Annotated in this window: 55 protein-coding genes (1 of these 55 cut by a window edge); 33 read left to right on the top strand and 22 right to left on the bottom strand. The window is 37.2% G+C overall.

Going from position 1 to position 57,671, the window contains the following annotated elements:
* From hisG to ACTJJF_RS05785, 10 genes are all read left to right on the top strand, one after another.
* Window positions 1–146, top strand: the final stretch of a protein-coding gene (gene hisG / locus ACTJJF_RS05830) for an ATP phosphoribosyltransferase (RefSeq protein WP_312303748.1). Its footprint begins 712 nt before the window's first position; the window shows 146 of its 858 coding nt (coding positions 713–858); the start codon falls outside the window, past its left edge; its stop codon occupies window positions 144–146.
* A 340-nt stretch (window positions 147–486) separates the two neighbouring features.
* A complete protein-coding gene (gene hisD / locus ACTJJF_RS05825) occupies window positions 487–1,767 on the top strand; it encodes a histidinol dehydrogenase (protein ID WP_440699007.1) in 1,281 nt (426 codons plus the stop codon).
* 252 nt (window positions 1,768–2,019) lie between these two features.
* The gene (hisC, locus tag ACTJJF_RS05820) at window positions 2,020–3,063 is read left to right on the top strand and encodes a histidinol-phosphate transaminase (protein ID WP_440699006.1); all 1,044 of its coding nucleotides are present in this window, start codon (window positions 2,020–2,022) and stop codon (window positions 3,061–3,063) included.
* Window positions 3,064–3,065: 2 nt separating this feature from the next.
* A complete protein-coding gene (gene hisB / locus ACTJJF_RS05815) occupies window positions 3,066–4,160 on the top strand; it encodes a bifunctional histidinol-phosphatase/imidazoleglycerol-phosphate dehydratase HisB (protein WP_440699005.1) in 1,095 nt (364 codons plus the stop codon).
* 21 nt (window positions 4,161–4,181) lie between these two features.
* Window positions 4,182–4,760: an imidazole glycerol phosphate synthase subunit HisH gene (gene hisH, locus ACTJJF_RS05810; RefSeq protein ID WP_440699004.1), complete on the top strand. Its 579-nt coding sequence runs from the start codon at window positions 4,182–4,184 to the stop codon at window positions 4,758–4,760.
* Window positions 4,761–4,859: 99 nt separating this feature from the next.
* Window positions 4,860–5,582 carry a 1-(5-phosphoribosyl)-5-[(5-phosphoribosylamino)methylideneamino]imidazole-4-carboxamide isomerase gene (gene hisA, locus ACTJJF_RS05805; protein ID WP_312303739.1) on the top strand — a complete coding sequence of 241 codons (723 nt, stop codon included), beginning with the start codon at window positions 4,860–4,862 and terminating at the stop codon, window positions 5,580–5,582.
* Entirely contained in the window at window positions 5,575–6,327 is a 753-nt protein-coding gene (hisF, locus tag ACTJJF_RS05800; RefSeq protein ID WP_440699003.1) for an imidazole glycerol phosphate synthase subunit HisF, read from the top strand. Before hisA ends, hisF begins: the two co-directional genes overlap by 8 nt.
* The gene (gene hisIE / locus ACTJJF_RS05795) at window positions 6,324–6,911 is read left to right on the top strand and encodes a bifunctional phosphoribosyl-AMP cyclohydrolase/phosphoribosyl-ATP diphosphatase HisIE (RefSeq protein ID WP_312303735.1); all 588 of its coding nucleotides are present in this window, start codon (window positions 6,324–6,326) and stop codon (window positions 6,909–6,911) included. Before hisF ends, hisIE begins: the two co-directional genes overlap by 4 nt.
* Window positions 6,912–7,119: 208 nt before the next feature.
* The gene (locus ACTJJF_RS05790; protein ID WP_440699002.1) at window positions 7,120–8,145 is read left to right on the top strand and encodes an RNA ligase family protein; all 1,026 of its coding nucleotides are present in this window, start codon (window positions 7,120–7,122) and stop codon (window positions 8,143–8,145) included.
* Window positions 8,146–8,239: 94 nt separating this feature from the next.
* On the top strand, window positions 8,240–9,604 hold the full coding sequence (locus ACTJJF_RS05785; protein WP_440699001.1) for a S41 family peptidase: 1,365 nt from the start codon (window positions 8,240–8,242) through the stop codon (window positions 9,602–9,604).
* 62 nt (window positions 9,605–9,666) lie between these two features.
* On the opposite strand, the gene ACTJJF_RS05780 is transcribed toward ACTJJF_RS05785, so the two are convergent.
* The 6 genes from ACTJJF_RS05780 to ACTJJF_RS05755 all read right to left on the bottom strand — a co-directional run bounded on the left by ACTJJF_RS05780 (window position 9,667) and on the right by ACTJJF_RS05755 (window position 15,762).
* A complete protein-coding gene (locus tag ACTJJF_RS05780; protein ID WP_440699000.1) occupies window positions 9,667–10,842 on the bottom strand; it encodes a M28 family peptidase in 1,176 nt (391 codons plus the stop codon).
* 307 nt (window positions 10,843–11,149) lie between these two features.
* The gene (locus ACTJJF_RS05775) at window positions 11,150–12,325 is read right to left on the bottom strand and encodes a M28 family peptidase (RefSeq protein ID WP_430801691.1); all 1,176 of its coding nucleotides are present in this window, start codon (window positions 12,323–12,325) and stop codon (window positions 11,150–11,152) included.
* Between the two features lie 50 nt (window positions 12,326–12,375).
* A complete protein-coding gene (locus ACTJJF_RS05770) occupies window positions 12,376–13,563 on the bottom strand; it encodes a M28 family peptidase (RefSeq protein ID WP_440698999.1) in 1,188 nt (395 codons plus the stop codon).
* A gap of 447 nt (window positions 13,564–14,010) precedes the next feature.
* Window positions 14,011–14,355, bottom strand: a complete 345-nt coding sequence (gene rplT / locus ACTJJF_RS05765) for a 50S ribosomal protein L20 (RefSeq protein ID WP_034694451.1) — start codon at window positions 14,353–14,355, stop codon at window positions 14,011–14,013.
* Between the two features lie 121 nt (window positions 14,356–14,476).
* The gene (gene rpmI / locus ACTJJF_RS05760; protein ID WP_034676300.1) at window positions 14,477–14,674 is read right to left on the bottom strand and encodes a 50S ribosomal protein L35; all 198 of its coding nucleotides are present in this window, start codon (window positions 14,672–14,674) and stop codon (window positions 14,477–14,479) included.
* Between the two features lie 266 nt (window positions 14,675–14,940).
* Entirely contained in the window at window positions 14,941–15,762 is an 822-nt protein-coding gene (locus ACTJJF_RS05755) for an alpha/beta fold hydrolase (protein ID WP_312303717.1), read from the bottom strand.
* Between the two features lie 281 nt (window positions 15,763–16,043).
* Here ACTJJF_RS05755 and ACTJJF_RS05750 point away from each other — a divergent pair, with 281 nt between their 5' ends.
* From ACTJJF_RS05750 to ACTJJF_RS05715, 8 genes are all read left to right on the top strand, one after another.
* Window positions 16,044–17,513: a hypothetical protein gene (locus ACTJJF_RS05750; RefSeq protein WP_440698998.1), complete on the top strand. Its 1,470-nt coding sequence runs from the start codon at window positions 16,044–16,046 to the stop codon at window positions 17,511–17,513.
* A gap of 72 nt (window positions 17,514–17,585) precedes the next feature.
* Window positions 17,586–17,906, top strand: coding sequence for a hypothetical protein (locus tag ACTJJF_RS05745; RefSeq protein ID WP_440698997.1), 321 nt, complete (start codon window positions 17,586–17,588; stop codon window positions 17,904–17,906).
* A gap of 106 nt (window positions 17,907–18,012) precedes the next feature.
* Window positions 18,013–18,540: a hypothetical protein gene (locus ACTJJF_RS05740; RefSeq protein ID WP_440698996.1), complete on the top strand. Its 528-nt coding sequence runs from the start codon at window positions 18,013–18,015 to the stop codon at window positions 18,538–18,540.
* Between the two features lie 16 nt (window positions 18,541–18,556).
* Window positions 18,557–19,054, top strand: coding sequence for a hypothetical protein (locus ACTJJF_RS05735; protein ID WP_440698995.1), 498 nt, complete (start codon window positions 18,557–18,559; stop codon window positions 19,052–19,054).
* 163 nt (window positions 19,055–19,217) lie between these two features.
* Window positions 19,218–19,973 (top strand): hypothetical protein, encoded by a 756-nt coding sequence (locus ACTJJF_RS05730; protein ID WP_440698994.1) that lies wholly within the window; start codon window positions 19,218–19,220, stop codon window positions 19,971–19,973.
* 62 nt (window positions 19,974–20,035) lie between these two features.
* On the top strand, window positions 20,036–20,743 hold the full coding sequence (locus ACTJJF_RS05725) for an SMI1/KNR4 family protein (protein WP_440698993.1): 708 nt from the start codon (window positions 20,036–20,038) through the stop codon (window positions 20,741–20,743).
* 210 nt (window positions 20,744–20,953) lie between these two features.
* Window positions 20,954–23,164: an ATP-binding protein gene (locus ACTJJF_RS05720; protein ID WP_440698992.1), complete on the top strand. Its 2,211-nt coding sequence runs from the start codon at window positions 20,954–20,956 to the stop codon at window positions 23,162–23,164.
* Entirely contained in the window at window positions 23,165–23,794 is a 630-nt protein-coding gene (locus tag ACTJJF_RS05715; protein WP_440698991.1) for a response regulator, read from the top strand.
* 284 nt (window positions 23,795–24,078) lie between these two features.
* Here ACTJJF_RS05715 and ACTJJF_RS05710 read toward each other — a convergent pair whose 3' ends face one another.
* Together ACTJJF_RS05710 and ACTJJF_RS05705 are read right to left on the bottom strand one after the other, a co-directional pair.
* Window positions 24,079–24,645 carry a hypothetical protein gene (locus ACTJJF_RS05710; RefSeq protein ID WP_440698990.1) on the bottom strand — a complete coding sequence of 189 codons (567 nt, stop codon included), beginning with the start codon at window positions 24,643–24,645 and terminating at the stop codon, window positions 24,079–24,081.
* Window positions 24,646–24,742: 97 nt separating this feature from the next.
* Window positions 24,743–25,816 carry a resolvase gene (locus ACTJJF_RS05705; protein WP_440698989.1) on the bottom strand — a complete coding sequence of 358 codons (1,074 nt, stop codon included), beginning with the start codon at window positions 25,814–25,816 and terminating at the stop codon, window positions 24,743–24,745.
* Window positions 25,817–25,975: 159 nt separating this feature from the next.
* Between ACTJJF_RS05705 and ACTJJF_RS05700 the strand changes: the two genes are divergently transcribed.
* Window positions 25,976–26,536 (top strand): hypothetical protein, encoded by a 561-nt coding sequence (locus ACTJJF_RS05700; RefSeq protein ID WP_440698988.1) that lies wholly within the window; start codon window positions 25,976–25,978, stop codon window positions 26,534–26,536.
* Between the two features lie 204 nt (window positions 26,537–26,740).
* Here ACTJJF_RS05700 and infC read toward each other — a convergent pair whose 3' ends face one another.
* Window positions 26,741–27,241 (bottom strand): translation initiation factor IF-3, encoded by a 501-nt coding sequence (gene infC / locus ACTJJF_RS05695; protein WP_172625635.1) that lies wholly within the window; start codon window positions 27,239–27,241, stop codon window positions 26,741–26,743.
* A 171-nt stretch (window positions 27,242–27,412) separates the two neighbouring features.
* Entirely contained in the window at window positions 27,413–29,332 is a 1,920-nt protein-coding gene (thrS, locus tag ACTJJF_RS05690; protein WP_440698987.1) for a threonine--tRNA ligase, read from the bottom strand.
* A 93-nt stretch (window positions 29,333–29,425) separates the two neighbouring features.
* Here thrS and ACTJJF_RS05685 point away from each other — a divergent pair, with 93 nt between their 5' ends.
* Together ACTJJF_RS05685 and ACTJJF_RS05680 are read left to right on the top strand one after the other, a co-directional pair.
* Window positions 29,426–30,613: a DUF4932 domain-containing protein gene (locus ACTJJF_RS05685; RefSeq protein WP_440698986.1), complete on the top strand. Its 1,188-nt coding sequence runs from the start codon at window positions 29,426–29,428 to the stop codon at window positions 30,611–30,613.
* A gap of 23 nt (window positions 30,614–30,636) precedes the next feature.
* Window positions 30,637–31,611 carry a dipeptidase gene (locus tag ACTJJF_RS05680; RefSeq protein ID WP_440698985.1) on the top strand — a complete coding sequence of 325 codons (975 nt, stop codon included), beginning with the start codon at window positions 30,637–30,639 and terminating at the stop codon, window positions 31,609–31,611.
* A 78-nt stretch (window positions 31,612–31,689) separates the two neighbouring features.
* Here ACTJJF_RS05680 and ACTJJF_RS05675 read toward each other — a convergent pair whose 3' ends face one another.
* Window positions 31,690–33,234, bottom strand: a complete 1,545-nt coding sequence (locus tag ACTJJF_RS05675) for a hypothetical protein (RefSeq protein ID WP_312303670.1) — start codon at window positions 33,232–33,234, stop codon at window positions 31,690–31,692.
* Window positions 33,235–33,382: 148 nt separating this feature from the next.
* Between ACTJJF_RS05675 and ACTJJF_RS05670 the strand changes: the two genes are divergently transcribed.
* From ACTJJF_RS05670 to leuB, 4 genes are read left to right on the top strand one after another with little or no spacing between them, the layout of a single operon-like run.
* The gene (locus ACTJJF_RS05670) at window positions 33,383–34,546 is read left to right on the top strand and encodes a 2-isopropylmalate synthase (RefSeq protein WP_312303667.1); all 1,164 of its coding nucleotides are present in this window, start codon (window positions 33,383–33,385) and stop codon (window positions 34,544–34,546) included.
* Window positions 34,547–34,575: 29 nt separating this feature from the next.
* Window positions 34,576–35,964 carry a 3-isopropylmalate dehydratase large subunit gene (leuC, locus tag ACTJJF_RS05665; RefSeq protein WP_440698984.1) on the top strand — a complete coding sequence of 463 codons (1,389 nt, stop codon included), beginning with the start codon at window positions 34,576–34,578 and terminating at the stop codon, window positions 35,962–35,964.
* Between the two features lie 17 nt (window positions 35,965–35,981).
* Complete coding sequence (gene leuD / locus ACTJJF_RS05660; protein ID WP_440698983.1) at window positions 35,982–36,590, top strand: 3-isopropylmalate dehydratase small subunit; 609 nt, start codon at window positions 35,982–35,984, stop codon at window positions 36,588–36,590.
* Window positions 36,571–37,695 (top strand): 3-isopropylmalate dehydrogenase, encoded by a 1,125-nt coding sequence (gene leuB / locus ACTJJF_RS05655; RefSeq protein WP_312303660.1) that lies wholly within the window; start codon window positions 36,571–36,573, stop codon window positions 37,693–37,695. Before leuD ends, leuB begins: the two co-directional genes overlap by 20 nt.
* A gap of 780 nt (window positions 37,696–38,475) precedes the next feature.
* Here leuB and ACTJJF_RS05650 read toward each other — a convergent pair.
* The 4 genes from ACTJJF_RS05650 to ACTJJF_RS05635 are packed head-to-tail and all read right to left on the bottom strand — an operon-like array spanning window position 38,476 to window position 40,366.
* The gene (locus ACTJJF_RS05650; RefSeq protein ID WP_312303658.1) at window positions 38,476–38,667 is read right to left on the bottom strand and encodes a hypothetical protein; all 192 of its coding nucleotides are present in this window, start codon (window positions 38,665–38,667) and stop codon (window positions 38,476–38,478) included.
* A gap of 55 nt (window positions 38,668–38,722) precedes the next feature.
* Window positions 38,723–39,328, bottom strand: a complete 606-nt coding sequence (locus ACTJJF_RS05645; RefSeq protein WP_312303655.1) for a DUF4230 domain-containing protein — start codon at window positions 39,326–39,328, stop codon at window positions 38,723–38,725.
* A 3-nt stretch (window positions 39,329–39,331) separates the two neighbouring features.
* A complete protein-coding gene (locus ACTJJF_RS05640) occupies window positions 39,332–39,895 on the bottom strand; it encodes a TlpA family protein disulfide reductase (RefSeq protein WP_312303653.1) in 564 nt (187 codons plus the stop codon).
* Window positions 39,896–39,898: 3 nt separating this feature from the next.
* On the bottom strand, window positions 39,899–40,366 hold the full coding sequence (locus tag ACTJJF_RS05635) for a nucleoside triphosphate pyrophosphohydrolase family protein (protein WP_034694493.1): 468 nt from the start codon (window positions 40,364–40,366) through the stop codon (window positions 39,899–39,901).
* 313 nt (window positions 40,367–40,679) lie between these two features.
* Between ACTJJF_RS05635 and ACTJJF_RS05630 the strand changes: the two genes are divergently transcribed.
* On the top strand, window positions 40,680–41,351 hold the full coding sequence (locus ACTJJF_RS05630; protein ID WP_312303650.1) for a hypothetical protein: 672 nt from the start codon (window positions 40,680–40,682) through the stop codon (window positions 41,349–41,351).
* Between the two features lie 393 nt (window positions 41,352–41,744).
* Window positions 41,745–42,380: a hypothetical protein gene (locus tag ACTJJF_RS05625; RefSeq protein ID WP_312303648.1), complete on the top strand. Its 636-nt coding sequence runs from the start codon at window positions 41,745–41,747 to the stop codon at window positions 42,378–42,380.
* A 94-nt stretch (window positions 42,381–42,474) separates the two neighbouring features.
* Here ACTJJF_RS05625 and ACTJJF_RS05620 read toward each other — a convergent pair whose 3' ends face one another.
* A complete protein-coding gene (locus ACTJJF_RS05620) occupies window positions 42,475–43,296 on the bottom strand; it encodes an alpha/beta fold hydrolase (RefSeq protein ID WP_312303645.1) in 822 nt (273 codons plus the stop codon).
* Window positions 43,297–43,574: 278 nt separating this feature from the next.
* Here ACTJJF_RS05620 and ACTJJF_RS05615 point away from each other — a divergent pair, with 278 nt between their 5' ends.
* Window positions 43,575–44,165, top strand: a complete 591-nt coding sequence (locus ACTJJF_RS05615) for a Crp/Fnr family transcriptional regulator (protein WP_312303642.1) — start codon at window positions 43,575–43,577, stop codon at window positions 44,163–44,165.
* A gap of 185 nt (window positions 44,166–44,350) precedes the next feature.
* Window positions 44,351–44,743 (top strand): Rid family hydrolase, encoded by a 393-nt coding sequence (locus ACTJJF_RS05610; RefSeq protein WP_440698982.1) that lies wholly within the window; start codon window positions 44,351–44,353, stop codon window positions 44,741–44,743.
* Window positions 44,744–45,140: 397 nt separating this feature from the next.
* On the opposite strand, the gene ACTJJF_RS05605 is transcribed toward ACTJJF_RS05610, so the two are convergent.
* The 3 genes from ACTJJF_RS05605 to ACTJJF_RS05595 all read right to left on the bottom strand — a co-directional run bounded on the left by ACTJJF_RS05605 (window position 45,141) and on the right by ACTJJF_RS05595 (window position 46,866).
* Window positions 45,141–46,163 carry an SEFIR domain-containing protein gene (locus tag ACTJJF_RS05605; protein WP_440698981.1) on the bottom strand — a complete coding sequence of 341 codons (1,023 nt, stop codon included), beginning with the start codon at window positions 46,161–46,163 and terminating at the stop codon, window positions 45,141–45,143.
* Window positions 46,164–46,214: 51 nt separating this feature from the next.
* Entirely contained in the window at window positions 46,215–46,490 is a 276-nt protein-coding gene (locus ACTJJF_RS05600) for a hypothetical protein (protein WP_440698980.1), read from the bottom strand.
* Between the two features lie 67 nt (window positions 46,491–46,557).
* Window positions 46,558–46,866, bottom strand: coding sequence for a helix-turn-helix domain-containing protein (locus ACTJJF_RS05595; RefSeq protein WP_440698979.1), 309 nt, complete (start codon window positions 46,864–46,866; stop codon window positions 46,558–46,560).
* Between the two features lie 90 nt (window positions 46,867–46,956).
* Here ACTJJF_RS05595 and ACTJJF_RS05590 point away from each other — a divergent pair, with 90 nt between their 5' ends.
* From ACTJJF_RS05590 to ACTJJF_RS05575, 4 genes are all read left to right on the top strand, one after another.
* Complete coding sequence (locus ACTJJF_RS05590; RefSeq protein ID WP_440698978.1) at window positions 46,957–47,487, top strand: hypothetical protein; 531 nt, start codon at window positions 46,957–46,959, stop codon at window positions 47,485–47,487.
* A gap of 462 nt (window positions 47,488–47,949) precedes the next feature.
* The gene (locus ACTJJF_RS05585) at window positions 47,950–50,454 is read left to right on the top strand and encodes a PIG-L family deacetylase (RefSeq protein ID WP_440698977.1); all 2,505 of its coding nucleotides are present in this window, start codon (window positions 47,950–47,952) and stop codon (window positions 50,452–50,454) included.
* A 100-nt stretch (window positions 50,455–50,554) separates the two neighbouring features.
* A complete protein-coding gene (locus tag ACTJJF_RS05580; RefSeq protein WP_440698976.1) occupies window positions 50,555–52,246 on the top strand; it encodes a sodium:solute symporter in 1,692 nt (563 codons plus the stop codon).
* Between the two features lie 35 nt (window positions 52,247–52,281).
* On the top strand, window positions 52,282–52,800 hold the full coding sequence (locus tag ACTJJF_RS05575) for a DUF2911 domain-containing protein (protein WP_440698975.1): 519 nt from the start codon (window positions 52,282–52,284) through the stop codon (window positions 52,798–52,800).
* 61 nt (window positions 52,801–52,861) lie between these two features.
* On the opposite strand, the gene ACTJJF_RS05570 is transcribed toward ACTJJF_RS05575, so the two are convergent.
* The 3 genes from ACTJJF_RS05570 to ACTJJF_RS05560 form a co-directional block, all read right to left on the bottom strand.
* The gene (locus tag ACTJJF_RS05570) at window positions 52,862–53,281 is read right to left on the bottom strand and encodes a hypothetical protein (protein WP_440698974.1); all 420 of its coding nucleotides are present in this window, start codon (window positions 53,279–53,281) and stop codon (window positions 52,862–52,864) included.
* A gap of 10 nt (window positions 53,282–53,291) precedes the next feature.
* On the bottom strand, window positions 53,292–54,005 hold the full coding sequence (locus ACTJJF_RS05565) for a hypothetical protein (RefSeq protein WP_440698973.1): 714 nt from the start codon (window positions 54,003–54,005) through the stop codon (window positions 53,292–53,294).
* Between the two features lie 496 nt (window positions 54,006–54,501).
* A complete protein-coding gene (locus ACTJJF_RS05560) occupies window positions 54,502–57,435 on the bottom strand; it encodes a reprolysin-like metallopeptidase (RefSeq protein WP_440698972.1) in 2,934 nt (977 codons plus the stop codon).
* Window positions 57,436–57,671: the final 236 nt, after the last annotated feature.

Below are 57,671 nucleotides of genomic sequence, written 5' to 3'. Positions count from 1 at the left end.
CTACAGTTATTCCGTTGGCTGAAGAAGGCTGGAGCAGTATTCATTCTGTCATTGATGAAGAACGTTTCTGGGAAGTCATTGACGAACTGAAAGAGAATGGAGCCCAGGATATTCTAATCATCCCAATTGATAAAATGGTTATATAAAGAATCTAACTAATCATTAAGGTGATAATGTGAGTTGAAGAATGATAATATGGGTTAACGCAAAGGCGTAATGAAAATGAAATCAATACTGTTTTAAAGCGCAAAGATTTTATCTGCGACAAAATTGAATGCTGCTTTAAGTCACAAGCACTTGCTGAAAATCTTAGATTTTCTTGCGCCTTAAAAAAGTAAAGATTTAAAAAACTTGCGCCTTTGCGTTCATAAAAAAAATTGAGTTAAGGTATCAGGCAGTTGAAATAGAATAACTTCAGCTATGATCTTAATAAAACCTAACAACTTAAAAGAATCTTAATGGTTCAAAAAAAATTAAAAAAGTACAATGAAAATATACAGATATCCTACAAAAGAAACCTGGAAAGACCTGGTAAAACGTCCTGTTCTGGAGCAGGAAGAAGTTTCAGGGCTTATAACAGAAATTTTTACTGAAGTTGAAAAAAACGGAGATAAAGCTTTAATAGAGTTTAATAAAAAATTTGATAAAGCAGACACTCAAAGCATTGCAGTGACCAAAGAGGAAATTGAAAATGCTGAAAATCTGATCAGTGATGAGCTAAAAGAAGCTATTCAGCAGGCCAAAGAAAATATTTCAAAATTTCACGCATCACAAAAGCAGGAGATCCGGAAAATTGAAACCACAAAAGGAGTGATTTGCTGGAGAGAAAACCGGGCTGTAGAAAAAGTAGGGATGTATATTCCGGGAGGTACAGCACCTTTATTCTCAACAGTTCTGATGCTGGCCGTTCCTGCCAATCTTGCCGGCTGTAAAGAAATTGTTCTCTGCACGCCACCGGATAAAAACGGAAACATCAATCCTGCTATTCTCTATGCAGCAAAGCTTTGCGGGGTTTCCGGTATCTTTAAAACCGGCGGAGCACAGGCTATCGCAGCGATGACCCTGGGAACAGAAAGTATTCCGGGAGTGTCCAAAATCTTTGGCCCGGGTAACCAGTTTGTAGTAGCCGCTAAAGAATATGCCCAGCGTTACGGAGTTGCCATCGATATGCCGGCAGGCCCAAGCGAGGTCCTTGTGATTGCAGATGAGCAGGCTGTACCTGAATTCTGTGCCGCAGACCTTCTTTCACAGGCAGAACACGGAAGTGACAGTCAGGTGGTTTTTATTACGACAGACCTTAAAGTTTTTGATGAAACAATAAGTGCTATTGAATTTCAAATAAAAGACTTACCCCGGAATGAATTTGCAGGAAAAGCTTTAGAAAACAGTTCTTTTATTATCCTGAATTCCATTGAAGAAGCGGTTGAGTTCAGCAATCTTTATGCCCCCGAACACCTTATCCTGGCCCTCAGTGATTTTGAAAAATATATTCCAGAAGTCCGGAATGCAGGGTCGGTTTTTCTTGGGAACTACTCCTGTGAAAGCGCTGGAGATTACGCCAGCGGAACCAATCATACCCTTCCCACCAATGCCTATGCAAGGAATTACAGCGGAGTATCTCTGGATAGTTTTGTAAAGAAAATTACATTCCAGCATCTTTCAAAAGAAGGGCTTCAGAATCTGGGAAAAACAATAGAGATCATGGCAGAGGCGGAAGGATTGCTTGCCCACAAAAATGCAGTATCAATAAGATTACAATCTTTATAGTTGGTAAGCAGAAAGACATAAAAATTAATGAAAAAATCTGTTTTTAAAATAAGCAATAATTGTATAAGAGAAAAAATGGGATGTCGCTTATTTTTTTAATTGCTCGTAGATTTAGCAGATGACGCAGATTTATTTCAGCGTAAAAATCTGCGAAATCTGTGTGATCTGCGAGAGCTTTATTTTCTTAATCTTTTTGTCTTGCGGTTATAAAAAGAATAAACTAACATCTTAAAGAATTCATACCATTAATAAATGAAAAACAATAAAATGAACAACACAACCATCAATATCAAAAGTTTAGTAAGAGAAAATATTTTAAAATTACAACCTTATATCAGTTTTAGGGATCATAACGAATTCAGTGCGCCTGTATTCCTGGATGCCAACGAAAGCCCTTTCGGAGAATGCAACCGTTACCCGGATTCTACCCAGAAAAAGCTTAAAAATCGCCTGGCAGCACTTAAAAACCTTTCACCGTTGCAGATTGCCATCGGGAACGGAAGTGATGAGCTTATTGATCTGATTATTAAAATTTTTTGTGAGCCTAAAAAAGATTCGGTTTTAATGATGAATCCTTCCTTTGCCATGTACGGTTTCTATGCTGCAATCAATGAAAACAGGGTTTTACAGCTTCAACTAAATGAAAATTTTGAGATCGTGAAAGATGACTTTTTAAATATAGTGAAAGAAGAATCTATAAAGGTTTTCTTTTTATGTTCACCCAATAATCCTACAGGAAACAGCATCGATGATATTGAATTTTATCTTCAGAACTTTAACGGTATTGTGGTGGTAGATGAAGCTTATATTGAGTTTTCCGGTAAAAAGTCAAGTCTGGAACTGCTGGATCAATATCCTAATCTGATTGTCCTTCAGACATTTTCAAAGGCATGGGGCACCGCAGGGGCAAGAGTAGGAATGGCTTATGCATCCGAAGAGATTATAAGGCTGATCAATACCGTAAAAGCACCTTATAATGTTAATGTATTGAGCCAGGAACTGATCCTGAAAACATTGGATGATGACCGGCTTAATGAAAATGTAAATAATATCCTGGCAGAAAGGGCTTGGCTGCAGCAAGAGCTTGAAGCTATTGAATGCATTGCAAGAATATTTCCTACAGATGCCAACTTCTTTTTAATTAAAATGAAAGAGGTAGAAAAAGTGTACGGAAAAATGCTGGAAAAAGAAATTCTGACAAGCAGGAGAGATCCTGCGATTCCGGGGTGTATCAGGATTAATGTAGGAAGCCGTCAGGATAATGAAAAATTAGTCAATCTGTTGAAAAATATATGATTATGAAAAAAGTACTCTTTATAGACCGGGACGGAACCCTCATCATAGAACCGCCTACGGATTTTCAGGTAGATTCACTGGAAAAACTGGAGTTTTATCCGGGAGTGTTTCAGAACCTCTCCAAAATAGCCAACGAGCTTGATTATGAACTGGTGATGGTAACCAATCAGGATGGTTTGGGAACCGAAAGCTTTCCGTTTGATGATTTTATTAAGCCTCATGAAAAGATGTTGGAAGCCTTCAGAAATGAAGGAATTATCTTCAATGATATTCTGATTGATAAAAGCTTTGAACACGAAAACCTTCCAACCAGGAAACCGGGAACAGGAATGCTAGGAAAATATATTTATGGAGATTATGATCTGGAAAATTCCTATGTAATTGGTGATAGAAGTAGCGATATTCAACTAGCTAAAAACATGGGGACTAAATCTGTTTTTCTAAATAAAAGCTTTAATACAGATGCGAGCCTGGTCACTACTTCATGGGCAGAGATTTATCAGTTTTTAAAATCGGGAATGCGGACTGCCAGACTAAGCAGAAAGACCAATGAAACGGATATCGAAATTGAAGTGAATCTTGATGGTAAAGGGAAATCTGAAATCTCAACAGGTCTTCACTTTTTTGATCACATGCTGGACCAGATCGCAAGGCATGGAAATATGGATCTTACCATAAAAGTAATTGGAGATCTTGCGGTAGACGAACACCATACCATAGAAGATACGGGAATCGTTTTGGGCGAAGCTATTGTAAAAGCATTAGGAAAGAAAAAAGGAATTGAAAGATATGGATTTCTCCTTCCCATGGATGATTGCCTTTCTCAGGTAGCAATTGATTTCGGTGGCAGGCCGTGGCTGGTTTGGGATGCAGCGTTCAAAAGAGAAAAAATAGGGGATATGCCTACCGAAATGTTCTTTCACTTTTTCAAGTCCTTTACTGATTCTTCAAAATCAAACCTGAATATCAAAGCGGAGGGGGACAATGAGCACCACAAAATAGAATCCATTTTCAAAGCTTTTGCCAAGGCGGTTAAAATGGCGGTGAACCAGTCAGATGCTAATTACAGTTTACCCTCTACAAAAGGAAGCTTATAAAGAGATTAAAATCAAGATACGATGATTGCAATAATAAAATATAACGGGGGAAATGTAAATTCCGTTCAGAATGCGCTTAACAGACTGAATACAGAGTCCATCATTACAGATGATCCGGAGTTGATCCTGAAGGCTGATAAAGTAATCTTCCCGGGCGTAGGAGAAGCCTCATCCACGATGAAGCTATTGAAAGAAAAAAAACTTGATTTGCTGATTCCGGCTTTGAAACAGCCTGTCTTGGGAATATGCCTTGGCATGCAGCTGATGTGTAAAGGAAATGAAGAAGGAAACACCGAAGGAATGGGGATCTTTGATATCAATGTCAGAAAGTTTCCGGCCAGGGATATTGTTCCACATATGGGTTGGAACAGTGTTTCCGGGCAGGGTTCTCCGTTATTTTCAGGGGTAGAACAGGAGAATGATCTCTATTTTGTTCACAGTTATTATTGTGAGCTTTCAGACTTTACCACTTCGGTTTGTGATTATATTCTCCCGTTCAGTGCTTCATTACAGAAAGACAATTTCTATGCAGTACAGTTTCACCCTGAAAAATCTGGGAATGTGGGGAACCGGATCTTAAGGAATTTTATCCGATTATAATGGAATGTCTCTATGAGAGAAGGTATACAAATGATGATTTACAAAATTTTACTCGGGAAATAAATAGCTGTAACCCGCAGCCAACTAAAAAATAAACAAATGAAAATTATTCCGGCAATTGATATTATCGACGGCAAATGTGTCCGCCTATCAAAAGGAGATTACAATACAAAGAAAATATACAATGAAGATCCTGTAGAAGTAGCAAAGGAATTTGAAAGCTTCGGAATCCGGTTTCTTCATGTGGTTGACCTGGATGGGGCAAAATCAAAGCATATTGTCAATCAGAAGGTTCTGGAAAATATCGCTTCATCCACTGCTTTGCATATTGATTTCGGAGGTGGATTAAAAAGTGCTGAAGATATAGAAACCGCCTTTAGTTCTGGAGCACAGCAGATCACATTGGGTAGTATAGCTGTTCAAAATCCCGAATTTTGTGTTGAAATGATTCAGAAATACGGTCCGGACAAGATCATTCTGGGGGCGGACTTTGAAAACAGAAAGATCAGAACCTCAGGCTGGCTGGAAGGAAGTGATGAAGATGTGGTGGATTTCATTCTTCAGTACCAGAAAAAAGGAATTCAATCGGCAATATGTACCGATATTTCAAAGGATGGAATGCTGGAAGGTCCCTCCACAGGTCTTTATATTGAAATTTTATATAAAACGGCAGTACAGCTTACGGCAAGTGGCGGCATCTCGGGCATCAAAGACGTCTATAAAATGAAAGATATCGGATGTGCCGGTACCATTATAGGAAAAGCAATTTATGAAGGCAAAATAAGCCTGCAACAACTTCAGAATTTCATTGAAAATGCTTAAAAAAAGAATTATTCCGTGTCTGGATATAAAAGACGGATGTACGGTAAAAGGAATCAACTTTGAAGGTCTTAAAAATGCAGGAGATCCTGTAGAGCTGGCCAAAAAATATGAACTGGAAGGGGCAGATGAACTGGTCTTTCTCGATATTACAGCAACTCTTGAAAACAGAAAAACATTTGTAGAACTGGTACAGGATATTGCAAAAGAACTGAGCATTCCGTTCACGGTAGGAGGTGGTATTTCTTCAGTTGAAGATGTAAGAAGGCTTCTGGAGGCCGGTGCCGACAAGATCAGTATCAATTCTTCTGCGGTAAAGAATCCGCAGCTGATTTCCGCATTGGCAAAAGAATTCGGAAGCCAGTGTATTGTAGTTGCTATTGACACCAAACGGATTGAACAGACAGATCTGGTACACATCAAAGGAGGAAGACAGGCAACAGCTCTGAATACGGTAGAGTGGGCAAAAGAAGCTGCGGCTTTGGGTGCGGGCGAAATCCTGCTCACTTCTATGGATGGTGACGGAACCAAAAACGGATTTGATCTCAGAATTACAAAGCTGGTTTCTGAAGCCGTCAATATCCCTGTGATTGCTTCAGGAGGTGCCGGAGCAGTAGGTGATTTTATTAAAGTGTTTGATGAAACGAAGGCTACAGGAGCATTAGCAGCCAGTGTGTTCCATTTTAACGAAATAGGGATTCTGGATTTAAAACAACAGCTAAAAACGCAAAAAATTGAAGTACGATGAATATAGATTTTAAAAAAGATAACGGTCTTGTACCTGTGATTATTCAGGATGAAAGAACCTTGCAGGTCCTGATGCTGGGCTACATGAATGAGGAAGCCTTTGAAAAAACAAAGCAGGAAGGGATTGTCACTTTTTTCAGCCGTTCCAAAAACAGATTATGGACAAAAGGAGAGGAGTCCGGTAATTTTCTGACAGTTAAAAGCATCGCTGTCGATTGTGATCAGGACACAATCCTGATTAAAGCCGTTCCGAAGAATGTTGTCTGCCACACGGGAAGTTTCAGCTGCTTTGGTGAGAAAGATTCCAAAGGCTTTTTATATGAGCTTGAAGAGAAGATCATCCAGAGAATAGACACTAAGGCAGAAGATTCTTATACGTATTCACTCTACCAGAGAGGAATCAATAAAGTTGCCCAAAAAGTAGGGGAAGAAGCTGTAGAATTGGTGATTGAAGCTAAGGATGATAATGAAGCGCTCTTTAAAAATGAAGCTGCCGACCTGCTGTATCACTTTTTGATCTTACTGAAAGCAAAAGGATTTTCACTGGAAGAAATAGAAGAAATCCTTCAAGACAGAAACCGATAACCTTTGAGATAAAGCTTTTATAAAAATAAAACCTGAAGATCAGGACTTTATTGCAATGGCAAAAAATGTAATTCCTTTGCTGATTGATGAAATTGTAAAATTAAAATCTGAAGAATAAATTCGTTATGAGCCTCAGGTCGTTATCTTATCATCTAAACTCAAATGTCTATATTTGCCGGAAATTATAACCATTATAAAACCAATGAATATGAATGAATTTTCAGGATATGAAAAGATGCCTGATTCCCTGAAGAAGACAGGTCTTAATGAGAGGGACATGTTGAAAATGGAGAAATTAAAGTGGGTGGTTACTGAGAAGATCCACGGTGCCAACTTTAGTTTTTCTTATGAAGATAATCAACTGAAATATGCCAAAAGGAGAGAGTATCTTAACTGGGCAGATGATTTCTTTGGTTTCCAGATCGTTGTTGGCAGATTGGAGAGTAAAATGATCCGCTTATTTGAAGAGTTGAGACTTATGAATCCTGGTTCCGGATATATCATTTATGGAGAATTATTTGGAGGGAAATACCCTCATCCAGATGTGGAAGCTATAGAGAATTTGCAGGCTATACAAACGGGTGTTTACTATACTCCGGATATTCATTTTTATGCATTTGACATTGCCATAGTAAATGAGCACGGGATAAAAAACTATTTAGATTATGAATCTGCGGTATCTTATTTCGTCCGGTTTGGAATTCCTCATGCACAACCCTTGCTGATAGGTAGATTTAATGAAGCTTTGAATTTTAATACCCGCATCAATTCACCTGTTCCCATGCAAATGGGGCTTCCGGAACTGGAGCAGAACCTTATTGAAGGAGTGGTCATAAAGCCATATGACCTGAAAGACATATCATTATTATCCAGCCGGCCGATTATCAAGCTGAAGAATCCGGAGTTTGATGAAGAAGATAAATTTCACAAAGCTGAAAAATGGTCATTTATCCCAGATATTTCTTCTAAAACCGAAAATTTATCTTTCATAACAGATGAATTAAGAACATATGTGACAAAAAATCGGCTGGAAAGTGTACTTTCTAAGGTTGGAGCCCTTGACTTGAATAATTCGGCCCGTCTCTCTGAGATAAAAGAAGAGTTTTTACAGGATGTTTTTACTGATTTTAATGAAAATAACGGAAGTTTTCTCAATGAGCTCTCTAATGAAGATAGAGAATGGATCAGCGAAAGAATAATATCTGAGATTCAAAAAGTTATTGTAAATGAATAAAATAACGTTAAAAAACCGGAATTTCCCGGCTCTGTTTTTACTTTGTAACAAAATAAACCAGACCGTTACTAATCACCTCAAAGACTAACTTCTAATGAAACTAAAGCTAGCATTATTACTGGCATTATCTGCCAGCTCAATCTTTGCTCAGAAAATATGTAATGAATTGTATGATCAGAAATTTACAAAACAGCAGTTGGAGCAGGATGTGGATTTTATAAGAGAAAAAATTGTTAATGTCCACATCAATCCGTTCACTGAAATTTCAAAATCAGAGTTCGAAGAAAAATATTCAGAGATCCAGAAGTCATTAAAAGACGGAATGACCCAAAAGGATTTCTACTATCTCGCCAAGCCTTTAATTGTGACTTTGAATGATGAGCACAGCGGAATGTCCGATTATTGTGTGACTGACAGTATCAGAAACAATATGAAAGTTTTGCCTTTAAAATTCAGATATGAAGAGGGCAAAATGCTACTGACCGAAAATTTTTCTGATGCAAGTCTCAACATCGGTGATGAATTAATTTCACTAAACGGAATGCCTGTCAATGAAGTATTGGAAACCTGTGCCAGGGTGATTCCCGGGGCCAGGGAAGAACGTATTCCGATGGCGGTTGATAAGTTTTGGATCATGATCAATAAATACTGCTATTTTATTACAGACAATTATAAGCTGAAGTTTAAAGGAAGACCGGAAACCATTGTAAAAAGTATTTCTTTGGAACAGCTGAAAGCTAATGCTTCAAAGGTGCAGCCCCGGAAAAAAGAAGAATTTAAACCTATTGATTATAAAAAAATTAAAAATGTTGCTTATTTGACGGTGAATACCTTCGATGATAAACGTACTTTTTCTGTGGAGGAATGGAAACTGAAGTTCGACAGTATTTTTACCCGCATCAAAAAAGATCAGGTACAAACTCTTGTAATTGATGTTCACAACAATTCCGGGGGAAATTCAGCAATAGGAAACCTTCTGATCAGCTATTTTTCTGATAAAAACTATAACAGCTATCAGGGAAAATGGAAAAAAAGTAAAGAATACTCTGATTTTTTAAAGTCGAATAATAAAACCGTGCCTGAGTATGAAAGTATAAAAGACGGAGATTTTTATCCGATCAGATCAAGAGTGGTCAAAGCAGCAGAAAATCCGTTAAGATTCAACGGAAAGACTTATGTGGTTATTGGTAAAAACACATTCTCAAGTGCGATGATGTTTGGAGCCATGGTTTTGGATAATAAACTGGCAGAAGTGGTGGGTGAAATACCGGAAAAAGGACATCCGAACCATTTTGGTGAGCTCATAAGTTTCCAGACTCCCAATACAAAACTAGATTTTATTTTTGGAGTAAAAGAATGGATAAGGCCTGCAGGAAATATTGTACCCAATAAACTTATTCCTGTCAAAAAAATTGATCTGAAAAATAAATCAGAAGAGCAGATCATAGAACAGCTTTAAAAACTTATATGAATAAAGAAGAACAGAGCAAAAATTTCAATTTTTGCTCTGTTTTATTTAAATTATCTTTCGATCATTATATTCTTAACAAGGGTTTGATCACCTGCTTTTAAAGTCCCGATATACACTCCGTTTTGAAGACCGGAAACATCAACCTTTCTTTCATTATTCACTTTCAGCAGTGTTCTTCCTATGGAATTGCTGATTTCAAAACTGAAGTGGGTTTCTTTAGAATCCGGCAGTTCAATATTCAGAATTGTATTGGCGGGGTTAGGGTAGAACTTTGTGCCTTCCAGTATATTATTTGAAGCCGTTTTATTGGTTCCTGTAACTGTAGATGCTGTTGCGAAATGCTGCAGAGCGCCCACCGTTGCTTTTCCGATATTATAGACATATACAGGATCTACATTGGCAAAAGTATCTTTGGAAGAGTGAGGATAGGTGCTTCTTATTCTTTCAAAAAAACCGGTAATCACTTCACCTTTTTGCTCAAAAGGAATGTAATCCGTATCAGCAGCAGGATCTACGGCAGTCTGAAGAGGAGAGTAGAGTGCTGTACAATTTCTGAGTTGCTGGGTAACAGCGGCAGAGGCTGAATTGTTGGAAGAAAGACCACCCTGGTCTTCATCACAATATACCGTATTGTTGTTATTTCCTTTTACACCGCCTACCTGATCAAGGTTAAAGACCAGTTTAATATCCAGTTTACGGACACCTCCCTGGTACACAACATTATTCACATAATGGCTGCTTCCTCTCAGCCCCTGTTCTTCTCCGGAAAAGTGAATAAATTTAATTGAATATTCGGTAGGAACATTTTTTAATATTCTTGCGGCTTCCAGGATAATAGAAGTTCCGCTGCCGTTGTCATTCACTCCCGGCCCATAGATGGTGTCAAAATGCCCGCAGATAATCACATATTTATTGGGATATAGTGTTCCGGTTTTGGTGATGATCAGGTTTTTAGAACTTGTTGATCCGAAGGTGAAGGGGCTTTCCTCAATCTGGCTGGCTGTATAACCGTAAGAAATATATTTGTTTTTGATCCAGTTTAAAGTATTGGTGTTAGCCTGGGAGCCTGTAGTTTTCACACCCAGATTGGCAAACTCCTGAAGATTAGCAGTAATATTGGTTTGAGTCACCATATCAGCCCTGTTCTTATAAGCCTGAATAAAAGTTTGAGCGCCAATTCCCTGTACAATCAGAGAGGTGCACAATAATGTGGTAAGTTTTTTCATATTATTTATTTTAGTTTGGTGACACGAATGTAGTGAATAAATCACAATAAAGTGTTTAATGATTTGAAAATATTTTAAAAATTAAAACAATTTAGTGTCAGTTTGGTATCCTTTCTGAGTTTTGTCCTTAAACATAAAAAAACCTTTGAAAATCCAAAGGTTGTATAATTGCTGTAAAGCAGATTTTTTTTGTGAGCCTGTCTAAATTTTAGCAGTAATGATAATTTCTAATCACAAGTGGGCTAAAGTATTTAAGATAAGCCTTAGTGACTTTTGTGGTGAAACTGATCCATTCATAAATCAATCTTTATTTTTCAATCAGTATTTTCCTTACCACGGTTTTATCACCCGCTTTTAGTATCCCGAGATAAGCACCGTTTTCTAACCCAGAGACGTTGATTTTGGTTTCATTATTCGTTTTCAGGATAGATCGGCCCGGGAAGTCCGTAATTTCAAAACTGAAATTTCTTATAGCCGGATCCGGAAGCTCAATACTGATGATGTTTTTTACCGGATTGGGATAGATTTTCACATCTTCCAGAGAGTTTTTTACAACGGCTTCCCGGGTTCCCAATGTTCCGGTGGCAACAGCAAAGTGCTGTATTGCTCCTACCGTTGCTTTTCCGATATTATAAATATACACAGGATCTGTATTGGCAAACGTGTCTTCTATAGAATGTGGATAGGAGCTTCTTATTTTCTCAAAAAAACCGGTAATCGTATATCCTTTAGCTTCAAAAGGGATATAATCGGAATTCTCAGCAGGATCAACATCGGTCAAAAGAGGAGAATAGAGCGTTGTGCAGTTTCTGAGTTCCTGAGTAGCTGTTGCAGAAGCTGCATTGTTTGAGGAAAGACCTCCCATATCCTGATCACAAAAAACCGTATTGTTGTTGTTTCCCATAACACCTCCTACCTGATCAAGATTAATGACCAGTTTGATGTCCAGCAGGCGGTTTGTACCCTGATAGGCCACCGAGTTTGCATAATGCTTGCTTCCGATAAGCCCCTGTTCTTCCCCTGAGAAATGAATAAATTTTACGGAATATTCGGTAGGAACATCTTTCAGGATCCTTGCTGCTTCAAGGATAACAGAAGTTCCGCTTCCATTATCATTTACGCCCTGGCCGTAGATGCTGTCAAAATGCCCGCAAACAATCACAAAAGTATTAGGGTATAATGTGCCGGTTTTGGTAACGACCAGATTTTTTGATGTTCCGTTTCCATAGGGAAAAGAATCTTCGGCCATCTGGCTGGCTGAATATCCATAAGAAGTATACTGATCCTTAAGCCACGTCAGTGCATTCGCATTAGCCTGTGAGCCTGTGGTTTTTACACCTAAATTGGCAAATGCCTGAAGATTAGCCGTAATATTGGTCTGGGTCACCATATTCGCCCTGTCCTGGTAAGCCTGAATAAAACTTTGAGCTTCTATACTTTGTAAAGCTAATGAAGCCACCAATAAAGTGATAAATTTTTTCATTCGTATATTAGTAGATTGGTATATAGATATTTACGGAATAATGATATTGTTTATTTTTCAATGATAAGCTTTCTGGAAGTGTTTCCCTGCTCAGTCTTTACCGTAACCATATAAACTCCGTTTTTAAGTCCGGAGGTATTTATTCTTTTCTGGTTTTCAACATTCATTACAATGTTACCGGCCATATCACTGATTTCGGCTTTGAAAAATGGCTTCATATTTTGCGGAAATTCAATATTGACAACATCTTTAGCCGGATTAGGATAAATCCTGATAGCGTCCGGTGAATTTTTTACAGAATTTTCATGAGTACTTAAGAAATCGTTGGCTGTACTGGCTACGGCAAAATGCTGCAATGCACCTACAGCTGCTTTTCCTACATTAAAGACATACACCGGATCAATATTGGCAAAGGTGTCATTGGAGGTATGTTCATTATTGCTCCTGATATGCTCATAAAACCCGGTAATGGTATATCCTTTCGCTTCAAAAGGCATATAGTCAGACCCATAGGTGTTGGAAATGACAGTTTGCAGAGGAGAGTAGAGGCTGGTACAGGTAGCCAGCTCTTGAGTCACAACGCCGGATGCTGCATTATTGGAAGAAGTAGCTCCGCCGATATCTTTTTCGCATTTGATGGTATTGTTAGTGTTTCCGATAAGCCCGCCCACCTGATCAATATTGAAAACAAGCTTTATATCTAGCTGACGGACTCCTCCTACATAAGCCACATTGTTTACATAATGGCTGCTGCCTAAAAGGTTTTGCTCTTCACCGGAAAAATGAATGAATTTTATTGAATATTCTGTCGGCACATCTTTTAATATCCTTGCCGCTTCCAGAATAATGGATGTGCCACTTCCGTTGTCGCTTACTCCAGGTCCTGTAATCGTATCGTAATGTCCGCAAATAATGACATATTGATTAGGATATAACGTTCCTGTTTTGGTAATAATTAAGTTTTTTGAAGTTGCGCTTCCATAGGAAAATGAATCTTCTGTCATTTCATTGGCCGTATACCCGTAAGCGAGATATTTGTCCTTAAGCCAGGTCAGCGTATTGTTATTGGCCAGCGATCCGGTAGTTTTTACTCCCAGTCCGGCAAAACCCTGAAGATTGGCTGTAATATTTGTTTGGGTAACCATATTGGCCCTGTCCTGATAAGCCTGAATAAAACTTTGAGCACCAATGCTTTGTGCAACAACAGAGGTCAGCAAAAAAGCTGCAATTCTTTTCATTTTTCTTGTTCTCTTTATAGATTGCTAATATAATAATAAATAAAGACTTTTTTCTGATAATTATATATTGCTTATTGTGTTTTAATTGTTTTTTCAATAATAATATATCTTTTTATGCAATTTATTATTATAATAGTCTGAAAGTCATTTAATCTGGATTTTTATTTAATTTTTTTCTCTTTTTATTTTATTTGTAGGATGATTTTTACCAAAATTGATGAATATAAGGAATATTCAAAATGTATTTTCTTAAAAAGCAGGACTGTAATTGAACAGAGATTTCCTAAACCTTATAAGCTGATCTTTCAATCTTCTGATGAAATGGTAAAGATTACTAAAAGCTGGCCGTCCAGTGAGAATTTGTGTTTGATCAGTTGGTTTCTGTCTTTAAACAAAAAATCCCGGGAAATCCCGGGACTTATATTGATAACAAAAATAGTTTCTACATTATTTTACTTGATCTACAACAGCTTTGAAAGCTTCAGGGTGATTCATTGCTAAATCTGCTAAAACTTTTCTGTTAAGCTCAATGTTGTTCTTTTTAAGAGCTCCCATAAACTGAGAGTAAGACATTCCGTGCTCTCTGGTTCCTGCGTTGATACGAGTGATCCAAAGTGCTCTGAAGTTTCTTTTCTTCTCTTTTCTACCACGGTAAGCATATTGCATTGCTTTTTCTACCGCGTTTTTAGCTACAGTCCAAACGTTCTTTCTTCTACCGAAAAAACCTTTAGCTTGCTTAAAAATTTTCTTTCTGCGAGCTCTTGAAGCTACGGCATTTACTGATCTTGGCATAATTTAAATTGTTTTTTTGAAATGTGCGACAAACTGTTTCATTGTGCTTGGCTGCCCCATTTCAGGGTTAAAATGTTGAATTTGTTTGAATTCTTATAAACCGAATATAGATTTATAAAAACTACTTAATTGCTAATTGACGTTGAACGCTTTTCTCATCCACTTTAGCTACGTAAGAAGTAGTAGTAAGATTTCTCTTCTGCTTAGTTTCTTTCTTAGTTAAGATGTGGCTTTTGTAAGCGTTTTTTCTTTTGATCTTACCTGTTCCGGTAAGAGCAAAACGTTTCTTAGCACCTGATTTCGTTTTTAATTTTGGCATTGTTTTGCTTTTTTATTGTTTTTGTTATCAATATCTGTTTTGGCTACCCCTAAGGATATTAGGAATAATAGTTTGCAAAATTACAAAAAAAAACTGATACCTGAAAGTAATTTTTAAGCTTTAAAATAAGTGTCATATCAGTGCAACAGCTGTACAATAATTTATACAGAATAAAAATCTCTGTCTCTATATTGTTAAAAAAGAAACAACATAGAGACAGAGATTACATTCGAGAATTTATGTCTATATAAATCTTCCTGCTTGAATTAGGATTTAATAAACTCTAAAAGATCCCTGTTGATGGTCTCTGCTTCTGTGGTCGGCATCCCATGCGGGAAACCCGGATAGGAGATAAGCTTGCCATTTTTAACCAGAGTAGCAGCCACTTTACCTGTGGTCTCAAACGGTACGATCTGATCATCTTCACCATGCATTACCAGTACAGGAATATCTACACTTTTAAGGTCTTCGGTAAAATCTGTTTCCGAAAATGCCTTTACACAGTCATAATGAGCTTTGATGGAACCACTCATTCCCTGTCGCCACCAGTTTCTCTGGATTCCTTCAGAAACCTTGGCACCTTCTCTGTTGTAGCCGTAGAAAGGGAAGGTAATATCAATAAAGAACTGCTGTCTGTGGTTAGCCGTATTATTTCTGATATCATCAAAAACAGACATAGGAACTCCGTCCGGATTATTCTCATTCTGAACCATAATTGGAGTTACAGCACTGATCAGAACTGCTTTTGAAACTCTTCCGTTGCCATGTTTTGCAACATACCGGATAACTTCACCACCACCTGTAGAATGCCCCACGTGGATCACATCTTTCAGATCCAGAGCCTCAACAATTTCCGCCACATCTGAAGCGTAAGTGTCCATATCATGTCCATAAGGAGTCTGCTCTGATCTTCCGTGTCCTCTTCTGTCATGTGCAATCACCCTGTAGCCTTGTTCCAGGAAGAAAAACATTTGTGCATCCCAGTCATCACTGGATAATGGCCACCCGTGATGAAAGAAGATGGGCTGGCCTTTCCCCCAGTCTTTATAATAAATTTCGGTTCCGTCTTTTAAGGTAAGTGTGTTCATTGTTTTTATTTTAATGTTGTTATATGAATAGTTGATTAAATTCTTATATCCGCAAATCTAGATAGAAAATTTTCACCATTTATTGATCTAAGATAGTAATTGACCGAAATATACTGCACAAGGCAACGGATGATTAACGTTAATTTAACAGCAAACAGAGACAAAAATCAATTTTAAAATCAATATCAAAGGTAATCACAAAAATATAGCTGATAATCGGGATTGCCGTATTCTTCACTTCTCTTTAATATTGATGAACAGGATGAATAAATTTCTAAAGTATGAAAACGATAGTATTGAGTGGATTTTTTATGTTGAATTCGATAATAGCCTGCACACAGGAAAAAAAAGACAAGCCTTCAGCAATGAAAGTCATACATACTGTCCCGTTTTTAACCAGGCAGAATGATTTTGTCTATGTAGACACAGCAAGTCTTAAGCCCGTTATCAATCAAAAATTCAAAAGTGCATCGGTTTTTACACCTACAGGTTATGCCGTTGTTGAGAATGAAAAAGGTGAATATGCTGCCATAGACGAAACCGGAAAGGTGGTATTGGATTTTTCACCAAGCCAGATTGGTTTAAATGTGGTCAATGGGCTTACATTCTATAAAAAGAATATTGAATATGATAAGAAAATGCCCGTCTGGAAATGGGAATGGAATATTATGGGAAGTGGCATCAGGAAAGAACAGACCTACCATAAAACAGAGATCGGAATTATAGAAAGCCGGCAGATTTTACTCAGTGAAGATATTCCGTATCTGGAGGATAATTACGGTCTGAATTTTATTTCCGTAGATGAAAATCACATTTTTTGGAATGGAGCGCTTTACCGGATCAAAAAAAATAACCTAAGTAAAATCGAAAATAATATTGCTGAGCTGTTAGAGAATAAACGCTTTATCAAAGCATCCAATACAAGTTTTTCAGTATATGAACTGAATCAGAAGAAACCAATTCATAGCGGGCTCAACGGTTCCGAAACACTTTCAATGCAATACGGAAACGAAATCATAACGCTGAATGAAGTGAATAAAGAACGTTATGAACCGGATGTTCCTAAACTTCTGGTGGATAATAAAACCCAGGACGTTTACCTTTTTCCGCAATATGAAAAGGTATTTCCGAAGAAAATTACAAAAGCAACCACTTCACAGATTGACTTCATTAAAAAAACATCTTTAGTATATTCTATCACCAATTCCCCTTATTTTTTGCTGGGTGTTTTCAATTACGATCATGAAGTATGGGCGTATGACTGGCTTTATATCGACACCGAAGGGAAGATTACAGACTCCATTGGTACTTATAACTTTAAAGTTTTGGATCAGGTCGGGAATCTGGTCTGGCCCGACAGGAAAATGATTTTACCTGATCAATATACTGGCAAAAAATGGAAATTCGGGAAAATAAACGCTTATGAAGGAATGAAAGATAATTACCTTATCAGGATTGAAGATGAAAAACAGCTCAGAACCATGGGATTGTGGAACAGCCGTGAGAAGATATGGGAAATAAAGCCTGATTATCATCATATATCAGTGTTGGATGCTGAAAAACAGATCTATGCGCTTCAGAAAGAGCAGGACGGATCCTATATACTTTTCGATAATAAAACCAAAAAAAATATCGGATCAAAAACTTATCAGTCCATTAATTCAGATGGATTGGTAAACGCCAAACTTAATTCAGACCGGAATATTTATTATTATATTGATATGTATTCGGGAAAAGAATATAAAGAATAATGACGAGCTGAAAGGAGAAAGAAATCATGAGTCATAAAAAGAATTGGTCATCTCATTAAATGACGAGTAATTATGATCACTGCAAGTAACTTCCAACCTCCATTCTTCCAGCTTCCAAACTTTAAATTATTATATCAACTCTCACCCTCAATTAATTTTAATAATATGCTTTCATCTGCAGACCTAAATTTAGAAAGAGCCCTCTTTATTGCTGTTCTGACTCTGTTTTTCGGAGCAGGATTTTTATCTACGCTCCTGATCTTTATAATGAATGCTGTAAGAAAGAAAAATAAAAGCACACTTTATTACTTTCTATGGTTTCTGATTTCCGGAATAACCGCAGTTATTTTAGCGGGAGCTTATTTTTATATGCTGTTCATTAAAGAAGGATAGCTCTGAAGAAACCAGTCGGTCAGAATCAAAAAACCACCGGTATCAGGGATACTTTTGTTTAAAACCTTTTATTATCTTTCGTTCAGGTATTTTTAACATTTAAAAGGTGAAGCATTTCATTATTTTAACGTCATTTCTGGCATTGTTGAGTTGCAGAAACAATGCACAGAAGTTACAGGTTTCTACCATTTATACAGAACCCCAAAGGATAACCAAAGAAGTGGAAGAAACGGGTACTACGCACACCTATTCAACCCGTAAGGAAGTAACAGGGCGCCTTGAGCCTGGAATTGTTATGATTTCTAAAACTAAAGAAATACTAACGTTTCGTATACAGGGTAATATCAGTTCCGGCGGACTGACTATAAATAAGGTGAAAAACCTCCGTTTTGAAAAAGGTGAACAAAATGGCAATACTCTCACACTGAGATATTATGTGGAGATCAAAAAGTATCCCGGTAAAGAAAGTGCCGGTGTACATGGGTATAATTATATGAAAAATGAAACCTACAGGCTTCCGGATGATGTTAAAATATTAAAAATCGAACTGTATGAAGACCGGATCAATGATACATCAAATATAAAACAAAAGCGTATTGCCCAGCAAATATTTAATCTCTTTGCCAAAATCTAAATGTTGAAAACTAACTATGAATGTACTAAGCACATCTCCGGATTTCTTCATAAAAGATGATGTAAATGAATCTTTAAATAAAGAATTTCATTTGCGTTATCCACATGTTCCGGATGATTATCTTACTTTTTTAAACACATTTTCCCTGCTTACCAATCTCTCAGATACTACGTGGTTCAACAGTATTTCTGATTTTAACGGGACGAATGATGAGAGTGCCTTTAGCTGGAATGAATTTGAAATTCAGTCATTGGAAGCTTTTGACGGAGATGCTGAAAGCCAGAAAAAGATACAAACATTTTGGGATCAGCACCTGCCTATTATTTTATCTGTTAAAAACGGATATGCTTATTTTGCGATCAATGTTTCAGAAGAAAATTTTGGAAAAATCTATTATGGGGAGGAGCCTGAATTTGAAGAGGCGGAATGGGTGTTCCGGGATTTTACATCTTTCATTGAAGCTATAAAAGATCAATCCTTAAAGAAAGAATATCTGGAGGTCTTCTCAATCTGAAAAGCGTAGAATAAAAACAAAAAATTAATAATATATCTCCCTAAACTGATCAATACTGATCTGAATCCTTTTAAGGGAGTGGATTACGGAACATACACTTCATCTGATATAAATAATAGGAAAATAACCTATTGATGTAAAACAAAATGAGTAGTTTATAAATATGGAATTAATTGAATGTTCCAGCCATGGTGAACAGCCATTTGGCGTAGTTTGTACCCATCTTCTAACGAATGAAAAGAAGTCAGGTTTCCATGAGCAGGAAGATGAAGGTCATGGAAAACCCGATGCATGGTGCAGTGAATGCCATGAGCGATGGCAGTTGATGAACCGGTCTGAAGCAGAAAGAGAACGGTGGGAAGAAATATGCGATTTTAAAATGATATGCGGAGTCTGCTATGATAAAATTAAAGAAGAGCATCAGACAGACTATCCTATTGATTTAGAAATTGAACCCATTGAACAACTGAAAGATCAGCTTATCAGACAGCAATGCGATGTCATTTCAACGGGATCATTGCCATCATGGCTGCCAGATCTTTATGTACAGATGATTTCAGGTATTGCAACACAGGTTATTTCTGTAGAAGCAAAGCTGCTAACCATAGAAGAAGCAATAAATGTAAATCTGAATCAAAAAACAACAAATGAATGGGTTTTTGCATCAAGCACAGCTGAGGATTACTGGACATTTGACCATCAGCAAAACATCATTTATTACGAACGTAAAGGAGAAGACTTTGTTCCTAAAAAAATGGACATCCATTTTGATCAATGGCTTCAGCTTTGTTTTCTGCTGCAGAAATTAGATCGTATTCAGGAAAAATATCTGATTACCATTGCCCTTCAAAAAGCAATGCAGCAAAGTTTATACACCATAAGCTCCGTATTGGCAGATCACTTTAAAAATATTATTTAATGATTGGAACAACATTGAGTTACCACCCTCAAATTGATGAAAAAGTTGATTAAAAAATGCTTATGAATACTTTACAAGACTTAGAAAAAGAATTTAATTTTACCTATCCGGCACTTTACAGACAACTATATGATGATAAAATGCTTGATTGGGGGGCGGATGGTGACGGATGGTATAAAAATATTTTCCCCACTTTAAAGGAAAATCCTCCTTTGCTTTTGTTCGGAAATGATATTGAAATCTGGGATCCTATCGTTTACCGTGATGGAATCAGGGAAATTATCAACCATGAAATCTACGACATCAGCCCGAAATACCGGATGGTTCCTTTTGCAAAAAACGGCGCCGGGGATCTGTATGTTTTTCAATTGGATATGGACGTAAATGGTGACGTACCCGTTACTTTTTTTCCTCATGACGAAACAGAAGCGGAGGTTTTAGCCAAAAATCTTCAGGATTTTATCTTCAGGCAGCTCCTGGAATCTCTGACGGAAATTGATGAATATTCTATGTTTGACGGAGACTCTGAAGACGACATCAAAAAAAATTTGCACAATCAGCTGAATACCCATCGTAAATATTTAACATCTTCACAAATTGAAATTTTAGAAGATATCTACCAACGTGATATTTTTGAATATTCCTATAAAACACCTGGTGGCAGGGAGTTTGAAGCAGAGGGGTTACTTACTTTTGATGAGCTTGAAACACTGATTAATCAGGAGCTTGGGTTTGAAAAATTAAACACAAAGTTTGATTATACAGAATAGAATCAGTACCCTTAAAATAAAAATGCAAAGAAAAAAACTGTGCTTTCTTATTTTGCAGTGCAATGTTTACCCTTTAACACGGGTTAATTTTATAATGCTTCTTTCAGCCTGAACTTTTGGTTGAATAACATGGTGTTAAAATCGATGAGCAGGTATTTTTTACTTATATTTACGTTCTATAATGTAATACAGCTTAATAAAGAGAAGGGTTTGAGGTACAGGTTATTATTTATATTTACGTTACTTATTTGTCCGTTTTTTGCCCAGGCACAAGATGTTGTAAGCAGATTAGAGAAGGAATATAACAATGCTTCAGGCAAGACAACAGAACAGCTGAATCTGGCACCCAAATATGCCACTGCTTTATTTTTCCGTGATTTTAAATCCAGATCCTATCAGATTTTAGAAAACAGTATTCCTGTCGCTGCCAAACAGCCCGATGGGAAGTATGCCGCCGTTTTATATGCGGTTCAGGCTATGAATTACCGTCTGGATCATAAAGAGTCTGAATCTTTAAAAAGTCTGGAAAAGGCAAGAACCTACAGCTTAAAAACGTATAGCACTGAAGCTAAAGGCTATTATGAATATGCGAGAGGTTGGGTTGCTGCACGTAATAATAAAATAACTGATGCCGTTTCCGCTTATCTGAAGGCTATTCATTATTATGAAAATTCACCAACCACTTCTACACTTTACGGAAGATTTGCCTCTGTAGTTAAAGAACTGTCTGCAATTTATTCTAACCTCAATGAATACCAGCTGGAGGAAAAATATAGCAAGCAGTTTATGTTATTGGCATCCAAACAAAATGATCCTAATCTGATCTTCGATGCGTATATGAGAATGGGGTATATGTATGAGCAAAAATATGCACAAAATCCTTCAAATACAGATTTAAGAAGTAAAACAGAACAGTATTACCTGTTGGCTATTGCAACTTTCAACAAAAGTAAAGAAGCTATGCTCAACAAGACAAATCTTTCGTATGCAGCCATTAATTTAGCCAATTTATATATTGATTTTAATCCGGATAAGGCGATGCAATACGCTCAGTTAGCCAACAGGGCGAGTCTGGAAACCGGTAATGCCATTCATATTGCTTCTTCATTCGGGATTCTGGCAGAATTGGCGTTGCAGCGTAAAGATTATGATGTAGCCAAATCTTACTTTCTGAAAGCCTCTATGGAAATCGGGAAAAGTCCGGTGAGAGATCATAATATAGAATTATCTATTCTCGAATCTCTGTCCCGGATCAGCGAAGAGCAGGGCAATTACAAAGAAGCACTGACTTATTATAAAAGTTATGTAGATCAATACAAGAGCGTTTACGATCAGGAAAAACTGGATATTACCAAAAGGCTGGAATCCCAGTTTGAAAAAGAAAGACAGGAGCAGAAGTACATAAAACTACAGCTGGAAAGTGATAAGAAAGCACAGCAGATTAAGCTGATCAACATCCTTAGAGCACAGCGTGAACAGGTATACAATAACTTAAAACTGGTAGAAGAAAATCAAAGGGAACGGTTGAAATTTTCAGAGCTTGAGTCCGAAAAAAAAGAACAGCAGCTTCGTCTGGCAAAGTTAGAGACAGAACAGAAGAACAATGATATCATCAGCTATAAAAAACTGCTGGCGTTCAAGGAAAAAATCAATACCTATTATATTATTTTTATTATCATTTTCATTGTTTTGATCTTCTTATTGCTGTATGCCTATAAACAGCGTGTAAAATCTATTAAACAAAGAGACGAGCTGCATGCCCTGGCTATGGAAAAGGAGAAACAAAACTCTAAAATATCTACGCTTACCGCATTGCTGGAAGGGCAGGAGCAGGAACGTGGCCGCCTGGCCCGGGATCTTCATGATGGATTGGGAGGATTGCTTTCTGGAACTAAACTTCAGTTGTCTACTTTAAACCCTCAGCAATCTGACAATATAGAGGAGGGAATTTCAAAATCAATCAGCCAGATCGATGGTGCTGTAGAAGAATTGAGACGGGTAGCCCATAACCTGATGCCTGATTTATTAGTAAAATACGGATTGAAAGTAGCTATCCAGGAATTTGCCTCCCGCATGTCCAATCCCGCATTGGATATCCATACAGAATTTATCAGTTATACGGATTCGCTGCCGGAGGAAAAGCAGCTGATCATTTACAGGATCATTCAGGAACTGGTAAACAATGCCATAAAACATGCTGATACTTCGGAAATCATTATTCAGATCAGTGAAGAAGACCATGTATTGCATCTCACGGTAGAAGATAATGGTAAAGGTTTTGACTCTACCCATTTAGATGTGCGGAAAACAGCAGGTTTTCATAATATAGAATCAAGAGTACAATTTTTAAAAGGAACGATGAATATTACCTCCGAATTGAATATCGGTACCAGTATAGAACTTCAAATTCCCATTCATTAAATGATAAAAGTAGCCATAACAGACGATCATCCACTTCTGCTGGAAGGATTAAAGAATATTTTAGGAAACAGCAATACGATAGACGTCGTAGACTGCTTCAAAAACGTTTCAGAAATGAATATAGGTCTGAAGAAACAGGCGGTCGATATTTTGTTGCTGGACATTAATTTAGCAGATGTCAACAGTATTGAGCTGATAAAGCCTTTAAAGAAAAAATACAGCAGTCTTCAGGTGATCATGCTGAGTGTTCACAATGAACTGCCTGTCATTAACAGTACTTTGGCCGAAGGTGCTTTGGGATACATTCAAAAAAATGCCTCCGTTTCCGAAATTGTGGAAGGCATCCATACTGTATACGACGGTAAGCAATTTTTATGCTCACAAACCAGGGCTGTATTGGAAAAAAAATCCCCGGATGGACTGAATCAGGTTCCCAAGCTGACCCGGCGGGAAAAAGAAATTCTGGCAGAAGCAGCAAAAGGACTGACGACCAATCAAATGGCAGAAAAGCTGTTCATCAGCCCTCACACTGTAGAAAGTCACCGGAAAAATCTGATTGAAAAATTTCAGACCTCTAATCTGAGTTCAGCCATTAAACTGGCCATAGAATACGGTTTAATTATAGAATAAAATTGAGATACCAAAACTGTAGAATAAGCTTGGATGTATGTACGCTTAAAAAAGAATCAATTCATTGATTCAACCCTTTGCACCCTTGAAATATTATAGGAAGAAACTGAAATCTTTGTGTTAAAAACCCGCTACAGAACAAATCCTCTTAAAAATCTTAATGGCTTAAAACATTTTCAAGGTTTCAGCATCAGATTAAGTTATCAAAACAAACAAAAAGGCCTGCTTACATCGTAAAAGCAGACCTTTTCTCTATATAAATTAAAAATTAGGTGTTTCAATAATTAATCTTTGAACCTCAATGTACCCTGGAACAGGTTTTTCTTTCCTGTTAAATCATAATCGCCGTTATATTCAGGCTGATACATTAATAGATAAACCCTCCCGTTAAAATCTTTTAAACTGACAGGTTGGTCTACCATGATATCATAAAACCTTGTAATAGTACGGGTAGCTGTCCATTGTTTCAGGTTTCCTTTAGGGTTTTTATCGAACCTGTGATCTTTCACATCTGTGTAGTACCAGTACGATGGCGCTGAATCCATCAGGAACATTTCTTTATCCTTATTATACATTTCCTCTGCCATCCCTGTACTCTGGAACCATGGAACTTCGGCATCAAAAACGCCTAAAGCTCCTGCATAAATATCCTTATTTGTTGTTGCTCCGACTAAAAATCCCTCAAGATTGGCAGCGGTAAATTCAAATTGAAAAGGTGCTTTTTTCAGATCGTAAACATCATTCACAGGTTCAATTACTTTTCCGTCCTGTTTAATAATAACTTTCAGCGATTGTGCAAAAGTCATCAAACTCAGTAAACAGAAAAGGATTGTTAAGCTTATTTTTTTCATTGTATCTCTTTAAATAACTGCTGCAAAGATATTAGACATTATCTGCTTAAACACTGGCTGGTTTCAGGGGTTTTTTATCTTATTCCAGTTTTAGCTTTTATAGCAAACCGGGTTTAAGCTGGATTTTTATATAAGCCGTTTTCTGTTTTTTACCATTGCCGGAAGCTGAATTAAGAGGATAGACTTCTGCATAAAAAGTATCGTTATCGGTCCAGAATGCCTTTTTATCATCTGCTATTTTGAAGTTGGTGAAATTCACATACAAAAGATTATCCTGTTTCTTTGTTTGCGGAAAATATTTGGAAATAACAAAATTACTCCCTACATCATTGTTGGATGAGACAAAGGTAACCCAGCCTTTAGTTGGAATGATTTGCGGATACCCTTCTGTGCCCAGTTCAAACATAACTGCATTTTTTATACTGTAAAAAGAATAGTAGGAGTCTGCAACTTCATCAGAATTCTCTTTGAATACTTCCAGGTTTAAATAAGGTGACCGTCCAACATATTCATTGGCAAGCGGTCCGGTTTCAGCAGAGATGTTTTCATGCTGTGTAATCACTTCTTCTCTGCCATTTTCTTCATATACCCAGTTATCTTCCTGTAGTCGTATATTGGGGTTTCTTACAAGGTTTTCACCGATTTGTCTTTTTGAACTCGCGTTAAATTCCTGTTCTGATACCTCAGTAATACTCCCGAATTTTTTAAAAGATTTATTTTTAAAATCACTTGATTCCTTGAATGTACTGCTTCTGATTTCATAAAGATCCACACCATTTAAAGTAAGATCAAAAGCTGCCGTGAATTCTGATTTCAAAACAAAAGCTTCGATGGTGTTTGAAATATTGTTATTAATGCTGTAATGAATAGAGTAGAAGTCAGCAAACTCTTCGAATCCGTAATAGTTATCAAGTTTACTGTAAGCTATTTTCAGGTGGGCAGCATCTTTATCCGGAGACACGAAAAACTGTACAGAATCCAGCTTGGCAGTTAGCTCAAAAGGTACATCCTGTACATTATCTACTCCTTTTATCTTTTTAAAATCAGCAAATGTTATGGCTTTTTGCCTGGTTTCTGTGCCTGCCTTATTGGTTCCTGCCGTTTTATTTTTAGGATTACAGGCCATCAAAGCAATAGCAGAGGACAGTAAGAAAGGGTGTAAGCGTTTCATTTTAATTTTTTTCAGCAAAGGTATCAGTATTCATGGCAGAGACCAACAAAACCATTTGAAATAGGGAATAAATGGCTGAAAGCAGGGATATATGGAGTCATATATTTTAGAGAATTTTACAAACAATAAATTTAAGTATTACAAATTCTTTTTTATTAGATGAAAAACATAATAACCGGCTTTACTGTTGCAATAGTTTTGTTAGCTTCCTGTTCACCATCCACGGAAAAAAAAGTGGATAAAGCAGACTCTACAGCTGCAAAAACAGATACAGTTTCTCAAATTACCTCCCAAAAAACGATCATTCCAAAAACAGATGTGCCGTCTGATTTTTCAGCATTGGTTCCTATTGATGTATTGAATACAAAAAGCACCAATGTATTTGAGAAATATGGAATAGAATTCTCCGGCAACTGCTATTCCTGCGACCTGGCAAGCTTATCTGTAACAAACAATAAAATGGTATGGGCCAATGTTTGTGATGAGAAAGATACTTTTGAAATCGGTGATTTCTCTGTTTCTGCCGAAGGAAACAAAACGATTCTGAAAACATCAGACAGAATTTATATTATCACTCAGATCGATCCAGCACCTGTTTATGAATTGATGATAGAAGGTAAAAAACTGGAACTGAATAATAAGAGACTCGCTAAGTACTTCACAACCAAAAAGGCTTTACCCCTTTTCAAAGAGCATGATTGCGGGGATTTTGAAGGGTAGCTTGTAGAAGGTTGGAGGCCTTAAAAAAAACAAATGATTATCTTATCTCTCGCAGATTACGCAGATGTCAACACTGAATAAAATCTGCTATATCTGCGGGAGATTTTAATTTTGCACACTCTGCTGAACACCTTACATTCAAAAATTAAAATAAAAAAAACCTCAAAGTAATTTGAGGTTTTAATATGTAAAATAATGATTGAATTATTTTGCCGGTTTTTTAGGACTCATCATCATAATCATTCTCTTTCCTTCAAGCTTAGGAAGCTGATCTACTTTACCAACGTGCTCCAGTTCCTGAGCCAGTTTTAAAAGCAAGATTTCTCCCTGATCTTTAAAGATAATCGAACGTCCTTTAAAAAATACGTAGGTCTTTAATTTAGAACCTTCTTCAAGGAATTTTTCAGCGTGCTTCTTCTTGAATTCATAATCGTGATCATCAGTCTGAGGTCCGAAACGGATCTCTTTTACCACCACTTTTACTTGCTTAGCTTTCAGTTCCTTCTGTTTTTTCTTTTGCTCATATAAGAATTTTTTATATTCTAATATTCTTGCAATAAAAGGTTCAGCCTTATCGGAAATTACTACTAAATCCAATTCCTGTTCTGCAGCAATCTGTCTTGCTTTGTCAATTGGATAAATTCCTGGCTCTACGTTATCGCCCACCAAACGAAGCTCTCTCACACGAATTTTATCGTTGATCAAGTGTAAGTCCTCCTGTACAGGACGTCTTTGTGGGCCCCTGTTGTTAAATCTTTGTGCTATTGTATTATAATTTTATTGGTTAATTACTATTTAATTGATTTAATATTTAAAAATTGAAAGATTCCGTTAAATTTTTTAATCTTTGAATCCTTCAATCTTTTAATTTTAAATTTATATGGCCGCTTCTTTTTTGAAGTAAGCTACAAAATCCTCCAGTTTCATTACTCCAAGGTCTCCTTCACCACGTCTTCTTACAGAAATCGTGCCTTCTTTTTCTTCATTTTCTCCTACGACAAGCATGAAAGGAATCTTCTTCAATTCAGCATCACGGATCTTCTTACCGGTCTTCTCGTTTCTGTCATCAATCTGACCGCTAATATCGTGATTTTCCAAAAATTGTGAAACTTTTTTTGAATAATCTACATATTTTTCACTGATCGGTAGAATAATAAACTGATCAGGGCTTAGCCATAGTGGAAAATCTCCTGCAGTATTTTCTAATAAGATTGCAATGAAACGCTCCATAGACCCGAAAGGTGCTCTGTGAATCATTACCGGTCTGTGTTTTTCATTGTCACTTCCGATATAATGAAGGTCAAATCTTTCCGGTAAGTTGTAATCTACCTGAATGGTTCCAAGCTGCCATTTTCTTCCCAGCGCATCTTTCACCATGAAGTCAAGCTTAGGACCGTAGAATGCTGCTTCTCCGTATTCAATAACTGTTTTTAAACCTTTCTTTTCTGCTGCATTGATGATCGCACTTTCTGCTTTCTCCCAGTTCTCATCAGAACCGATATATTTTTGTTTGTTTTCCGGATCTCTTAATGAAACCTGGGTTACAAAGTCCTCAAAACCTAAAGATTTGAATACATAAAGCGTAAGGTCAATTACTTTTTCAAATTCTTCAGAAAGCTGATCCGGAGTACAGAAAAGGTGAGCATCATCCTGGGTAAACCCACGAACTCTTGTCAATCCATGAAGCTCTCCACTTTGCTCATATCTGTATACGGTACCGAATTCTGCATATCTTTTTGGCAAATCCCTGTAGCTCCATTGTGAAGTTTTATAAATTTCACAGTGGTGAGGACAGTTCATTGGCTTCAATAAGAATTCTTCTCCTTCATTCGGTGTTTTGATCGGCTGAAAGCTGTCTTCCCCGTATTTGTCCCAGTGTCCTGAAGTTACATACAATTCTTTTGCTCCAATATGTGGAGACATTACAAATTCGTAACCGCCTTTTTTCTGAGCATCAGAAAGGAAATTCTCTAATTTTCTTCTTAAAGCCGTACCTTTTGGTAACCATAGCGGAAGACCGGCACCTACTTTTTCAGAGAATGAAAAAATTCCAAGTTCTTTACCTAGTTTTCTGTGGTCTCTTCTTTTAGCTTCTTCCAATCTTTCAAGATATTCCGTAAGATCTTTCTGCTTAGGGAAAGAAATACCATATACTCTTGTCAGCTGAGGATTTTTTTCGTTTCCTCTCCAGTAAGCTCCTGCTGCATTTAAAATTTTCACAGCTTTCACTATTCCTGTATTCGGAATGTGTCCTCCACGACATAAGTCGGTAAAATTATCATGGGTTACAAAAGTGATTTCCCCGTCATTAAGATTAGAGATCAGTTCCACTTTGTAAGGATTGTCTGCATACGTTTTTAAAGCATCTTCTTTAGAAACCGGATATAAAGAGAATGTTGATCCTTTCTTTGCATTTTCAAGAATCTTTTTTTCGATCTTCTCAAAATCTTTTTCAGATAAGCTTTCATCCCCGAAATCTACATCATAGTAGAATCCGCTTTCAATGGCAGGACCAATGGTCAACTTAGCATCAGGATAAAACTCAAGGATAGCCTGCGCCAGAAGGTGGGCAGAAGAGTGCCAGAAAGCCTTCTTTCCAAGATCGTCATTCCAGGTCAAAAGCTGTACCGTAGAATCCGTGGTTATAGGTGTGGTCGTTTCTACTTGTTTGTCATTAACAATTGCGGAAATGGTGTTTCTAGCCAATCCCTCGCTTATAGATTTTGCCACATCTAGGGGAGTAACTGCTCCCTCGAATTCTTTGACACTATTGTCTGGAAGTGTAATTTTTATCATTGTTTACTAAGAAATTTTTAAGATGCAAAAATACGCATTTTTTAGATAAAATACTATATTAGCATATATTTAGAATGAGAATTAATATTAAAAATGAAAAAGCTCCTTGTCGTTTTTGTTTCACTGAGTTCCACACTTGGTTTTTCACAGAAAAATACGTCTAAATTTTCGGTAGGTTACAATAAAAATATTGAAACCTACTTCCTTGCAGAGATTCTTTCCGCAGAGCATAGAAGAAATAACAAGGATTTTGAACTTTACAAAATAAAAGAGTGTTCTGTTTATCAGCCTGTTGTGAAAAATGCCTTACAAAAATATGACCGTCTGAAAAATTCATCTATTGCCGTTTCAACAGCAAAGCTCAATGATATTCTGATGGAAAAATACGGTTCGGGAAATGATATTCTGATGAAACCACTGATGTATCACAAAGAATTTCCGTCCGTTGAATGGATCAGTGAGTATCAGTTTGAAAACAATAATCTCACCAAAGAACAAAACAGGGAAGCGACTGATCTGATTAAAAATTATCTTGTGGAGCTGTCAAAATTTTATACCCGGGAGAATATTGAACAGTTTTTTAAAGACAATAAAGACTTTTATAGTGGCGGGATTGAGGAGTATAACAAACAGATTCCGGCTGGTTTTACCAATGCAATGGAGCAATTTTACGGAGAAGGATTTCATGCCTATACCGTTTTGATTTCTCCCATGATGATGTGGCCTATAGAAGATAATGAAGGGCGGGGAATTGCTGCGGAGGTCATTTTAAAATCAGGTAAAAAAGACATTTACGAAATTGCAAGCCCGTTTGTGAGAGTAGAGAAGCCGGGACAGTTCGGATATGAAAATCAGTTTCAGGCAAGGTTTTTAAGCGTTCATGAATTTGGGCATTCATTTGTGAATAAAGAAGTTTATAAGCGGAAAGATCAGCTCGTAAAATTTAAAGACCTGTTTGAAAAATCAAAATTAAAAGAAACCATGATCAAAACCGGTGGTTATGGGGACTACCAGACCTGTGTGGCAGAGCATCTGGTAAGACTGGGAGAAATTCAGACGGCAAAAATTCAGAAAGATGCTGAAAGAGCAGAAAAACTGAAAGCATATCATCTGAAAAACAATTTTATTTTCCTTCCTCAATTAGAAGAAAAGCTTGTAGAATATAATTCCAACCGAAAAAAATATAAGACGTTCGGGGATTTTGTTCCTCAATTGCTGGAAGTGTTTGAGAGCAGTTCCGTTGAGTTCATAGACAATAAGCTTAATACAATCAAAAAATAACATCATACCAATTATAAATCATTATGAATACGATAAATGTTGATCTTCACTGTGATCTGTTATGTTACCTGCTGAGATCAGATGCTTCCATAGATGACAGGGAAATGGGGGCCTCGGTACCTTATTTAAAAGAAGGGAATGTGAAACTTCAGATCATGGCCATGTATGCCGGAACAGGTGCAGGAAGTACTGCCAATGGTCTTGAACAAAGTGAGATATTTTCAGATCTGATCAAAAATGAAAACTTTTTCTTATTTGACGGGGATAACTATAAAAACAAAGAAAATGAAAACCGGGTAGGGGTGATAGCTGCCATTGAAAACGGATCTGCTTTTTGTGATGAAACCCAAAGTCTGGATTCCGGGTTTAAAAACCTTGAAAAGATCATTGAAAATACCGGAAAGATCTTTTATATCGGGATTACACACCACCTCGAAAACCGTTTCGGAGGCGGAAATAATGCTACAGCAGGTCTGAAAGAAGATGGAAAAGTACTGATCGATTATATTGCTGACAGAAAAATTGCCATAGATCTGGCACATACAAGCGATCAGCTGGCTTATGATATATTCAACTATACAGCTCAGAGAAACTATTCAATTCCTATTCTTGCCAGCCATTCAAATTACAGAAAGGTTTATAAAAACAACAGAAATCTTCCGGATGAACTGGCCAAGGAACTGATCAAAAGAAAAGGACTCATCGGGCTCAATTTTATCAAAGATTATGTTGATCTCGAAAATCCGGAGAGGCTGTACGAACACATACAGTATGGGTTGGATCTTGGGGCAGAAGACTGCATGGCTTACGGTGCAGATTATTTCTATTGGAAGGATCATCCGGACAAATCCCGCCATCCGTTTTTCTTCCCTGAGCATTCCAATGCTTCAGTTTACCCGGCTCTCAACAAAGAAATTGAAGGCAGGTTTTCATCTGAACTGGCAGAGAAGATCAGCCATCAAAATGCTTTGAAATTTATAGAACGTATGTATAAGTAATATCAAAAGATCTGCGAAATCTGTTTGATCAGCGAGAGGTAAAAAAATAAAAAAGCTGGTCGGAAATTCAATCTCCGGCTAGCTTTTTCTTTTATATTTCACCTTTTGTTTGATGATCTCAATCACATCCACATGCTGAACCTTAGATTTTATCCACCCATGAATATCAATATAAAATAAGGATCTTCTGTAATACTCATTTTTAGAAAACTCCTCAAGCTTCTTATCAAAACTTTCAAATGCTTTCTGCCTCTGGTCTGGTACCTGATTATTCAGGGTTTTAAAGAACTGAATGCTTTCAAAGTGAAATTCTTCCGGTTTCTTCATCTTTTTGGCAAATTTTAAAGTAGACGCAATAAATTCGTCATAATCTTCGTCATTTCCGGATTCATATTTAGCCATCAGGATCAGAATTCTTGTGTGAAACAACAGATCCTCCTGTACGTTTCCTTTTGACTCAATTACCCGCATCGAGTATTCTATAGATTTTTCAAACATTTTGCTGCCAAAGAACATGGCCGCCATTTTCAGATAAAGAATCATGAAGTGGTGCTCATCAATGCGTTCCCGAAGCTTTTCCATCTTGAGTTCAATTTCAGGAATAAGCTTCGTTCCTGTAAAAAACTCACCTTTCACAAAATGGATATTCATTAATGTATTATAGTGGGTAAGAAAGATCAAGGACTGAAGGTTTTCATTCTGGGCAAAATTCTCTGCATGAACCATTGTGTTGAAATTTTCAAAATGCTCCTCCAGAATATCAATATTTCCGTATAGAAAAAGAATTTTAAGCAGGTAAGTATTCCCTTTGATATACCATACCGGATGGCTGTAGATCATTTCAGGCTTTTTATGGAAAAGATCTACCCACTGATAGGCATATTTCAGGGTGTATTTATAATCCTGCAGAAGCTGGTTTTTCCATACATGAGCTTTGAAATACCATAGTTTTTCAGTGAAATTCAGTTTTTCAAGCTTTATATTTTTGATTTCTTCGTTAAAGAGATCCATAACCTCTTCACGGTCAGCATCATTTTTTACATAGCCATGGGTAAGCATTTCGCTGTAGAGTTTCAACGATAGATTGGAGAGTTTTGTGGTGTAGCGGTTCTGCCTGCTTATTTCCCTGGATTCCCGGATCAGCTCATCTGCACGGCCTACGATACTGCGGGTAATAAATTGGGATTCAATGACTTTTTCAAGGTCTATAACTTCGGAAGCAATGCTTTTTTCATCCAGTTCCAAAGCCGTTTGTTTGGTTTTATCTAAAATCTTTAAGGCCTGTTTATAAAGTCCTTTCTGGTATAAAATATTCGCAAAATCCAACTGTTCACGAAGCTGGATTCTATAGTTCTGATGACTCGGGTTCATACGGAGGCTTACCAGGATCTGCTTGTAAAGATGGGCCTTAAGATTGGATAGCTGCTGTTTTGTTGAGATCTTCTTCTCTATGATGATACTTTCATCATATTCCTTCATTTTATCAATCTCGGAAAACAGCAGAAGAAATTTGGCATCTACGTTTATTCCGAGACGGTTTACATACAGCTTAAACTGTCGTTTTTCTGAAGTAGTCAATGACTTTACCAGTACAAACAAAAAATCTTTCTGCAATTCTGCCATTGTAAATTTTTAAATATTAAAATATTGATTAATAAATAGATATGAGTATTTCTTCAACGATTGAATATTGTAATTTTCAGGAAAACTGAAAATGAAAAAATATTGCAAGCTGTAGTTTTGAGCCAAAATTAAGTAAAAAACTTCATTTATGAATTCCGAAAAAATTGAAATTTTTGATACCACACTAAGGGATGGGGAACAGGTTCCGGGATGTAAACTGAACACGGGGCAAAAACTGATTATTGCCGAAAAGCTGGATGAACTGGGGGTTGATATCATTGAAGCAGGATTTCCGATTTCCAGTCCGGGAGATTTTGAATCTGTTTCTGAAATTTCAAAACTGGTAAGAAATGCGACGGTTTGCGGCCTGACAAGAGCCAACAAAAAAGATATTGACACTGCCGCTGAAGCACTGAAATATGCCAAAAGACCAAGAATACATACCGGGATAGGGACTTCAGATTCTCATATCAGATATAAATTCAATTCCAACAGAGAAGATATCATAGAAAGAGCAGCAGAAGCGGTGAGATATGCAAAAAGCTATGTGGAAGATGTGGAATTTTATGCAGAAGACGCCGGAAGAACAGACAATGAATATCTGGCACAGGTATGTGAAGCCGTGATCAAAGCAGGAGCCACGGTGTTGAATATTCCTGATACAACAGGATATTGCCTGCCGGAAGAATACGGTCAGAAAATAAAATACCTGAAAGAAAACGTAAAAGGAATTGAAAAAGCAGTTTTATCCTGCCATTGTCACAACGATCTTGGGTTGGCAACAGCCAATTCCATAGCGGGAGCCATCAACGGCGCACGCCAGATTGAATGTACCATCAACGGATTGGGAGAAAGAGCCGGAAATACAGCATTGGAAGAAGTTGTGATGATCCTGAAGCAACATAAAAATTTAAACCTTCATACAGATGTCAACTCAAAAATGCTGAATGAAATGAGCACAATGGTCTCTGATCTGATGGGAATGTCTGTACAGCCCAACAAAGCGATAGTAGGAGCCAATGCTTTTGCACACAGCTCAGGAATCCACCAGGACGGTGTCATCAAAAACAGGGAAACTTATGAGATCATTGATCCGGCAGAAGTAGGAGTGAATGCTTCTTCCATAGTTCTTACGGCAAGAAGCGGACGTTCGGCACTGGCATACAGATTTAAGCATATTGGTCATGATGTTACGAAGAATGAACTGGATTATCTGTATCAGGAATTCTTAAAAATTGCCGATCTTAAAAAGGAAATAGGAAATGACGATCTGAACCTTATCATGGAAGCTTTCAGCAGAAAAATAGGATAGGTTTGATTTAAATCAGGAAAAAGTAAAAAATGAACAACAATAAAAAGACTCTTTTTGATAAGGTTTGGGACGCTCATGTCGTAGAAACGGTACCTGACGGGCCACAGATTATTTATATTGACAAACATCTGATCCATGAAGTTACAAGTCCGCAGGCTTTCGCAGAGCTGGAATCCCGGAACCTGGAAATCTTCAGACCGGAACAGATTGTGGCAACAGCCGATCATAACGTTCCCACATTGAACCAGGAGCAACCGATCCGTGATGAATTATCAAGAAATCAGGTTCAGCAGCTTACAGAAAACTGCACAAAAAATAATATTGAACTCTTCGGGCTGGGACACCAGTATCAGGGGATCGTTCACATCATTGCTCCGGAACTGGGAATTACCCAGCCGGGAATGAGCATCGTATGCGGAGACAGCCATACATCAACTCATGGAGCTTTTGGATCTATTGCTTTCGGGATTGGAACAAGCCAGGTTGCTCAGGTATTTGCAAGCCAGTGTCTTCTGCTCAATAAGCCAAAATCAATGAGGATTACCGTGAATGGTAAGCTGAATGAAAATGTACAGCCTAAAGATGTGATTTTATATATCATTTCCAAGATCGGAACAGATGGCGGAACCGGTTATTTCTGTGAATATGCAGGAAATGTTTTCGAAGAAATGTCGATGGAAGGAAGAATGACCGTTTGCAATATGAGCATTGAAATGGGGGCCAGAGGAGGAATGATTGCTCCTGATGAAATTACTTTCAGCTATGTAAAAGGAAGGAAATTTGCTCCCGAAGGTGAAGAGTGGGAAGAAAAAGTAGCCTATTGGAGTACTTTAAAAACAGATGAAGGTGCCGCTTTCGATCAGGAACTCAGCTTTGATGCCTCCGATATTTATCCTATGATTACTTACGGAACCAATCCGGGAATGGGAATTTCTTTGTATGAAACGATTCCTGTACCTCAGAATGAATCAGAAGAAAAAGCACTGAAGTATATGGGACTGGAAGCCGGGCAGGCACTTTCGAGCATTAAAGTTAATTATGTTTTCATAGGAAGCTGTACCAATGCAAGAATAGAAGACTTCCGTTCGGCAGCCCAGTATATTAAAGGTAAAAGTAAATCTGAAGCGGTGAAGGCACTGATTGTTCCAGGTTCACAGCAGGTTGTAAAACAGATTTATGAAGAAGGGCTTGATAAAATATTCAGTGATGCAGGATTCCAGATCCGTCAACCCGGCTGTTCGGCATGTCTTGCCATGAATGATGATAAAATCCCGGAAGGAGAGTACTGTGTTTCCACTTCCAACAGGAATTTTGAAGGCAGACAGGGGCAGGGAGCAAGAACGATCCTGGCAAGTCCGTTAACGGCTGCCAAAGCTGCTATAGAAGGTAGAATCTCAGCTTTTGAAAGCTTAAATTAAACAGATTAAAAGAGCAAATGCAAAAATTAGTTGTCATAAAATCTACTGCGGTTCCATTACCGGCAGAAAATATAGATACGGATCAGATTATTCCGGCAAGATTTTTAAAAAGTATAGACAGAAAGGGTTTTGGAGAAAATCTTTTCAGAGACTGGAGATTCAATATTCATACCGGAGAACCGAATCCGGACTTTGTCCTGAATAATCCGAAATTTAAAGGTGAAATTTTAGTGGCAGGAAACAACTTCGGATGTGGAAGCAGTCGTGAGCACGCCGCCTGGTCTTTAACAGATTATGGTTTTAAGGTAATTGTTTCAAGCTATTTTGCCGATATTTTCAAAGGCAATGCACTGAATAACGGACTTCTTCCCGTAAAAGTTTCTGAAGAATTTTTAAAAGAAATCTTAGAAGGCATTCATGAAAACCCGGATAATGAAATTGCTATTGATGTTGAATTACAGTCCATCAGCTTTAAAGATACCACCGAAACCTTCGAGATTGATTCCTATAAGAAAATATGCCTTTTAAACGGCTATGATGATATTGATTTTTTAATCAGCAGAAAACAGGCGATCATAGAATTTGAACTAAAAACACAAAAAACCAATGAGCAACAATTATTTTAAAATCGCAGTCCTTCCCGGAGACGGAATCGGGCCGGAGATCATCAGTGAAAGCATCAAAATACTGGATGTAATTGCTGAGGCTTTTCAATACAAATTCCATTTTGAATATGGTCTGATTGGCGCTGAAGCTATTTTTCAGACAGGAAATCCACTTCCTGAAGAAACACTGAAGATCTGCAAAGAATCAGATGCTGTCCTTTTCGGAGCTATTGGTGATCCTGCTTTTGATAATAACCCTGAGGCCAAAGTGAGACCGGAGCAGGGACTTTTAAAGCTTCGTAAAGAATTAGGATTATTTGCCAATATCCGTCCTTTAAAGACTTATGCATCCCTGATCGAAAAGAGCCCGCTCAAAAGAGAAATCATTGAAGGGGCTGATATCCAGATTTTCAGAGAACTGGTAAGCGGGATCTATTTTGGCGAAAAATTTACAGACCCGGAAGGTGAATACGCTTACGACATATGTAAATACAGCAGAGAAGACATTATTCCGATCGCTCACATGGCATTTCAGGAAGCACAGAAAAGAAATAAAAAACTGACCCTGATTGATAAAGCCAATGTATTGGATACTTCGAGATTGTGGCGAAAAATCTGTCAGGAAATTGCCCCGGAATATCCTGAAGTACAATTGGATTATATGTTTGTAGATAATGCAGCGATGCAACTGATCCTGAATCCGAAGCAGTTTGATGTGATCCTGACAGAAAATATGTTTGGCGATATCATTTCTGATGAAGCAAGTGTTATCGGTGGGTCAATAGGATTGCTTCCTTCGGCATCTGTTGGGGAGAAAAACTCACTGTTTGAACCTATCCATGGATCTTATCCGCAGGCAAAAGGAAAGGGAATCGCCAATCCTATAGCGTCCATTTTAAGTGTGGCAATGATGCTGGATCATCTTGGGCTACAGCCGGCTGCCAGCAAGCTGAGACAGTCTGTAGAACATGCTATTGAAAATAAATATGTTACCATTGATCTGAATACCAAGCAATATTATTCTACCAGTGAGGTCGGAAGCTTTATTGCAGATTATATCAGATATTCAGAGAAGTCTTATTATAATTTTGAAAATGTAAAGATCGGAAAATCAACGATTGTATAAATAGAAAACAAAGTTCACTTAGATAGATAGTTAGAAGAAAGGTTCCGCCTCGTATGAGACGGAACCTTTTGCTTTGTGTGATGGGTATTTTTTGTTTCTCGCAGATGGCATAGATTTTTAAAATTATTTTAAAACATTAAGAATGATGAAGCTATTTAAGGAAAGTTAAGATCAATCATAATACTTATAAATAAGGTATAAGTTAAATGCAAGAGTTCGCTTATGGATTTTTCATGCTGTATATTTTTTCGGTCGCAAAGGCGTTTCACTCAGCAAAGGGGGGAGTTTAATCTTTTTGTTAAATCCTATTTGTATTAATTACAAAGGATAAATAAAGAAAATCGGAGATTTTCAGGAACTTCTGTGTACTTCTTATACGCATAGCTTGTAGCTTAAAACTAAAGTGTTTAAGAGCTTTTGTGTCTTTTGTGGTTGAAAAATATTTTAAGTTACAATTAGTAAGGCTAGATTCTTTGCGGAATGACAAAGTATGTATTGAGTTACAAAGATCGTACAAAATAAAGAAAATCAGAGATTTTCAATAACTTCTGTGTACTTCTTATACGCATAGCTTGTAGCTAAAAAAACTAAAGTGTTTAAGAGCTTTTGTATCTTTTGTGGTTTAAAAAAGTCTAAGTTACAGCTTGTAAGGCTGGATTTCTAGCAGAATGACAAGGTGTATGTAAAAAGAAAAGCCTTATCTTGATCCGTTAAAATAAAAAATCCTGCCTCGTTATGAGACAGAATTTTTGTTTTAAAGAATATTACAAACCTTAGCGGTCAACTTTTGTTTTTTGTATTATCCGTTTTTCCTGATTTGTTTTTTGAAGCTTTTTGAATGTCTTCCTTATCAATTTCAGGTGGATTGGTCTTTTTCGATGAAGCAGGAATATCCTGGAAATCCTGATTCTGCTTTTTCGTTTCTGCAGTATTAGCAGATTCTTTCTTTGGGCTGTTTCCTTTTGAATCCATAACTTTAAATTTTTATATATCATTCAAAGTATTTGCCAAACGGAATGTGTATATGCTAAAGTCCTAAAATACCAATCTTTCCGGTCTTATCTTCTATTGTATAATTCAGAGCTTTTGCCAATACAAAAATATTATCCAGATTTTCCATCAGCTGCTTACGTCCTTCGCTTCTCAACTGATTCTGGTCAATTGATTTAAGGGCTGTTTCTTTAGCTTTTTCCGTTACATTTTTGATGTCTTTCTCTGAAATCCTGTTGACAAAGGAATCATCCAGAGACTGGATCTCAACGCTTGGGGTAATTCTTATGTCTGCATCAGGTAGTTCTGTGATCACCAGTTTTTTGTTGATGGAATCTACTTCGATCTTCATTTTATTAAGATCATAAGAAACCTGGGCATTGGTTTTTGTATAGGTAATAATACTGTTACTTGAAATTTCTTTCCCGAAAACTTCATAGCCCATTTTGGTTTTCTGCATACTGGAAGTATTCTGCTCCATCACCACCATCTTATTCATCTTTGAAATCTGGTTGGTCAGAATATAATAATCAGACTTTTCCGTTTTATTGCCAAGATTCAGACAAGACTTAAGGCCGAAGAATAGAAGTACCATTACTCCTGCACCTGCTACAAACGATAAAATTGTTTTATAATTTCTCAAAATCTATTTAAAAATTTCTTTGATGACAGAAGAATCATTTTTTTTCAAAATCTGAACCAGATCTCTTTCAATATATCCTGTGGTAGGCATTTCTACAATTCTGCCCACCTCTTTGCCATACCTTTTTACAATAATGGTAGGTACTTTCTGTACATTGTAAAGACCTTCGTCTCCGGAAGGAGATTCTTTTTTGCGGTTCACGGCAATAATGGTGAGTTTGCTGTCCGGGTAATTGGCTTCTTCCAGAATCTTCATCAGTCTCGGAATATCTCTGTGGCTGTCTTCACACCATGTTCCCATGAAAACAATCAGGTCGTAAGAACCCAGTTTTCCTTTTTTAAGTTCGCTTACAGCTTTCTGATCAATGCTATACTCGTCATGTTCCTTTACATACCAGTCTGAATAAGGTGCTTTTAGAAACTGATCTTTCAGCTGATGGCCCAAAAGCATTTTGCCATCCTTCTCGGTAGTAACCTCACGGTTGACTACCACTTTCTGGGCACTGAATTGCTGGGCAGCTAGAAATAAGCTTGAAAGGGCAACAAGATTTGTAATAAATTTCTTCATATTTTATTTCTCAATAATTGATTTTAAATCAGCAGGAGAGTAGTATTTATTCTTTAATACTTTATGATCTGCCTGTCTGTATACATTGAATTTTTCTCCAGACTTCTCATAAAAAGACTCTACCTCTTTTTCTTTATAGAATTCAACTGTTTCCTTTGCCTGCTCTTCATTGTCACATGCCTTCGACATATTGGAACGCTGAACCTCGTTGAATAACTCTACAAATTTATTGCCAAGTCCGAATTCAAGTACGGCACCACTCAAAACGTACTGTAAATCACACAATGCATCAGCAATTTCTACGATATTATTGTCTGCAATGGCTTGTTTCAGCTCGTTCAGCTCTTCCTGTAGAAGCTCTACTCTAAGATTGCATCTTTCAGGAGAAGGAATTTGTGGGGTATCTAAAATAGGGGCTTTGAAAGTAGTATGGAATTCTGCTACTTGGTTCAGACTATCAATTTTATCCATGAATTTTTTTATTTCCCACAAAGATAGAAAAGGATTTGTAAAATGGGAAATATACAGCAGGAAAAAATGCATTGATGAAAGGGGATAACATAAGTCCTGAAATACAATGATTAGGCAAATCCAGATGAGATAAAACCTGCATTATCTGATCAATCTGTAAGCATTTAAAAAAAGAACAGATGATTGGGTTTTAGTTACTTTAATTATTGCCGTGAAGAAAAATCTTTTTAAAGAATGAATTAAAAAACTGAATCAATTTTCTATCTTTAGAGAAGTGAAATAAAGCATTTGTAGAACAGATATAAAGAGAACAATGCCAATAAACCAATTACCTCCGGACGGAGGTATGTTATATAAAGAAACAGATATGGCCCAGTTTTTTCCTGAGCCCTTAAACGCAGTAACTGCCGTGTTTTTTTTAGTCTTAGCCATTTTCTGGACCATAAAAATAAAAGGTAATTTTAAGCAATATCCTTTTTTAGCCTACTGTCTGGTTTTATTATATATTGGTGCTATAGGAGGAACTGTTTATCATTCTTTCAGACAATGGCCGGTATTTATTATGATGGATTGGCTGCCCATTATGTTATTATGTCTGTCTGCCGGATTTTATTTTGTAGCGCAGAGCACCAGATGGTATTATGCTGTTGTAACGGTTCTCGGATATCTGGTACTCATGTTTGGTTTGAGAAACTGGATTTTGGCAGATAATATGTCTCTTTTTATCAACGTAAATTATGCAGTGATGGCCTCATTTGTCCTTTTCTCGGTATTGAAGTATTTGATTTATACCGAATGGAAAGCTGGTAAATGGGTAGGTTTTGCTCTATTGTCGTTTGTTTTAGCATTGACCTTCCGTATCGCTGATAAATGGGAATGGTTCAGTTTCGGAACCCACTTTTTATGGCATACGTTTGGGGCGATAGCAACATTTTGTATGTTTAATTATATCAGTCTTACACAGAATATAATCAGAAGAACATAAATTTTTAGGTCTTTCATAGCTCATACCTGGAATTAATTTTAACGCAAATGAAGAATTCCGTCGTATTTTAGATGGGCAAAAGTGATGCGACTTCGTCACTGATGAAGCGCTTCGACAAATCAACAGAGTTGATTCTATGCTTTGCTTCCTTAAAGATCAGCAATTCTAAAAATAAAAACTTTGTGTTAAAAAATTATATCATCAGTATATTATCTTTTTAATCATTAAAATCCTTAAAACTAAGGAATTTACATTCGCATTTTATTTGTAAGTTAGAGCCGCAAAATAGTGCAGTATAAAATTATACAGAACAATTCTGATGAAGAAGGATTCTTGCTGTATCATCATTCACTATTTTTAAAAATTATACACCCAAAAACTAAATTTATTAAAATGAAGAAGACACTGATTATTCTATCAATGGGCGCCTTGCTTGCTGCCTGTAACAAAAAGACTGAACAGAAAACAGAAGCAAAGGATACTGTCGCAGTAGATAATACCACAGCTGTAGAAAAATCTCCGGGAGGAACTGCTCAATTTGATATCAACTCCATACCGGTTTCCAACGCTGAAGTGGGTGAACTGCCTTTTTTCAGCTTTCCCAAAGGACTGGAATCTCAAAACAAACCGGTACAAAGAAGTTATGACATGCTGTTTTTTCCACTTAACGGCATAATGACGCCAATAGAAGGAAAAGTTTGGAAAACGTACATAATCAACGAAAAAAGCAATACAGAAGACTGGTCGTTACCCTATTTTCTGAAAAGCTATGATGATGCGATTACAAAAGTAGGTGGTGTAAAAATATTTGATGGTAAAGTTGCTCAGCAAGAGCTTGACAGAATAAAAGAAGAAGCCAAATACTTTGGCGAAGAAGGATCTATAGATTATTGGAATGAACCCGTAAAAGTGTATGTCATAAGAAGACCAAATGGCGATGATATTTATATTCAGCTTTACGGAAATACGGCGACCGGAGCCATACAAATTCTACAGAAAGCACCGGCTGAGCAAGGCGCAAAACCGTAGAGCAGAGCCGGTAAATAAAATCATTGCTTTGAAAGTACTCTAAACATAAAGAGATGAATCAGTTTGATTCATCTCTTTTTTATATTGCTTTTTATTAAGCTTCAATAAATTCTAAAAGATCTTTATTAATTGTTTTGTGTTCCGTAGTGGGCATTCCGTGAGGAAAACCGGGATACGTAATCAATTTTCCGTTTTTCAATAGTTTGGCAGATTTTATAGCAGAATTTTCGATCGGTACAATCTGATCATCTTCACCATGAAGCACCAAAACCGGAATATCTACCGCTTTCAGATCTTCAGTGAAATCAGTTTCAGAAAATGCTTTGATTCCCTCATAATGAGCTACAATACCACCCATCATTCCTTGTCTCCACCAGTTTCTTTGTACACCGTCTTTTACATTGGCTCCTTCTCTGTTGTATCCGTAGAAAGGGAAAGTCAGATCAAAATAAAACTGGTTTCTGTTATTCAAAGTCTGCTCTCTGATCCCATCAAAAACTTCCATTGGAACCCCGTCAGGATTGTTTTCACTTTTTACCATTACTGGTGGAACAGCACTGATTAAAACTGCTTTTTTTGCTCTGCCGTTGGCATATTTATGTACATATCGGATGACTTCACCACCTCCTGTAGAGTGTCCTATGTGTACCACATCTTTCAAATCAAGGAATTCTACAAGTTCTGCAGCGTCAGAAGCATATTGCTCTATGGTGTGATTGTAGATGTTCTGGCTTGAACGGCCGTGGCCTCTTCTGTCATGGGAAATTACCCGGTAACCTCTCTGTAAGAAAAAGATAACCTGTGCATCCCAATCGTCTGATGATAGCGGCCATCCGTGGTGAAACATCAATACAGGTCCTGCTCCCTGGTCTTTATAAAAAATCTCTGTTCCGTCTTTTAATGTAAATGTGCTCATAGTTTTAAATTTTTAATGTTAATGAATATTTTATTTTATAATTTTTTGTTGTCTTAATTCTTTAGCAAATGTAGGATAGTTCGCTTTCACTGAAATTAATCTAGTTTAATTTCGTACCTGTTGACAACATTTTTTTTGTTTTGGCTGCTTAATTTGCTTTCGGATCTCAATCTTTTCTTCAGATCATCATTAAATCTTAACATTTTTGGATCATGAAATAGCTTCTGAACTATGAATTTTACAGGCTTTTTTCTAATTTGCGGCTGTAAAATAAATGTATGTTTCAAAATATTATCAAAAACATCTCACGGTTTGTGATCCTGACCCCGGAAGAAGAAAATATATATGAAGGTTTGCTGACGCTTCAGAAGTTCCCGAAGAAAACACATCTTCTACGTGCAGGAGAGGTTTGTCAATTTGAAGGGTTTATAAAAGAAGGCTGTGTACGAACGTATTATCTGGATGAAAACGGTTTTGAAGTAACCCTTCTGTTTGCGGTTGAAGATTGGTGGATTACCGATATTGACTCTTTTAATAATAGAACGCCCTCGAAGATTTTTATAGAAGCCCTGGAAGACACCGAAATTTACATGTTGAATCCGGAAACTAAAGAGGAACTGATGCAGAAGGTTCCGAAGTTTGAAAGAGCATTCCGGCTGATGATGCAGCGGTATGTGGTGACGCTTCAAAACCGACTGGTTAACACCATTTCTCAACCTGCTACAGACCGTTATCTGGAATTTATCAGGGTGTATCCTACCATTCCGCAGCGTGTGGCGCAATATTATATTGCATCGTACCTTGGCGTTTCAAAGGAGTTTGTAAGCACCATCAGGAAACGATTAGCGAATAAAGAGAAACAAAAATAATAAGCAGGAAATTTTCCTTTCTTGAAATGATAGCGAAAATTCGAAGAATTATTAGGGTGGTTATGCAGAATAGGTAAACCACCTTTTTTATTTAGAATAAAAGAAAAGATTATTTATTAAACCAGTTAAATTTCTAAGATTTTTATCCGTTCTACATTTGCCTTATTAATTTAAACAATAAAAAAATGGTACAGGAAAACAAAAAAGCAGAAGGTTTTGGAATGCCTTGGGAAGATATTTATGGATATGCCCAGGCGGTAAAAAAAGGAAACACCGTTTGGATTTCCGGTCAGTTGGGTCACAACGAAAAAGGCAAATTGGCAGAAGGAATGGAAGCACAAATGAAACAAACTTATGCAAATATTAAAGAATTATTGTCAAGGTATGATATGAAGATGGAAAATGTGGTGGAAGAAGTTATCTATGCAATGGATATGACGACGGCATTTGAGGCAAGAAAAAATTTCAAAACAGAATTTTACGATAATCCTGAAGCTGTAGCCAGTACAATGGTTGGAGTAAGCGGGCTTGCATTGCCCGGACAGCTTGTCGAAATTAAAATTGTGGCAACTGTATGAGTTTCCAGTTTTGAATTTTTGGTCTTTTCTTTTTAAGACTAAAGAGCTTATTTGGCGTTTCAAAGGAGTTTGTGAGCAGCATCAGGAAACGATTAGCGAATAAGGTAAAAATAGATCAATAGTTTAATATTATAAAATGCCGGATACGAAAATATCCGGCATTTTTTCGTGGGAAATTCCTGTAATAATAGAGGCTGTAGATTCTTTTGCTTGAAAATCCCAATGAAGGTTGGGATTTTTTTGTTTTTTGATCTCTGCTGAAGAAGTTTGTGAGAATTTAAGCTGGTAAATAAGATTTCCTTTAAACCTGCAGCAAAACCAATAGATTTCGGAGAGCGGGATAACTTATAAATGTTTTTAGAATTAAGCTATCAGACTAAGTTGTGGATATCACAAATTATCTGAAGTTTTTCGATTTTGCATTTTTTAAATCTGTTATTATTGTTGCGTATACTTCATTTATTAATTTTTCTGATGTAAAGTTCTCGGATTTCGATTTCCATATAACATTTTCAGATTTGTCTATATCGAATTTATATTCAATACTTGAAATCTGTTTAGGTTCTTCACCAGGAAAATACATAGGAGAGTTGCTGAAACTTATATAGCCCCTAAAATACCTGACTAACAATATTGCATATTTAGCTGTATTAGTTGCGATTCCATTAAAGTTAATAATTGCTGAATATCCCATACAGTTAATTTTAATAGATTCCCGATTATCATAATGAGTTTTAATTTCTAACTGTGTATTTTCTGTATAAAATTCTCCTTTTTGTTGAACTACACTTATAATAAGATCTTTTTCTTTTGCTAATATATTGGCACCTTGATAACTATCGACAATTCTATCTAATTTATTATTTAAACTGGATTCTGATGTAAATTCATTTATAATATCTAGTAAAGGATCAATTATTTTAATATCATCAAAATTAGGAATTGCGCCTAAATCAGGTTTTTCAATGAGGTTTTTATCATAAATCAATTTTGCTAACTCTAATAGCTTACTATAATATTTTGTATCATCAACCATATTATGATATAATTTTGATACCAAATGCGAAGGAGCCGAAGTCACTTGAGTACCTATTCTTAATATGGGAATAAATTTAATTTTAGAAAGTGATGATGATAATATATCTTGTGAAATAATTGAAGTTTCATATCCAACACCTTTTTCTCTTTTTTCCGCTCTTTGTTTGTAGTTTGGAGTCAGGATAACAAGAACTTTGTCTGCTTCTGAAATAGCATTTTCCATAAAGTATGTTAACTCTTTTCCTGCATTTAAATCAAATTGGTCTAAAATAACATCAACTCCGTATTTCGAAATTAAATCATTTGCTAATTTCAATACCCAATTTTGATGTTCTTCGTTATCCCAAGAATATGAGATAAAAACTTTCTTTCTATTACTCATTTAGTTTTTAACTTTTTAAATTCTTAATTTTTACTAAACCTATTAATAATGTTATTTATTTCTCCTCTTCCTCTCCTTCTTTTTTTTATACATTATAACTGTCCAATATTGTCCAATTTCAGTGTAGTATTTCTGAGCTATTATATATGTCCCTTTTGTTAAATTATGATTTTTAAAATCTTTTATTGCTTTTTCAGTTAATTGAAAATAGTAATGGTCATCATATTCAAACTCTTGTCCTATTTCTTCAGTAATAAGATTAGTGATTGGGTGCATAAAACGAGGTTCTTCATTTCTGTCATTTGATAAGTGTAAGTATGTACTCATAGTTATATTTTTTATTCATTTGAATATACTAATAATAAATCTATAGATTAAAAAATCCCAACTTTCGTCAGGATTTTCTCTTATTTTGATTTTTAAATTCTTTTTGTAGTTGATCTATTTCACTTTCAATCTTCTTTAACTCTTTTTCATTGAGTTTTGTAAATAAATGTAGTAGATCAATTTCAAGAAAATTACAGAAGGTAACAAGACTTTCAATGGTGGGATTAGTTTCTGCCCTTTCAATTCTACCCACATGGTTACTTGAGATATTAAGCTCAGTTCCAAGCTGAAACTGTGAAAGCCCTCTTTTTAACCTATATAATTGAATAAGCTTTCCAATTTGAAATTTTAATTCCTCTATTTCCCATTTATACATTTAGTAAATTTTGGACTTTCTAAAATTTTTCATCAACACATATATGTGTTTCAATTGTTTTTTTCTTACATTTATAAAAAAATACAAACAATGAAAAAGATAAAAACACATTTCAATCCCCGGTTTCGGGCAGAAAAGAAGAACTCCGGGTTACAGCTGATGGAAACATTCTTTCAGTTCAATGAGCTGGATGTTTCCAAAAAAAGGCTCAGCAACATTATGAACTATGCAGTAAAGAGAAATAGCTGGATCAATGAAGATCCGGCGGAGATCTTTGAGTTTTGCCAGTCGATGAGGTTGCTGATCCGGGCAGGTTATCTCATCATGCTGAAGGAAAGAAAATGGACAGTTGATGCCAAGACTGAAAAGATTTCCCCGTGGGTTCTTGGTCTGCTTTCGGAGAAGGAATACCGGAATCCGTTGCTGGTTTTCAAAAAAGCATTCAGGGAATATACCCTCAAAGAATTTGATTATTTTATGTCCGGAATCGTCTATTTCTCAATGGGTGTCTATGAAAATCTACCGGAAAGGAATATCGTGATGCCTTACATCCATACTGTTAAAATGCTGGATGCTGCACATATTATTCTTCAAAGAAGGAGAGAAAAGAAAAATGGCTGATACCCATTCAGAATAAGAAGCTTGGGTATAAATAAAAAGTTGGGAGCTGATACAGATGATTAATATATTGATGAGTGTTTTTTGACGCAAAGATTTTATTTGCGATGTTGCTGATTTTTAAGGGAGCAAAGGATAGTATCAACTTCGTTGATTCGTCGAAGCATACGCTTATCCCTACGCTTCATCAGCGACAAAGTTGCATGCCTTTGCCCACCTAAAATAAAACGGAATTATCAATGAAATTTGCGTTAATCTTTCTATTTTTCAACACTTAGTACACTTTAGAAAAATAAGGAAATATCACTGAATGAAATACTCTTAAGATGAAAATCTTTGATCTTCAAAAAAACTTTTGTGATTTTGTGGTCAGTTTTAAGCAGCTTTTTTGTGAAATTCACAGTCTGATTCTTTTATGTTTGAAAGAAAGATGATTTACTTATATTTGTCACAAAGCAAATTTAAATGTTCAAAAAAGTAAGCACTGTATTTATTCTTGGCTTTAATACGGTTTTTTGTTTGGCCCAGCAGGTCCGGCCCTCCAAATCATCTGACATTTACCGTGAACTCAAAACCCTTAAACATCTTCCTAAAGTTTTATACCTTGCGGCTCATCCCGATGATGAAAATACAGGATTACTTTCCTGGCTGATCAACGATCAAAATGTAGAAACAGGCTATCTGTCTTTAACCAGAGGTGACGGAGGCCAGAATTTATTAGGTACAGAGCAAGGTGCTGCGTTGGGCCTGATCAGAACGCATGAGCTTTTAGAGGCAAGAAAGTTAGACGGCGCCCAACAGTTTTTTACCCGGGCGATTGATTTCGGGTTCTCTAAAAATACGACCGATACCTTTAAACAATGGGATGAAAACAGCATTATAGCTGATGTAGTATGGGTAATCCGCAAATTCCGCCCTGATGTTATCATTTGTCGTTTTCCTCCTACTGCTGCGGCTGGCCACGGGCAGCATGCGGCTTCGGCTGTGGTGGCAGAAAGAGCTTTTAAGTTGGCAGGTGATAAAACCGCTTTCCCGGATCAGCTGAAATATGTGAATGCATGGCAGCCAAAACGTGTATTATGGAATACTTTCCGGTTTGGCGGGGTCAATACGACTGCTGAAAATCAACTCAAGGTCACGGTTGGCCAATATGACGCACAACTGGGAATGGGATATGGTGAACTGGCAGGATTAAGCAGAAGTTTACATAAAAGCCAGGGGGCAGGAACACAGTCTGTAGCCGGCATCAGAACAGAATACTTTGCCCACGTTATCGGCGAACCTGCAAAAGCAACACTTTTTGACGGAGTTGTCAGAACCTGGACTTCAGAAGGAAATGCAGATATTGACCAGACATTAGATAAAATTATTTCAACTTTCAATTTCAATAATCCTGACCAGAGTTTACCTGCTTTGCTTGCTTTGCGAAAAAAAGTGATGGCCCTGAAAGATATTGAAGTAAAAAAGGATAAAATCAAATCTCTCGACCATATCATTTTAAGCTGTGCCGGATTTATGGGTGAGGTAGTCACCAATAAGTCTGAAGCAGTTGCCGGAGACGATTACAGTTTCAGGTTAAATCTCATCTCAAGAGCTGTGAATCCTGTGATTTTAGAAAATGTACAATGGCTGAACCAACCGGAAAGCGTTAACCGGGAACTCTCAAAAGATTCTTTAATTACCATAGAGCATAAAATTCAGATTCCTGCCGATGCAGCACTCACAGAACCTTACTGGCTGGCAAAACCTCCTACGAATTCAGGAGTTTTCTCTGTGCCAAATGATACTTTAATCGGTTTACCCGAAGCGGAATCACCACTGAATGTTTTGCTTGGTTTAAAAATCGGTTCAGAAAAGTTTCAGGTTAAACTTCCTTTATCTTTCAAAAAATTAGACCCGGTGCGTGGTGATGTGGTAGAAGCCTTGCGCATTGTTCCTGCATTGGAACTGAAATTTACACAACCTCTTTATGTGGTCAAAGAAAATGAAGATTTACATTTGAGTTTAAATGTTAAGGTTAATTCAAGCAAACAGTTCAGTAAAGGCATTCTGAACCTGATGTACAACGGTGAGAGAATAGGAAGCACCGATGTAAACTCACTCAATGGAAAAGATAGCACCATAGATTACGTGATTCCAAAAACTAAGCTTGCTGCAATACATTCATCTCGTTTACAAATGGATGCCAATTTTGTTGCAGATGGAGGCACTTATAATAAAAAACAGGTATTAATTCAGTACCCGCATTTACCCTCCTTGCAATATTTTACGCCTGCAACGGTAACCGTAATGAAAGGTGATATTCAGACGAAGGTTAAAAAAGTGGGTTATATAGAAGGTGCAGGTGATTTTATTCCTGATTTTCTGCGTATTGCAGGGATCCAGGTAGATGTTCTGAAAGATGAAGATTTTTATGGCAATACAAGTGAATCCGGAGGAAACGGCAGTCCAAGCAAGCTGTCACAATATGATGCTATCGTATTGGGTGTTCGTGCCAATAACACGGAGAAAAAGCTGGGGCGATGGATGCCTTTTCTATGGTCTTATGCAAAAGCCGGAGGTAATCTGGTGATGCAGTACAACACCAACCAGGATACAACCGTTGACAAATTAGGGATGTATAATTTCAGCATTGCCAATAAGCGGGTAACAGAAGAAAATGCAGAAGTGAGGTTTTTAAATCCCAATCATAAACTACTCAACTTTCCGAACAAAATTACTACGGATGATTTTAAAGGCTGGGTACAGGAGCGTGGCGCCTATTTCCCTGCGCAATGGGATGCAGCCTATGAACCGCTTTTTGAAATGCACGATACAGATGAAGAACCTCTTCAGGGATCAACTTTATATGCCAAATACGGAAAAGGGAATTTTATTTATACTCCTTTAGCGTTTTTCAGGCAACTGCCTGCCGGAAATGTGGGGGCGGCACGTTTATTTTTAAACTTTTTATCAGCACAGAAAAACTAATGAACAAAAAACTTAAAAATTGGAATACCTGGTATCTGTTATTAGCTGCTGCATTAGTATTGCAGATCGTATTATATTATTGGTTTACTAAATTCTGGGCATGAGTAATTTAGATTGGACAGTTTTAATTTTTACCCTGGTGGTAGTGGTTGTGTACGGTGTATTTATTGGTCGTGGCCAAAAGAGCAATGCATCCTACCTGAAAGCAGATAATAAAATGCCTTGGTACATTGTACTTTTAGGTATTATGGCGACTCAGGCAAGTGCCATTACATTTCTTTCAGCACCGGGTCAGGCATATACAGACGGGATGCGTTTCGTGCAGTATTATTTTGGGCTACCTTTGGCGATGATTGTGATCTGTATTACTTTCATTCCGATTTTTCAGCGCTTAAATGTTTACACCGCCTATGAATATTTAGAAAACCGTTTTGATAAAAAAACAAGGGTACTCACTTCACTGCTTTTTCTTTTTTCCAGAGGTTTATCAACGGGGATCAGCATTTATGCCCCGAGTATCATTCTGTCAAGCGTTCTGAACTGGAATATTTATTTAACCAATGTTTTAACAGGTGGGATTCTGTTGATTTATACCTATGTTGGCGGAGCTAAAGCAATCGCACACACCCAAAAGCTGCAGTTTCTCATTATTCTGGGTACAATGGCCTTTGCCGGGTATCTGCTTATTCAGAATATGCCGGATGGCATTGGTTTTAACGATGCACTTTATCTGGCTGGGAAATCCGGAAAGCTCAATGTCATCACTACAGAATTCGACTGGAAGGATAAATACAATATCTGGAGCGGTTTAATTGGCGGTTTTTTTCTGGCCTTGTCTTACTTTGGTACAGATCAGAGTCAGGTTGGGAGGTATATTACGGCAAAAGACAATACCAATGCAAAAATGGGTCTGCTGTTGAACGGATTGGTTAAAATTCCGATGCAGTTTGCTATTCTCATGATTGGTGCTTTACTTTTCGCTTTCTTTTCTCTGAAACCGGCCCCGATTTATTTTAACGAGCGCTCTTACCAGCATTTAAAGGAAACAAAACCTGAACAGGCTGCGGTTTTTGAAAAAGAGCATCAGGAATTGCAAATACAATTTAATGCAGAATCGAAAGAAATTTTAAAGCTGAAAGAAAATAATTCTCCGCAACTTATAAAAGCAATTCAGGATTTTAAAAAGACACAAACAGAGGTGAAAGCACTTCATGGAAGGGTAGAGGAAGCAATCAATAATTCAAGCTATAATGCGGAAAAAACGGATACAAATTATATTTTCCTGTATTTCGTAAAAAATACCTTGCCTGCAGGGATGATAGGTTTACTGTTTGCCGTTATTTTTCTGGCTAGCTGGGGCTCAATTTCGGCAGCGCTGAATTCCCTTGCTGCCTGTTCATTGAAAGATGTTCATTTAATATTCAGCAAAGAAATTCCTGATGATGCCACCGAATTGAAGTATAGCCGTCTGCATACTTTAGCATGGGGTATTTTCTCAATCGGTGTAGCGATGTTTGCTACTCAGATGGGTTCCCTTATTGAAGCTGTAAATGTATTGGGCTCTCTTTTTTATGGCCCGATATTGGGGATTTTTCTTGTTGCCTTTTACTATAAAAAAATTACCGGTTCCAATGTATTTATTGCTGCCATTTTATCAGAAATTGCGGTGATTGCCGTGTATCAGTTCGATATTGTTTCTTTCCTTTGGCTTAATGTCATTGGTGCGGCAGCAGTGATTATATTTTCTGCAATCGGTTTGTTGTTTTATAAACAGAAAGAAGTAAATTCGTAAGCAAATAATAATAAAAACAAACAAATAAAAATAATATGAAAACAATCATTAAATCTGCCGCCGTACTTGTTGCGACAATGACAATCTCCTTGAACGCCTTTGCACAGGAAACTAAAAAACCTGCCAGCCCTCCGGCTACTGCTACTGGAAAAATTAAAGATGCAAATATTACCATTGCCTATAGCAGCCCTTCTGTTAAAGGACGTACAATCTGGGGGGGGTTGGAAGCATATAATAAAGTTTGGCGTGCGGGAGCCAATGAAGCAACTACTTTTGAAACGGATAAAGATATTACCGTTCAGGGTAAAAAACTGGCTGCAGGTAAATACAGCTTTTTCTTAATTCCTAAAGAAAGCGGAACCTGGACTGCAATTTTTAATAAAGAACCCAAACAATGGGGCGCTTATAAATACGAAGAATCAAAAGATGCCTTACGTGTTGACGTAAAAACAAAGGCTTTACCTGCAACACAGGAAAGTTTGGTTTATAAAATAAACAGCAATGGATTTACAATGGATTGGGATAAAATCTCAGTTCCTGTAGAAATCAAATAAATTGAAATGTAAAAAATAAAAAATCCCGGTTCAACGGGATTTTTTTGTTTAGATAGAGTTATTATATCACTTCTTCATACTTCCATACGCCTGAGATATTCAGAACGGTTAATCCCGGTTGTTTTTCTCCATAGCTGAATATGCAGATGTACTTTGTATGACACGATATACAATCGGTTCCAAAATATAAGGTTGGCAGATTATGCACTGTCAGTTCTCCAAAATGCGACATCATCTGAGGGGTTTCGGAAACCATTCCGTTTGATAACAAATCGGTTTTGGAAAGAACCTTATTGCCCTGATAGATCTGTAAAACAGGGAAACCGGAGTGATAGGGAATTATTACAAGATTATTTTCCTGGCCACAATCACAACACGTGAATGTAGTTGCAGCAGACGGTAATGCTTCATCGTTGATGAATGTACTTTTAGCGGCAGTAGCTTTTTGGAGTATGTTGATTCTTTTTGATATTGCGTACATCTGAATTTATTTAGGGCTGAATAACCGTTCCTGCTAAGTTAGGATATTTTCCGCTCGGACTCTTTTTAATGGTAACTTTTATATACCCTTCTTCTGCTAACTTGTTCCATGTTTTCTGATAACCGGTATTGATGTCGATAGGAATTTTCCACATGGTCTGTTTTCCTTTTCCTGTCTGGCTAAACCAGGGAATGATATCGGCCGTTTGCGTTTTAAACTGCATGGCATTATTCAAGACATCGATTTCGTAATAAAAATCATACTTATCTTCGGGTTGATTTAACGCTCTTTGGGTAAAAGTATACACATACCCATTGATGATAGGGCTGGTAAAACTTCCTCCTAAAGTAGGAACCCCGGTTCCGTTATAGCTTCCAACCGCTCCGCTGTATCTGTCGAATTTCTGACCGGCCTGAAGAGGAACTTCATCAACGATATTATAACCGCCATTGGCAGGAGGCCATCCGCCATTCAGATTATTGGCTTTGAAAAGAGTTTCCAGTTCGCTCCATTTACCTTGTTTGTACAGTTCAAATATCTGGCTTCTTACACTTGCGTTTACATTGCCGTTCGGATCATAGGTTACAGCAAGTTCGTCAGCAGATTTATAGAATACGATTGTAACATCACTTGGAGACTGAATTTCCTCTTCCCTGTCTGAGCTGCAAGCCATTGAGGTGAAAACAACAGTGAAAAAAAAGAGATACTTAAATACATGTTTCATATAAAAAAAATTAAATTATTTAAAAAATTAAATAGGGTATTACGGGGAATAGCAATGATACTCTTGAAACAGGCTCTCTTTTATAATGATTTTTCAGGATTATTCTCTTCGGAAAAATAGTTGTACCCGGAAATGTTCAACAGCAGATCTGAATAAATACTTTTTAATAATATTTAAAAACGGAATCAGAAGGGGGATAACAGTATTTTTAATCAAAAAATGATAGCTGTGCCCTCTGCAATACCAACTGGATCAACGGTACAATAAAAGAATATTGTCAGGTGATAAAATTAAACTAAAAAACTTTAATATGTGTAGTTTTATTTAAAATAATATTATTTATGAAAATTAATTTCGTAAAATGTTTTAATTGCTTTTATTTTTTACATGATGATATTCTGTGACTTTATTCTTGAATTGAAAGAAATTCACAGATGAAAAATAAAAAAACTGCCCTGTGGGGGCAGTTTAAACATCGTTAAAATTTTAAAGGATATTAATCTTTAATGAATCTCTTGGCGGTTTCCCCAATCTGTATCATATAAGCACCTTTGATCAGGCTGCCTACATTGACAGAGCCTCTTTGAAGCTTCCCTGAGTCAACCAGTTTTCCACCCATATCAAAGATTTTGTATTCCTCAGAAGTAGTATTTGAGATATGCAGTACATCTTTTGCCGGGTTAGGGAACAGTTTAATATCAGTAATCAGGTCTTTGGTATCTGCTGTAATACCTCTTCCTGAAGAAGCGATATTAAGGGTATAATCTTCCACCTGTCCGTAAGTATAGGCTTCACAGGATGAGGTCGGAATAGAGCTGTATTTCATCATCACTCTCATTCTTGTAGATCCTGCTGTAGCTGTTGTCGGAATGGTAATAGATCCTGTTACCGGAGTTGTTGTAGATCCTGCTTTTGTCCAGGCAAGTTCTCCGCTGTCTGTGAAGTCTCCGTCACCGTTATAATCAATGTATACAGCATAAGCTTCGCTGTATTTTGTAGAAGTCCAAACCGGAGTTATAGAAATCGTATAAGAACTTCCTGCAGTCACATTGGTAGAAACTGAAGTGAAGTTTTCATAACCCGCAGTTCCTGTAGAAGTATTGTTGATGGTTCCGAATTTTACGTTTCCGATTCTTTCATCAGCTGTATTGGATGCTGAAGCAGAGCAATAAGTTACCGTTCCGCCTCCTGAAAGAGTGGTAACATTTACTGTATTACTTGAAACGGATGTATTTCCCGCTGCGTCTTTTGCCTTCACAGAGAAAGAGTAATTTGTAGAAGGAGTTAATCCGGTTACGGTATACGTTGTAGTAGCTGTAGATCCGATCAATGAAGCATTCATGTATACATCATATCCTGTAACCCCTACATTATCCGTAGCACCAGACCATGAAAGATTTGTGCTGGTAGAAGTTGTTCCTGAAGCAGCAAGGGTAGGAGCTGTAGGAGCAACGGTATCAGGCGTTCCGGAACCTGCGTTTACTGAAATATTGGCATTATTCACATCAAAGAAGATATGATTGGATCCTTTTACCATGATTCTACCTGTTGTAGTGGTAACGTTAGGAATCGTCACAGCCTGTGTGCCGTCATTTGGAGTTCCTGCCAATAGAGTAGTCCATGTATTTCCGTTGTCTGTAGACCAAAGAATATCTACATTGGCAGCATTTACACCGTTTGCTGTAGTTCCTGCTACATTCCATGTAATGGTTTGAGAACTTCCGCCTGCGTACGTTGTTGCCGAGTTTTGTGATGTTACGGAGAATGGTCCTGCAGTTCCGTTCACAGTGATTACCGCATCGTCAGAATTGTTTCCTGAACCCCCGGCTCTGTTATCACGGGCAGTGAACCTGAAATTGAGTGTTCTGGCTACTGAAGAAAGTGCTTCAACAGTGATTTCAGCTCCTGCTGTAGTGGTAGCTCCTGTTAATATGGAAGCCATTCTCGGGAAATATCTCACAGGAGAAGTTGTAGGTGTCCATGATCTGAAGTTAGGTCCTGAAGTTTTCGTAGCGCTGGCTGCAGAGCTGGCTCCTGTCTGGGAAGAAGAAGCGTTATCCATTTGTTCCCAGATATAAGTCAGAGAATCTCCGTCAGCATCCGTTGATGTACCTGTCAGCATAAACGGAGTTCCTTTTGGGATGGTATAATCTGCGCCTGCATTCGCTGTTGGAATTGAGTTTCCTGTATTCGTATTTACAGAGCAGGTTTTCGCTTTAATATTGTTGGTGATCTGCTGAATGCTTATGGCATGGAAAAATGCATCAGAGTGTGGCTGAATATCCTGGCTGGTAATTCCGGCATATCCCATGATGGTTGACCCTGAACCAGGCTCCATATTCGCTCCTGTTCCTTCGTTATTCATTGAGAAAGTGTGATTTCCTCCGAACTGATGCCCCATTTCGTGAGCTACATAATCGATATCAAAATTATCCCCTGAAGGAATGGCATCTGCCGGTGAAGTATATCCGCTTCCTTTTGATCCGTTGGTACAGATACAGCCGATACAGCCTGCATTTCCTCCACCTCCTGAAGCCCCGAATAAGTGTCCGATATCATAATTGGCTTCACCGATTACAGAGGTTAGGGTGCTTTGAAGCTGAGAATTCCAGCTGCTCATTCCTGAAGCGGCAGAATAAGGGTCTGTAGAAGCGTTGGTATAAATTACGGCATCGTTATTGGCGATCAGAACCATTCTGGCAGCAAAATCTTTTTCAAAAACACCATTTACACGGGTCATTGTAGTATTCATTGCAGCAAGTGCCAGCGCTTTGGTTCCCCCGAAATACGCAGTATATTCTCCTGTACAGGATAAAGCCAGTCTGAAGGTTCTTAGTTTGGCATCATCTGCGTTAGGTCTTGCAGCAAGCCCGGAATTCGCCACACCTTTTTGTGCCGCATCCACTACGGTACATTCAAATTTGTTAAGATCATCCTTCTTATCAGATTTTCTGTATACAACATAAGTGGAAAGGTCTTTGGAATAAGGTTCGATAAATACAGCTGATTTGTCTCCATAGATTTCCATTGAAGATAAACCAAGTGGGGAAACACTGAAATAAACTGTAGAATTCGGGTCGTCAAGACCCTGGCCTACGTAAGATTTAATGTCCGGATATTTTGCGGCAAGTTCCGGGGTGAAGTTGGAATTCTCTCTTACTTTGAAATTTTCCATTCTGCCTTCAGAATTTGGAAAAGAAACGATGATTTCAGACTTTTCGCCGGCTGCCAGCCTTTTAGGAGCTCTTGCCAGAACACTTTTCAATCCGTCTATATTAAGGCTGTACACCTTCGGATTTTCAATGCCTGCTTTGTTTTCAAAGATCTCTGAAGAAGCTTTTCTGGAGCTTTCAGACCAAAGGCGGTCAGTTTGTGCGAAAGAAACACCGCTAATAAGGAGCATTCCAATCAGGGTTAATTGTTTTTTCATATTAAATATAAGTTTTGATTGTGGAATATCAAAGCTAATAAAAAATATGTTACGAAAAATAAAATTATTTAAGAATATTTCTGATTCTTTGTTTAAAATATTATGCAATACATTAAATAATATTGAATAAGCCGATTAATACAAGAAAAGTGAAATGTTAAAATTGAATTTTTTATAGTGAAAAAATCAAACTAAAGTGACTTTTTTAATTAATTTATAAAAAAGAGACAATAATA

Source organism: Chryseobacterium sp. 22458 (assembly GCF_052044975.1).
Lineage (GTDB): Bacteria > Bacteroidota > Bacteroidia > Flavobacteriales > Weeksellaceae > Chryseobacterium.
This window is presented reverse-complemented; position numbering and strand designations above follow the sequence as displayed.

What these genes read in the sequence shown, in the direction of transcription:
- hisD (WP_440699007.1), top strand. Translation starts at nt 487, where the DNA reads ATGAAAATATACAGATATCCTACAAAAGAAACCTGGAAAGACCTGGTA.
- hisC (WP_440699006.1), top strand. Translation starts at nt 2,020, where the DNA reads ATGAAAAACAATAAAATGAACAACACAACCATCAATATCAAAAGTTTA.
- hisB (WP_440699005.1), top strand. Translation starts at nt 3,066, where the DNA reads ATGAAAAAAGTACTCTTTATAGACCGGGACGGAACCCTCATCATAGAA.
- hisH (WP_440699004.1), top strand. Translation starts at nt 4,182, where the DNA reads ATGATTGCAATAATAAAATATAACGGGGGAAATGTAAATTCCGTTCAG.
- hisA (WP_312303739.1), top strand. Translation starts at nt 4,860, where the DNA reads ATGAAAATTATTCCGGCAATTGATATTATCGACGGCAAATGTGTCCGC.
- hisF (WP_440699003.1), top strand. Translation starts at nt 5,575, where the DNA reads ATGCTTAAAAAAAGAATTATTCCGTGTCTGGATATAAAAGACGGATGT.
- hisIE (WP_312303735.1), top strand. Translation starts at nt 6,324, where the DNA reads ATGAATATAGATTTTAAAAAAGATAACGGTCTTGTACCTGTGATTATT.
- ACTJJF_RS05790 (WP_440699002.1), top strand. Translation starts at nt 7,120, where the DNA reads ATGAATGAATTTTCAGGATATGAAAAGATGCCTGATTCCCTGAAGAAG.
- ACTJJF_RS05785 (WP_440699001.1), top strand. Translation starts at nt 8,240, where the DNA reads ATGAAACTAAAGCTAGCATTATTACTGGCATTATCTGCCAGCTCAATC.
- ACTJJF_RS05780 (WP_440699000.1), bottom strand. Translation starts at nt 10,842, where the DNA reads ATGAAAAAACTTACCACATTATTGTGCACCTCTCTGATTGTACAGGGA.
- ACTJJF_RS05775 (WP_430801691.1), bottom strand. Translation starts at nt 12,325, where the DNA reads ATGAAAAAATTTATCACTTTATTGGTGGCTTCATTAGCTTTACAAAGT.
- ACTJJF_RS05770 (WP_440698999.1), bottom strand. Translation starts at nt 13,563, where the DNA reads ATGAAAAGAATTGCAGCTTTTTTGCTGACCTCTGTTGTTGCACAAAGC.
- rplT (WP_034694451.1), bottom strand. Translation starts at nt 14,355, where the DNA reads ATGCCAAGATCAGTAAATGCCGTAGCTTCAAGAGCTCGCAGAAAGAAA.
- rpmI (WP_034676300.1), bottom strand. Translation starts at nt 14,674, where the DNA reads ATGCCAAAATTAAAAACGAAATCAGGTGCTAAGAAACGTTTTGCTCTT.
- ACTJJF_RS05755 (WP_312303717.1), bottom strand. Translation starts at nt 15,762, where the DNA reads ATGAACACACTTACCTTAAAAGACGGAACCGAAATTTATTATAAAGAC.
- ACTJJF_RS05750 (WP_440698998.1), top strand. Translation starts at nt 16,044, where the DNA reads ATGAAAACGATAGTATTGAGTGGATTTTTTATGTTGAATTCGATAATA.
- ACTJJF_RS05745 (WP_440698997.1), top strand. Translation starts at nt 17,586, where the DNA reads ATGATCACTGCAAGTAACTTCCAACCTCCATTCTTCCAGCTTCCAAAC.
- ACTJJF_RS05735 (WP_440698995.1), top strand. Translation starts at nt 18,557, where the DNA reads ATGAATGTACTAAGCACATCTCCGGATTTCTTCATAAAAGATGATGTA.
- ACTJJF_RS05730 (WP_440698994.1), top strand. Translation starts at nt 19,218, where the DNA reads ATGGAATTAATTGAATGTTCCAGCCATGGTGAACAGCCATTTGGCGTA.
- ACTJJF_RS05725 (WP_440698993.1), top strand. Translation starts at nt 20,036, where the DNA reads ATGAATACTTTACAAGACTTAGAAAAAGAATTTAATTTTACCTATCCG.
- ACTJJF_RS05715 (WP_440698991.1), top strand. Translation starts at nt 23,165, where the DNA reads ATGATAAAAGTAGCCATAACAGACGATCATCCACTTCTGCTGGAAGGA.
- ACTJJF_RS05710 (WP_440698990.1), bottom strand. Translation starts at nt 24,645, where the DNA reads ATGAAAAAAATAAGCTTAACAATCCTTTTCTGTTTACTGAGTTTGATG.
- ACTJJF_RS05705 (WP_440698989.1), bottom strand. Translation starts at nt 25,816, where the DNA reads ATGAAACGCTTACACCCTTTCTTACTGTCCTCTGCTATTGCTTTGATG.
- ACTJJF_RS05700 (WP_440698988.1), top strand. Translation starts at nt 25,976, where the DNA reads ATGAAAAACATAATAACCGGCTTTACTGTTGCAATAGTTTTGTTAGCT.
- thrS (WP_440698987.1), bottom strand. Translation starts at nt 29,332, where the DNA reads ATGATAAAAATTACACTTCCAGACAATAGTGTCAAAGAATTCGAGGGA.
- ACTJJF_RS05685 (WP_440698986.1), top strand. Translation starts at nt 29,426, where the DNA reads ATGAAAAAGCTCCTTGTCGTTTTTGTTTCACTGAGTTCCACACTTGGT.
- ACTJJF_RS05680 (WP_440698985.1), top strand. Translation starts at nt 30,637, where the DNA reads ATGAATACGATAAATGTTGATCTTCACTGTGATCTGTTATGTTACCTG.
- ACTJJF_RS05675 (WP_312303670.1), bottom strand. Translation starts at nt 33,234, where the DNA reads ATGGCAGAATTGCAGAAAGATTTTTTGTTTGTACTGGTAAAGTCATTG.
- ACTJJF_RS05670 (WP_312303667.1), top strand. Translation starts at nt 33,383, where the DNA reads ATGAATTCCGAAAAAATTGAAATTTTTGATACCACACTAAGGGATGGG.
- leuC (WP_440698984.1), top strand. Translation starts at nt 34,576, where the DNA reads ATGAACAACAATAAAAAGACTCTTTTTGATAAGGTTTGGGACGCTCAT.
- leuD (WP_440698983.1), top strand. Translation starts at nt 35,982, where the DNA reads ATGCAAAAATTAGTTGTCATAAAATCTACTGCGGTTCCATTACCGGCA.
- leuB (WP_312303660.1), top strand. Translation starts at nt 36,571, where the DNA reads ATGAGCAACAATTATTTTAAAATCGCAGTCCTTCCCGGAGACGGAATC.
- ACTJJF_RS05650 (WP_312303658.1), bottom strand. Translation starts at nt 38,667, where the DNA reads ATGGATTCAAAAGGAAACAGCCCAAAGAAAGAATCTGCTAATACTGCA.
- ACTJJF_RS05640 (WP_312303653.1), bottom strand. Translation starts at nt 39,895, where the DNA reads ATGAAGAAATTTATTACAAATCTTGTTGCCCTTTCAAGCTTATTTCTA.
- ACTJJF_RS05635 (WP_034694493.1), bottom strand. Translation starts at nt 40,366, where the DNA reads ATGGATAAAATTGATAGTCTGAACCAAGTAGCAGAATTCCATACTACT.
- ACTJJF_RS05630 (WP_312303650.1), top strand. Translation starts at nt 40,680, where the DNA reads ATGCCAATAAACCAATTACCTCCGGACGGAGGTATGTTATATAAAGAA.
- ACTJJF_RS05625 (WP_312303648.1), top strand. Translation starts at nt 41,745, where the DNA reads ATGAAGAAGACACTGATTATTCTATCAATGGGCGCCTTGCTTGCTGCC.
- ACTJJF_RS05620 (WP_312303645.1), bottom strand. Translation starts at nt 43,296, where the DNA reads ATGAGCACATTTACATTAAAAGACGGAACAGAGATTTTTTATAAAGAC.
- ACTJJF_RS05615 (WP_312303642.1), top strand. Translation starts at nt 43,575, where the DNA reads ATGTTTCAAAATATTATCAAAAACATCTCACGGTTTGTGATCCTGACC.
- ACTJJF_RS05610 (WP_440698982.1), top strand. Translation starts at nt 44,351, where the DNA reads ATGGTACAGGAAAACAAAAAAGCAGAAGGTTTTGGAATGCCTTGGGAA.
- ACTJJF_RS05605 (WP_440698981.1), bottom strand. Translation starts at nt 46,163, where the DNA reads ATGAGTAATAGAAAGAAAGTTTTTATCTCATATTCTTGGGATAACGAA.
- ACTJJF_RS05600 (WP_440698980.1), bottom strand. Translation starts at nt 46,490, where the DNA reads ATGAGTACATACTTACACTTATCAAATGACAGAAATGAAGAACCTCGT.
- ACTJJF_RS05595 (WP_440698979.1), bottom strand. Translation starts at nt 46,866, where the DNA reads ATGTATAAATGGGAAATAGAGGAATTAAAATTTCAAATTGGAAAGCTT.
- ACTJJF_RS05590 (WP_440698978.1), top strand. Translation starts at nt 46,957, where the DNA reads ATGAAAAAGATAAAAACACATTTCAATCCCCGGTTTCGGGCAGAAAAG.
- ACTJJF_RS05585 (WP_440698977.1), top strand. Translation starts at nt 47,950, where the DNA reads ATGTTCAAAAAAGTAAGCACTGTATTTATTCTTGGCTTTAATACGGTT.
- ACTJJF_RS05580 (WP_440698976.1), top strand. Translation starts at nt 50,555, where the DNA reads ATGAGTAATTTAGATTGGACAGTTTTAATTTTTACCCTGGTGGTAGTG.
- ACTJJF_RS05575 (WP_440698975.1), top strand. Translation starts at nt 52,282, where the DNA reads ATGAAAACAATCATTAAATCTGCCGCCGTACTTGTTGCGACAATGACA.
- ACTJJF_RS05570 (WP_440698974.1), bottom strand. Translation starts at nt 53,281, where the DNA reads ATGTACGCAATATCAAAAAGAATCAACATACTCCAAAAAGCTACTGCC.
- ACTJJF_RS05565 (WP_440698973.1), bottom strand. Translation starts at nt 54,005, where the DNA reads ATGAAACATGTATTTAAGTATCTCTTTTTTTTCACTGTTGTTTTCACC.
- ACTJJF_RS05560 (WP_440698972.1), bottom strand. Translation starts at nt 57,435, where the DNA reads ATGAAAAAACAATTAACCCTGATTGGAATGCTCCTTATTAGCGGTGTT.